At 74.4% G+C, this 56033-nt stretch carries 59 protein-coding genes and 1 pseudogene (1 of these 60 only partly in view); 34 read left to right on the top strand and 26 right to left on the bottom strand.

Annotation, left to right across the window (positions count from 1 at the left end):
* The 4 genes in view from HH311_RS14615 to HH311_RS14600 are tightly spaced (at most 34 nt apart) and all read left to right on the top strand, a layout consistent with a single transcriptional unit that may run on beyond the window.
* A protein-coding gene (locus HH311_RS14615; protein WP_211190284.1) for a sugar ABC transporter substrate-binding protein crosses the window boundary here: on the top strand, nt 1-130 show its end. Its footprint begins 1199 nt before the window's first position; the window shows 130 of its 1329 coding nt (coding positions 1200-1329); its start codon lies off the left edge, out of view; it ends in the stop codon at nt 128-130.
* Nucleotides 131-164: 34 nt separating this feature from the next.
* Entirely contained in the window at nt 165-1106 is a 942-nt protein-coding gene (locus HH311_RS14610; RefSeq protein WP_169184395.1) for a carbohydrate ABC transporter permease, read from the top strand.
* Nucleotides 1106-1987 (top strand): carbohydrate ABC transporter permease, encoded by an 882-nt coding sequence (locus HH311_RS14605; protein WP_169184394.1) that lies wholly within the window; start codon nt 1106-1108, stop codon nt 1985-1987. The genes HH311_RS14610 and HH311_RS14605 overlap by 1 nt, the downstream gene beginning before the upstream one ends.
* 13 nt (nt 1988-2000) lie before the next feature.
* Nucleotides 2001-3101, top strand: coding sequence for an ABC transporter ATP-binding protein (locus HH311_RS14600; RefSeq protein ID WP_169184393.1), 1101 nt, complete (start codon nt 2001-2003; stop codon nt 3099-3101).
* Nucleotides 3102-3121: 20 nt separating this feature from the next.
* Here the strand turns inward: HH311_RS14600 and HH311_RS14595 are convergent, their stop codons facing one another.
* The 6 genes from HH311_RS14595 to HH311_RS14570 all read right to left on the bottom strand — a co-directional run bounded on the left by HH311_RS14595 (nt 3122) and on the right by HH311_RS14570 (nt 7706).
* Entirely contained in the window at nt 3122-3337 is a 216-nt protein-coding gene (locus HH311_RS14595) for a hypothetical protein (protein WP_169184392.1), read from the bottom strand.
* A 206-nt stretch (nt 3338-3543) separates the two neighbouring features.
* Complete coding sequence (locus tag HH311_RS14590; protein WP_169184391.1) at nt 3544-4263, bottom strand: hypothetical protein; 720 nt, start codon at nt 4261-4263, stop codon at nt 3544-3546.
* A 2-nt stretch (nt 4264-4265) separates the two neighbouring features.
* A complete protein-coding gene (locus HH311_RS14585; RefSeq protein ID WP_169184390.1) occupies nt 4266-4763 on the bottom strand; it encodes a helix-turn-helix domain-containing protein in 498 nt (165 codons plus the stop codon).
* Between the two features lie 113 nt (nt 4764-4876).
* Nucleotides 4877-6397: a mannitol dehydrogenase family protein gene (locus tag HH311_RS14580; protein WP_169184389.1), complete on the bottom strand. Its 1521-nt coding sequence runs from the start codon at nt 6395-6397 to the stop codon at nt 4877-4879.
* 51 nt (nt 6398-6448) lie between these two features.
* Nucleotides 6449-7189, bottom strand: a complete 741-nt coding sequence (locus HH311_RS14575; protein WP_396027443.1) for an SDR family oxidoreductase — start codon at nt 7187-7189, stop codon at nt 6449-6451.
* A gap of 112 nt (nt 7190-7301) precedes the next feature.
* Nucleotides 7302-7706: a DUF2267 domain-containing protein gene (locus HH311_RS14570; protein ID WP_169184387.1), complete on the bottom strand. Its 405-nt coding sequence runs from the start codon at nt 7704-7706 to the stop codon at nt 7302-7304.
* A gap of 175 nt (nt 7707-7881) precedes the next feature.
* Between HH311_RS14570 and HH311_RS14565 the strand changes: the two genes are divergently transcribed.
* On the top strand, nt 7882-8958 hold the full coding sequence (locus HH311_RS14565; protein ID WP_169184386.1) for a CHAD domain-containing protein: 1077 nt from the start codon (nt 7882-7884) through the stop codon (nt 8956-8958).
* A gap of 70 nt (nt 8959-9028) precedes the next feature.
* Here HH311_RS14565 and HH311_RS14560 read toward each other — a convergent pair whose 3' ends face one another.
* Nucleotides 9029-10789 (bottom strand): pyruvate dehydrogenase, encoded by a 1761-nt coding sequence (locus HH311_RS14560; RefSeq protein WP_169184385.1) that lies wholly within the window; start codon nt 10787-10789, stop codon nt 9029-9031.
* 110 nt (nt 10790-10899) lie between these two features.
* On the opposite strand from HH311_RS14560, the gene HH311_RS14555 reads away from it, so the two are divergent.
* Entirely contained in the window at nt 10900-11052 is a 153-nt protein-coding gene (locus HH311_RS14555) for a hypothetical protein (RefSeq protein WP_169184290.1), read from the top strand.
* Nucleotides 11053-11084: 32 nt separating this feature from the next.
* Here the strand turns inward: HH311_RS14555 and HH311_RS14550 are convergent, their stop codons facing one another.
* Both HH311_RS14550 and HH311_RS14545 read right to left on the bottom strand, forming a co-directional pair.
* The gene (locus HH311_RS14550) at nt 11085-11714 is read right to left on the bottom strand and encodes a rhomboid-like protein (protein ID WP_169184384.1); all 630 of its coding nucleotides are present in this window, start codon (nt 11712-11714) and stop codon (nt 11085-11087) included.
* Between the two features lie 25 nt (nt 11715-11739).
* Nucleotides 11740-13074, bottom strand: a complete 1335-nt coding sequence (locus tag HH311_RS14545) for a ferric reductase-like transmembrane domain-containing protein (RefSeq protein WP_169184383.1) — start codon at nt 13072-13074, stop codon at nt 11740-11742.
* Nucleotides 13075-13129: 55 nt separating this feature from the next.
* Here HH311_RS14545 and HH311_RS14540 point away from each other — a divergent pair, with 55 nt between their 5' ends.
* The gene (locus HH311_RS14540; RefSeq protein WP_169184382.1) at nt 13130-13456 is read left to right on the top strand and encodes a hypothetical protein; all 327 of its coding nucleotides are present in this window, start codon (nt 13130-13132) and stop codon (nt 13454-13456) included.
* Between the two features lie 74 nt (nt 13457-13530).
* Entirely contained in the window at nt 13531-14397 is an 867-nt protein-coding gene (locus HH311_RS14535; RefSeq protein ID WP_169184381.1) for an NAD(P)-dependent oxidoreductase, read from the top strand.
* Here the strand turns inward: HH311_RS14535 and HH311_RS14530 are convergent.
* From HH311_RS14530 to HH311_RS14520, 3 genes are all read right to left on the bottom strand, one after another.
* On the bottom strand, nt 14379-15287 hold the full coding sequence (locus HH311_RS14530) for a sigma-70 family RNA polymerase sigma factor (RefSeq protein WP_169184380.1): 909 nt from the start codon (nt 15285-15287) through the stop codon (nt 14379-14381). The genes HH311_RS14535 and HH311_RS14530 overlap by 19 nt on opposite strands.
* Nucleotides 15284-16396 carry an NAD(P)/FAD-dependent oxidoreductase gene (locus HH311_RS14525; RefSeq protein ID WP_169184379.1) on the bottom strand — a complete coding sequence of 371 codons (1113 nt, stop codon included), beginning with the start codon at nt 16394-16396 and terminating at the stop codon, nt 15284-15286. Before HH311_RS14525 ends, HH311_RS14530 begins: the two co-directional genes overlap by 4 nt.
* 255 nt (nt 16397-16651) lie before the next feature.
* Nucleotides 16652-17464 (bottom strand): hypothetical protein, encoded by an 813-nt coding sequence (locus tag HH311_RS14520; RefSeq protein WP_169184378.1) that lies wholly within the window; start codon nt 17462-17464, stop codon nt 16652-16654.
* A gap of 118 nt (nt 17465-17582) precedes the next feature.
* Here HH311_RS14520 and ppsA point away from each other — a divergent pair, with 118 nt between their 5' ends.
* The 4 genes and pseudogenes from ppsA (at nt 17583) to HH311_RS14500 (ending at nt 22906) form a co-directional block, all read left to right on the top strand.
* Nucleotides 17583-19949, top strand: a complete 2367-nt coding sequence (ppsA, locus tag HH311_RS14515) for a pyruvate, water dikinase (RefSeq protein ID WP_312030155.1) — start codon at nt 17583-17585, stop codon at nt 19947-19949.
* A gap of 181 nt (nt 19950-20130) precedes the next feature.
* Nucleotides 20131-21129 (top strand): annotated as a pseudogene (locus HH311_RS14510) (ABC transporter ATP-binding protein); the annotation flags it as partial.
* A 688-nt stretch (nt 21130-21817) separates the two neighbouring features.
* Nucleotides 21818-22063 (top strand): hypothetical protein, encoded by a 246-nt coding sequence (locus tag HH311_RS14505; RefSeq protein ID WP_169184376.1) that lies wholly within the window; start codon nt 21818-21820, stop codon nt 22061-22063.
* Between the two features lie 129 nt (nt 22064-22192).
* Nucleotides 22193-22906: a GntR family transcriptional regulator gene (locus tag HH311_RS14500; RefSeq protein WP_312030154.1), complete on the top strand. Its 714-nt coding sequence runs from the start codon at nt 22193-22195 to the stop codon at nt 22904-22906.
* Here the strand turns inward: HH311_RS14500 and HH311_RS14495 are convergent.
* Nucleotides 22887-23957: a hypothetical protein gene (locus HH311_RS14495; protein ID WP_169184375.1), complete on the bottom strand. Its 1071-nt coding sequence runs from the start codon at nt 23955-23957 to the stop codon at nt 22887-22889. The genes HH311_RS14500 and HH311_RS14495 overlap by 20 nt on opposite strands.
* A gap of 101 nt (nt 23958-24058) precedes the next feature.
* Here HH311_RS14495 and HH311_RS14490 point away from each other — a divergent pair, with 101 nt between their 5' ends.
* Genes HH311_RS14490 through HH311_RS14480 form a run of 3 tightly spaced genes read left to right on the top strand, consistent with a single transcriptional unit; the run spans nt 24059 to nt 25733 of the window.
* Complete coding sequence (locus HH311_RS14490) at nt 24059-24490, top strand: hypothetical protein (RefSeq protein ID WP_169184374.1); 432 nt, start codon at nt 24059-24061, stop codon at nt 24488-24490.
* 5 nt (nt 24491-24495) lie between these two features.
* The gene (locus HH311_RS14485) at nt 24496-25032 is read left to right on the top strand and encodes a sigma-70 family RNA polymerase sigma factor (RefSeq protein WP_312030153.1); all 537 of its coding nucleotides are present in this window, start codon (nt 24496-24498) and stop codon (nt 25030-25032) included.
* Nucleotides 25029-25733, top strand: coding sequence for an anti-sigma factor (locus tag HH311_RS14480; RefSeq protein WP_169184373.1), 705 nt, complete (start codon nt 25029-25031; stop codon nt 25731-25733). Before HH311_RS14485 ends, HH311_RS14480 begins: the two co-directional genes overlap by 4 nt.
* Nucleotides 25734-25803: 70 nt before the next feature.
* On the opposite strand, the gene HH311_RS14475 is transcribed toward HH311_RS14480, so the two are convergent.
* Entirely contained in the window at nt 25804-27045 is a 1242-nt protein-coding gene (locus HH311_RS14475; RefSeq protein WP_248292587.1) for an LLM class flavin-dependent oxidoreductase, read from the bottom strand.
* A 305-nt stretch (nt 27046-27350) separates the two neighbouring features.
* Between HH311_RS14475 and HH311_RS14470 the strand changes: the two genes are divergently transcribed.
* The 4 genes from HH311_RS14470 (at nt 27351) to HH311_RS14455 (ending at nt 32446) form a co-directional block, all read left to right on the top strand.
* A complete protein-coding gene (locus HH311_RS14470; protein WP_169184372.1) occupies nt 27351-27767 on the top strand; it encodes a PEP-utilizing enzyme in 417 nt (138 codons plus the stop codon).
* A 46-nt stretch (nt 27768-27813) separates the two neighbouring features.
* Complete coding sequence (locus HH311_RS14465) at nt 27814-29247, top strand: hypothetical protein (protein ID WP_169184371.1); 1434 nt, start codon at nt 27814-27816, stop codon at nt 29245-29247.
* A 92-nt stretch (nt 29248-29339) separates the two neighbouring features.
* Entirely contained in the window at nt 29340-29957 is a 618-nt protein-coding gene (locus HH311_RS14460; RefSeq protein ID WP_169184370.1) for a hypothetical protein, read from the top strand.
* On the top strand, nt 29954-32446 hold the full coding sequence (locus tag HH311_RS14455; protein WP_169184369.1) for a pyruvate, phosphate dikinase: 2493 nt from the start codon (nt 29954-29956) through the stop codon (nt 32444-32446). Before HH311_RS14460 ends, HH311_RS14455 begins: the two co-directional genes overlap by 4 nt.
* Nucleotides 32447-32461: 15 nt before the next feature.
* On the opposite strand, the gene HH311_RS14450 is transcribed toward HH311_RS14455, so the two are convergent.
* Genes HH311_RS14450 through HH311_RS14440 form a run of 3 tightly spaced genes read right to left on the bottom strand, consistent with a single transcriptional unit; the run spans nt 32462 to nt 35173 of the window.
* Nucleotides 32462-33196, bottom strand: a complete 735-nt coding sequence (locus tag HH311_RS14450) for a tyrosine-protein phosphatase (RefSeq protein WP_169184368.1) — start codon at nt 33194-33196, stop codon at nt 32462-32464.
* The gene (locus HH311_RS14445) at nt 33186-34196 is read right to left on the bottom strand and encodes an HAD family hydrolase (protein ID WP_169184367.1); all 1011 of its coding nucleotides are present in this window, start codon (nt 34194-34196) and stop codon (nt 33186-33188) included. The genes HH311_RS14450 and HH311_RS14445 overlap by 11 nt, the downstream gene beginning before the upstream one ends.
* Nucleotides 34193-35173, bottom strand: coding sequence for a hypothetical protein (locus HH311_RS14440; RefSeq protein ID WP_169184366.1), 981 nt, complete (start codon nt 35171-35173; stop codon nt 34193-34195). The genes HH311_RS14445 and HH311_RS14440 overlap by 4 nt, the downstream gene beginning before the upstream one ends.
* Nucleotides 35174-35327: 154 nt before the next feature.
* On the opposite strand from HH311_RS14440, the gene HH311_RS14435 reads away from it, so the two are divergent.
* The 8 genes from HH311_RS14435 (at nt 35328) to HH311_RS14400 (ending at nt 43421) form a co-directional block, all read left to right on the top strand.
* Complete coding sequence (locus HH311_RS14435) at nt 35328-35615, top strand: EutN/CcmL family microcompartment protein (protein WP_169184365.1); 288 nt, start codon at nt 35328-35330, stop codon at nt 35613-35615.
* Nucleotides 35616-35699: 84 nt separating this feature from the next.
* Nucleotides 35700-35987, top strand: a complete 288-nt coding sequence (locus HH311_RS14430; RefSeq protein WP_169184506.1) for a BMC domain-containing protein — start codon at nt 35700-35702, stop codon at nt 35985-35987.
* 3 nt (nt 35988-35990) lie between these two features.
* Complete coding sequence (locus tag HH311_RS14425; RefSeq protein ID WP_169184364.1) at nt 35991-37403, top strand: aldehyde dehydrogenase family protein; 1413 nt, start codon at nt 35991-35993, stop codon at nt 37401-37403.
* On the top strand, nt 37403-38251 hold the full coding sequence (eutJ, locus tag HH311_RS14420) for an ethanolamine utilization protein EutJ (RefSeq protein WP_312030152.1): 849 nt from the start codon (nt 37403-37405) through the stop codon (nt 38249-38251). Before HH311_RS14425 ends, eutJ begins: the two co-directional genes overlap by 1 nt.
* On the top strand, nt 38248-38871 hold the full coding sequence (locus HH311_RS14415) for a BMC domain-containing protein (RefSeq protein WP_312030151.1): 624 nt from the start codon (nt 38248-38250) through the stop codon (nt 38869-38871). Before eutJ ends, HH311_RS14415 begins: the two co-directional genes overlap by 4 nt.
* Before the next feature lie 28 nt (nt 38872-38899).
* Complete coding sequence (locus HH311_RS14410; RefSeq protein WP_169184362.1) at nt 38900-40243, top strand: malate dehydrogenase; 1344 nt, start codon at nt 38900-38902, stop codon at nt 40241-40243.
* A 14-nt stretch (nt 40244-40257) separates the two neighbouring features.
* On the top strand, nt 40258-41289 hold the full coding sequence (locus HH311_RS14405; protein WP_169184361.1) for an alcohol dehydrogenase catalytic domain-containing protein: 1032 nt from the start codon (nt 40258-40260) through the stop codon (nt 41287-41289).
* A gap of 101 nt (nt 41290-41390) precedes the next feature.
* Nucleotides 41391-43421: a helix-turn-helix domain-containing protein gene (locus tag HH311_RS14400; RefSeq protein ID WP_312030150.1), complete on the top strand. Its 2031-nt coding sequence runs from the start codon at nt 41391-41393 to the stop codon at nt 43419-43421.
* A gap of 6 nt (nt 43422-43427) precedes the next feature.
* Here the strand turns inward: HH311_RS14400 and HH311_RS14395 are convergent, their stop codons facing one another.
* Entirely contained in the window at nt 43428-43730 is a 303-nt protein-coding gene (locus HH311_RS14395) for a BMC domain-containing protein (protein ID WP_169184359.1), read from the bottom strand.
* A 208-nt stretch (nt 43731-43938) separates the two neighbouring features.
* On the opposite strand from HH311_RS14395, the gene folP reads away from it, so the two are divergent.
* Complete coding sequence (gene folP / locus HH311_RS14390) at nt 43939-44796, top strand: dihydropteroate synthase (RefSeq protein WP_169184503.1); 858 nt, start codon at nt 43939-43941, stop codon at nt 44794-44796.
* On the top strand, nt 44796-45560 hold the full coding sequence (locus HH311_RS14385) for a pyrimidine reductase family protein (RefSeq protein WP_211190257.1): 765 nt from the start codon (nt 44796-44798) through the stop codon (nt 45558-45560). The genes folP and HH311_RS14385 overlap by 1 nt, the downstream gene beginning before the upstream one ends.
* Here the strand turns inward: HH311_RS14385 and HH311_RS14380 are convergent.
* Nucleotides 45533-46435: a pyridoxamine 5'-phosphate oxidase family protein gene (locus HH311_RS14380; RefSeq protein ID WP_169184358.1), complete on the bottom strand. Its 903-nt coding sequence runs from the start codon at nt 46433-46435 to the stop codon at nt 45533-45535. The two genes, HH311_RS14385 and HH311_RS14380, sit on opposite strands and share 28 nt — an antisense overlap.
* Nucleotides 46436-46552: 117 nt before the next feature.
* On the opposite strand from HH311_RS14380, the gene HH311_RS14375 reads away from it, so the two are divergent.
* Entirely contained in the window at nt 46553-47149 is a 597-nt protein-coding gene (locus HH311_RS14375; protein ID WP_312030149.1) for a CGNR zinc finger domain-containing protein, read from the top strand.
* Here HH311_RS14375 and HH311_RS14370 read toward each other — a convergent pair.
* The 5 genes from HH311_RS14370 to HH311_RS14350 all read right to left on the bottom strand — a co-directional run bounded on the left by HH311_RS14370 (nt 47137) and on the right by HH311_RS14350 (nt 49605).
* Complete coding sequence (locus tag HH311_RS14370) at nt 47137-47571, bottom strand: TIGR03618 family F420-dependent PPOX class oxidoreductase (protein ID WP_169184357.1); 435 nt, start codon at nt 47569-47571, stop codon at nt 47137-47139. The genes HH311_RS14375 and HH311_RS14370 overlap by 13 nt on opposite strands.
* 151 nt (nt 47572-47722) lie before the next feature.
* On the bottom strand, nt 47723-47887 hold the full coding sequence (locus HH311_RS14365) for a hypothetical protein (RefSeq protein WP_169184356.1): 165 nt from the start codon (nt 47885-47887) through the stop codon (nt 47723-47725).
* A gap of 76 nt (nt 47888-47963) precedes the next feature.
* A complete protein-coding gene (locus tag HH311_RS14360; protein ID WP_169184355.1) occupies nt 47964-48131 on the bottom strand; it encodes a hypothetical protein in 168 nt (55 codons plus the stop codon).
* A 151-nt stretch (nt 48132-48282) separates the two neighbouring features.
* The gene (locus tag HH311_RS14355) at nt 48283-48636 is read right to left on the bottom strand and encodes a Rieske 2Fe-2S domain-containing protein (protein ID WP_169184354.1); all 354 of its coding nucleotides are present in this window, start codon (nt 48634-48636) and stop codon (nt 48283-48285) included.
* A gap of 12 nt (nt 48637-48648) precedes the next feature.
* Nucleotides 48649-49605 (bottom strand): non-heme iron oxygenase ferredoxin subunit, encoded by a 957-nt coding sequence (locus HH311_RS14350; protein ID WP_169184353.1) that lies wholly within the window; start codon nt 49603-49605, stop codon nt 48649-48651.
* 211 nt (nt 49606-49816) lie between these two features.
* Here HH311_RS14350 and HH311_RS33320 point away from each other — a divergent pair, with 211 nt between their 5' ends.
* From HH311_RS33320 to HH311_RS14330, 4 genes are read left to right on the top strand one after another with little or no spacing between them, the layout of a single operon-like run.
* Nucleotides 49817-51097: a SpoIIE family protein phosphatase gene (locus HH311_RS33320; RefSeq protein ID WP_169184352.1), complete on the top strand. Its 1281-nt coding sequence runs from the start codon at nt 49817-49819 to the stop codon at nt 51095-51097.
* A complete protein-coding gene (locus tag HH311_RS14340; RefSeq protein WP_169184351.1) occupies nt 51094-52677 on the top strand; it encodes an ATP-binding protein in 1584 nt (527 codons plus the stop codon). The genes HH311_RS33320 and HH311_RS14340 overlap by 4 nt, the downstream gene beginning before the upstream one ends.
* Nucleotides 52670-53107 (top strand): response regulator, encoded by a 438-nt coding sequence (locus HH311_RS14335; RefSeq protein ID WP_169184350.1) that lies wholly within the window; start codon nt 52670-52672, stop codon nt 53105-53107. The genes HH311_RS14340 and HH311_RS14335 overlap by 8 nt, the downstream gene beginning before the upstream one ends.
* A gap of 23 nt (nt 53108-53130) precedes the next feature.
* Nucleotides 53131-53721, top strand: coding sequence for a hypothetical protein (locus HH311_RS14330; RefSeq protein WP_169184349.1), 591 nt, complete (start codon nt 53131-53133; stop codon nt 53719-53721).
* A 36-nt stretch (nt 53722-53757) separates the two neighbouring features.
* Here the strand turns inward: HH311_RS14330 and HH311_RS33315 are convergent, their stop codons facing one another.
* Both HH311_RS33315 and HH311_RS14320 read right to left on the bottom strand, forming a co-directional pair.
* Nucleotides 53758-54501 (bottom strand): IclR family transcriptional regulator C-terminal domain-containing protein, encoded by a 744-nt coding sequence (locus HH311_RS33315; protein WP_169184348.1) that lies wholly within the window; start codon nt 54499-54501, stop codon nt 53758-53760.
* A complete protein-coding gene (locus HH311_RS14320; RefSeq protein WP_312030148.1) occupies nt 54498-55937 on the bottom strand; it encodes an APC family permease in 1440 nt (479 codons plus the stop codon). Before HH311_RS14320 ends, HH311_RS33315 begins: the two co-directional genes overlap by 4 nt.
* Nucleotides 55938-56033: the final 96 nt, after the last annotated feature.

Raw genomic sequence — 56033 nt, 5'->3', positions numbered from 1 at the left:
GGAGTTCCAGGACCTCGGGACCCGGGTCAGCCAGCAGCTGTCCGCCGCGATCGCCGGACGGGAGACCGTGCAGCAGGCGCTCGAGCAGTCCCAGCAGTACGCGTCGACGGTGGGGGAGAGCTACCAGTGACCACGGGAGACGAAGCGAAGCGGAGCTCGACCAGATGACCACGACCCTGGAACGACCCGCGGCGCCCCCACCCGCGTCGCCGAACACCACGTCGTCCCGCTCCGCCCGGACCGAGGGCTGGGTGCGCCGGGCGCCACTGCTGCCGGCCCTGGTCTTCACGATCGTCGTCACGCAGATCCCGTTCCTGCTGACGCTCTGGTACTCGCTGCAGTCCTGGAACCTCGTGCGGCCCGGCTCGCAGCACTTCGTGTGGTTCCAGAACTACGTGGCCGTGTTCGCCGACTCGCAGTTCCGCACGGTGGCGCTCAACACGATCGTCATGACGCTCGGCTCCGTGCTCATCGCAGTGGTCCTGGGACTGCTGCTCGCGCTGCTGCTCGACCGGCACTTCATCGGTCGCGGCGTGGTGCGGACGCTGCTCGTCACACCCTTCCTGATCACCCCGGTCGCCGCGGCGCTGCTGTGGAAGACCACGCTGCTCGACCCGACCTACGGCCTCATCAACTTCGTGCTCGGCGGCCAGACGTTCGACTGGGTCTCGCAGTTCCCGCTGGCGTCGGTCATGGCAGCGCTGGTGTGGCAGTGGACGCCGTTCATGATGCTGCTGCTGCTCGCGGGCCTGCAGTCCATGCCGGGCGACCAGGTCGAGGCGGCGCGGGTCGACGGGGCCGGCGCCTGGTCGATCTTCGTGGAGCTGACGCTGCCGCACCTGCGGCGCTTCCTGGAGCTGGGGATCGTGCTCGGCGCGATCTACCTGGTCAACACGTTCGACGCGGTCTACATGATCACCCAGGGCGGGCCCGGCACCGCGTCGGCGAACCTGCCCTTCTACATCTACCAGCGGGCGTTCCTCGGCTTCGACATCGGGCAGTCGGCCGCGATGGGCGTCGTCGTGGTGATCCTGACGATCATCGTGGCCACCTTCGCGCTGCGGTTGGTGTTCCGGTCCTTCGGTGCGGCGGGGGGTGAGAGCTGATGGCCGCGACGATCGAGGACACCGCGACGACGACGTCCACCGCGGCCCGCGCGGAGGGACCGCGGCGGCGCTCCGGGATCGGCCCGCTGCTGCTGACGACGCTCACGTGGATCGTGGCGGTCGGCTTCTTCTTCCCGGTGCTGTGGATGGTGCTGACGGCCTTCAAGACGGAGGCCGCGGCCTACACCGACCCGCCCACGCTGGTCTTCACCCCGACCCTGGAGCAGTTCCGGGCGGTGTTCGACGCGGGCATCGGTCCCTACCTCGCGAACTCGCTGTTCGCGACGGTCGTCTCGACGTTGCTGGTGCTCGTCCTCGCCACGCCGGCGGCGTTCGCGGTCTCGCTGCGCCCGGTGGAGAAGACCCAGGACGTCCTGTTCTTCTTCATCTCCACGAAGATGCTGCCGGTCGTCGCGGCGATCGTCCCGATCTACGTCGTGGTCAACGAGATCGGCGCACTGGACAACATCTGGACGCTGATCGTCCTCTACACCGCGATGAACCTGCCGATCGCGGTGTGGATGATGCGCTCGTTCTTCCTCGAGGTGCCGAAGGAGCTGCTCGAGGCGGCCTCGATCGACGGGGCCTCGCTCGGGCGCACGCTGCGCGAGGTGGTGCTGCCCATCATCTCGCCCGGCATCTTCGCCACGGCGCTGATCTGCGTGATCTTCGCGTGGAACGAGTTCTTCTTCGCGGTGAACCTGACCGCGGCGAACGCCGGGACCGTCCCGGTGTTCCTCGTCGGGTTCATCAGCTCCGAGGGCCTGTACTGGGCCCGGCTGTCGGCCGCGGCGACGCTCGCGGCCCTGCCGGTGGTCCTGGCGGGCTGGTTCGCCCAGAACAAGCTGGTGCAGGGCCTGTCGTTCGGCGCTGTGAAGTAAAGGAGACACCGACATGGCCGAAGTGGTGTTCGACCAGGCCTCGCGGATCTACACGCCCGGCGCGAAGCCCGCCGTCGACAAGCTCGATCTGACGGTCACCGACGGCGAGCTGGTCGTGCTGGTGGGCCCGTCGGGGTCGGGCAAGTCGACAGCGTTGCGGATGCTCGCGGGCCTCGAGCCGATCGACGCGGGCAGCGTGCGCATCGACGGCCGCGACGTCGTCAACGTGCCTTCGAAGGACCGCGACATCGCGATGGTGTTCCAGAACTATGCGCTGTACCCCGCCAAGACGGTGCGGGACAACATGGCGTTCCCGCTGAAGATGCGCGGCATGGACAAGGCCGAACAGGCGAAGCGGGTCGCGGACGCGGCCGAGCTGCTCGGCCTCACCGAGTACCTGGATCGCAAGCCCAAGGCCCTCTCCGGCGGTCAGCGCCAGCGGGTGGCGATGGGGCGCGCGATCGTCCGGGAACCGCGGGTCTTCCTCATGGACGAGCCGCTGTCGAACCTCGACGCGAAGATGCGCGTGCAGACCCGCTCGCAGATCGCGCAGCTGCAGAACCGGCTCGCGGTGTCGACGGTGTACGTGACCCACGACCAGGTCGAGGCCATGACGATGGGCGACCGGGTGGCCGTGCTGCGCGACGGGCAGCTCCAGCAGTACGCGACGCCCTCGGAGCTCTACGACCGCCCGGTCAACGCGTTCGTCGCCGGCTTCATCGGCTCACCCGCGATGAACCTGCTCGACCTGCCCCGCTCGGGCGACGGCGTGCTCCTCGGCGGCGTCGAGATCCCGCTCTCGCGGGAGATCCGCGACGCGGTCGGGTCCGCGCAGACCGTCACGGTGGGGGTGCGCCCCGAGGACGTCGCGGTCGACTCCGAGGGCAGCGGCGCGGGCATCAAGGCCGTGGTGGACGTCGTCGAGGAGCTGGGGAGCGAGTCGTACCTCTACGCGCACCTCATCGACTCCGACGGGCGGGACGACGAGGCGACGACGCTGGTGGTGCGGGGTCCGGGCCGGACCACGGTGCGCTACGGCGAGACGATCGCGGTACGCGTCGACGCCGGCGCGGTGCACGCCTTCGACCCGTCGAGCGGGCTGCGCGTGGCGTGACCGCGGCCGGCGGTCCGCACTCAGTGGTGGCGGGACGTCCACTCGGGGGCGACCCCGCGGCGGTGGTGCTCGAGGCGCCGCAGGCGGCGACGGGCCTCGTAGGTGAGCCCGTCGATGCGGTCGAGCAGTTGGTTCAGCTCCGCGGTCTCGCGGTCGATCAGCTCGTCACGGGCCTGCTCGGGGTCGAGGTCCCGCGAGGACGGACGGGTGGTGCTGCCGGCGTCGGTGACGGCCACAGCTCTCCTTCTCGGTGTCGTACGGCGGCGTGATGACCGGCGCTCCGGGGAGGAGGAGGCCGCGGTCACTGTACCGATCAACAAGGCGTCGTCGGCCATCATTCCGCACCCCGGTGCGGGCGTGTCCCCTCGGGGGTGCGCCGACGCGCGTCGGCCCCGTCACCACCGTGGGGAGCCCGGTGGCGACGGGGCCGGCGTGGGGAGCGTCAGCTCTTCGCGCGCTTGTCGGCCGGGGTGGTGGCCGCGGAGGTCGGCGCGTTCTTCGGGCCCTGCTTCTTCGGGGCGGTCCGCGCCGCGGTCCTGCGGGCGGCGCTGCGGGTCTCCGACGCGATCTCGTCACCGGCCTCGGAGATCTCGGCGGCGACGGCCGCACCGGTCTCGGCCACCGTCTCGGCGGCCTGCCCGGTGATGGTCTGGGTGTAGCGGGCGGCGCGCTCGCCGACCGAGCGGGTCTGCCTGGTGACCCCGGCCAGGACGCCCTCGCCCCGCACCCGGACCTCCTCGACGGTGTCCTCGAGCCGGCTCTCGACCTCGGAGGACACCGAGTCGACCGTGTCGAGCGCCTGCTTGACCTGCGGCTGCGCCTTGATCTTCGTGTAGGCGCCGGTGCCGCGCGCCACGAGGTCCTCGTAGACGCTGCGCACCGCGGCGACGTAGGAGTCGGCCAGCCGACGGAAGTCCTCGGCGGTGAGCTTGTGGCGCAGCTCCTGCAGCTCCGAGGGCAGGTCCTCGACGCGGGCCTGGACCTCGGTGGCGCCGGCCTGCACGCGGGAGAACGCCTCCTGGGCGCCGGCGACGGCGTAGTCGCCGAGGCCCAGCAGCGCCAGCGACGGCGCGCGCAGCGGGTCGACGGCGTCCGACACGGCCTTGGTGGCCTGGTCGCGGGCCTCGCGGACGTCGAACTTGGTCGGGAACGTGACAGCCATGTTCACTCCTCTTGGTGGCTGACGCCGGTCAGGTCGGGCGCGACGGCCAGCGCGGCCGTCCCGTCCGTGGCACCGGACGCGGTGCCGGGGGCCGACGGCGGCGTCGGCTCGGTCGAGGTCCCGGCGTCGGGACCCGCACGGTTCTCGCGGCGGAAGGACTCGTAGATGTCGTGGAGGACCTGCTTCTGGCGCTCGGTGAGCTGCGGGTCCGTCGCGAGGGCGTCGAGCACCGCGGACCCCTGGCGCTCCTCGAGCAGCCCGGCCCGGATGTACAGCGCCTCCGCGGAGATCCGCAGGCCCGTCGCGATCTGCGCCAGGATCTCGGCGGAGGGCTTCCGCAGACCCCGCTCGATCTGGCTCAGGTAGGGGTTGGAGATCCCGGCGACCTTGGCGAGCTGGCGCAGCGAGACCTGCGCCGACTCGCGCTGGCGGCGGATGTAGCCCCCGATGTCCTCGACGGCCTGCCCGAGCGCCTTGTCGACGCTCTCGACCCCGGACATCCGTGCACCTCCTCCGGTGTGCTCGCCACCCACGCTAACACCTGTGCTAGCTCGTGCAAGCACCCTGTTCGCGCTGCTGGGGTGGCCTCCCGCACAGCCGGCGGGACCCGCCGTCAGGACCCGTCGAGGACCGCCCGCAGCGCGGCGCGGGCGCCGTCGGCGTGCAGCCGGTCGAGGTGGCGCCGGTAGGCGTCGGTGAAGCGGGCGTCGTCGACGAGGTCGCCGAAGAGCGACCGGTCCTCGAGGAAGGCCAGGGGCTCGTCGGGGTAGCGGCGGGCGGCGGCGATCCGGTCGTCGGCGCGGCCGGTGTCGACGACCTCGATGGGCTCGCCCTCCTCGTCGACGCCCTCGGCGTAGCGCGCCCAGGCCGCGACGATCAGGGCCGACCGCTCGATCTCGCCGCCCTGCTCGAGGTTCGCCCGGATGACCGGGACCAGCCACGGCGGGATGCGGTCGGACGACTCGGCCGCGAGCCGGGCGAGCGTGTCGCGGATCTCGGGGTTGGCGAACCGTTCGATGAGCGTGGCCTTGTAGTCGTCGAGGTCGACGCCCGGGACCGGGAGCAGGGTCGGCGTCGCCTCGTCGTCCATATAGCCGCGGACGAACCGCACGAACTCGTCGTCGGCCGCCACCTCGTGGGCGTAGCGGAACCCGGCGAGGTAGCCGAGGTAGGCCAGGGCCTGGTGGGAGGCGTTGAGCAGGCGGAGCTTCATCAGCTCGTAGGGCTCGACGTCGGCGACGACCTGGACCCCGGCCTCGTCGAACGCCGGCCGCCCGGACACGAAGCGGTCCTCGAGCACCCACTGACAGAACGGTTCACAGACCACCGGCCAGCCGTCGTCGACCCCGAACCGCTCCGCGAGCTCGGCGCGGTCGTCGTCGGTGGTGCGCGGGGTGATGCGGTCGACCATCGAGTTGGGGAAGGGCACCTCGCGCTCGATCCAGTCGGCGAGGTCGGTGCCGAGGGACTCGTCGCGCAGGCGGGCGAAGGCGGTGATCATGCGGTGGGCGACGTCGCCGTTGCCGGCGATGTTGTCGCAGCTCATGACGGTGAAGGGCGGGTTGCCGTCCGCGCGACGGCGGCGCAGGGCCTCGACGAGGTAGCCGAAGGCGCTCGTGGGCTCGGCGTCGAGGGGTGCGGCGAGGTCGTGGGCGACGGAGGCCTCCGACGGGTCGAACTCGCCGGTGGCGGTGTTGACGTGGTAGCCGCCCTCGGTGACGGTCAGGCTGACGATGCGCACGGCCGGGTCGGTCAGGCGGGCGAGCACCGCCTCCGGGTCGTCCGGCGCGACCAGGTACTCGACCATCGAGCCGATGACGCGGGGCTCGCGGGACCCGTCGGCGTGCTTCTCGACGAGGGTGTAGAGCTCGTCCTGGCGGTGCAGGACCTCGCCCATCGCGCGGTCGGCGTCGAGGACCCCGACCCCGCACAGCGCCCAGTCGCCGTCGTGGCCCGCGGTGAACAGGCGGTCGAGGTACATCGCCTGGTGGGCGCGGTGGAAGCCGCCGACGCCGATGTGCACGATGCCCACCCGCAGCGCGTCGCGGTCGTAGGACGGCACGGGGATCGGCAGGTCGCCCACCGTGGCGCGACCGAGGGCCGTGGCGTTCTGGGCGGCGGCGTCGGCGCTCATCGGCCCAGGGTAGGAGCGCAAGCGCTTGCCGGATAGGTGTGGCGGGCCCGCCTAGCGGGCGCCCGCGACGTCGAGGACGCTGCCGGTGACGTAGGACGCCTCGTCGGAGACCAGCCACACGACGGCCGCCGCGACCTCGTCCGCCGTCCCCGCCCGGCCGGTGGGCAGGCCCGGGCCGAGGCGCGCGACCCGGTCCGGCTGGCCCCCGGAGGCGTGCAGCTCGGTGTCGATGATCCCGGGCCGCACCACGGTCACCCGGACGCCCTCCGCGGCGACCTCCTTGGCCAGGCCGAGCCCCAGGGTGTCGACGGCGGCCTTGGAGGCGGCGTAGTCGACGTACTCGCCCGGCGAGCCCAGCCGCGCCGCCGCGGAGGAGATCAGCACGATCGCCCCGCCCGGGCCGCCGTGGGCGGTCGAGAGCCGCCGGACGGCCTCGCGGCAGGTGACGATCGTGCCGGTGACGTTGGTGGTGAGCATCCGCTGGACGCGGTCGACGGTCAGCTCGTCCACCCGGGTCTTCTCCCCGACGATCCCGGCGTTCGCGACGACGGCCCCCAGCGGTCCGAGCGTCGCCGCGGCCTCGACGGCGGCCACCACGTCGGCCTCGACCGCGACGTCGGCGCGGACGGCCGCGGCGCGCCCGCCGTCGCGCTCGATGGCGGCGACGACGGCCGCCGCGGCGGCCTGGTCGCTGCGGTAGGTCAGGCAGACGGCCCAGCCGGCCGCGGCCGCCCGCCGGGCGGTGGCGGCGCCGATGCCGCGGGAGCCTCCGGTGACGAGCAGGCTGCGCATGCCGATCATTGTCCGGTCACGCGTGGCGCTCGTCGCGCGAGGGCCGCCCGCCCGGGATGGTTGCGTAGGCTCACCGACGGGGTTCGACGACGACCGCCGCGGGCTCCGCCCCTCAGTGCTTCTCGACGGGCTCGGTGCCGAGGAAGTCGGCGTAGTCCTTCGGCAGCTGGCTGGTGAAGTTCCGCCACTCGCCGTTGGACAGGGCCGTCTCGAGGCCCTTGGCGATGGCGCGTGCGTGCTGGCGGGCCTGGGCGTCGGTGACCTCGCGGCCCTCCGCGCGCTCGGCCTCGGCGATGCGCTGGTAGAAGGTCGTCACGTCGAAGCGCTCACCGGGAGCATCGTCGGGGATCTGCTGGGCGAGGCTGCCCGGCAGCTGCGACGCGAGGTCCTTGCCCTCCCCGCCGGAGAGCCGCCGACCCAGCACTGCGAGCGTCGCCCGCACGGCCGTGCCCGCGCTCGCGTTGTCGGGCAGGTCGAGGGACTCCCGGACCGCGGTGATGAACTCCTGCTCCTGCATCCTGCTCCTTCCGATGCCGCCCAGGGCTGTCCCGGGCGCGGAGGCGGGTCCCCGAGCTCCCGCGACCCCGAAACGGCCAGCTCACCCGGCCTGCAGGTGGAGACGCCGTGAACGTTGTCGGATCGGTGCGGCCCCTCCCGATCACGCGGACCGCGGGTGGGGTACACCCGCACACGTGCCGAAGACAGTCACCGCCTCCACCCTCGTCCTCGCCGCGATCCGCGAACGGGTCGCCGCCCTCCACGCCGCGGTCGAGCCCGGGACCGACCCCGTGCCCGTCCTCGACGACCGCGACCTCGGCGACCGCGACCTCGGCACCGACGACGAGGGCGCTCCGGCGGGCGACGTCGGCGCGGACGGCGGCACGTCGGTGACGGTGCCCGCCGCGGAGGACGAGGTCCCCGACGACGAGCCCGACGCCCCCTCCGGGGATCCCGACGGTCCCGACGTCGAGCGGCTGGCGGAGGCCCTCTCGGACCTGGAGGCCGTGGTTACCGGCTTCGCGTCGCTGATCGAGGGCGGGGAGCTGGCGGCACTGCGGGCGGAGCTGGCGTGGGCGCGCTCGACCGTCGAGGAGGCGCGCGCGCTGGACGGCACCGTCGACGTCCTCGAGGAGCTCGTCGAGGACCTGGACCCGACGCTGCGGCAGGGGCCGGTCGAGGCGCGGGTCGGCATCGTCGTCGCGTCCCGTACCGCCGAGCGCCGCGACGCCGTCACCTCGATGCTGGCCCAGCCCGAGTGGACGAGCCTGCTCGCGCACGCCGACCAGCTCGTCCTCACCGCCCCGATCGGCGGCCGCAAGGCGAAGCACACCGACAAGGTGCTCGCCCGGGCGCTCGCCGACGCGGATGCCGCGGCCCGGGAGGCGGCCGACGCCGCCATCGCCGAGGCCCAGGGCTCGGACCGGGCGGCCGAGCCGCGCCTGGCGCCGGTCGCGGCCGCCGCGCACACGGTGGCGACGACGGCCCGGGTGGTCCGGGGTGCGCTGGGCAAGCAGGCCCGCAAGCTCGCCGACGCCGCGGACGCGCTCGCCGGGGCGCTGGAGGAGCGGCGTCGCAGCGAGGCCGTCGCCCACTGGCTGGTCGACCTCGCCGACCTCGCCCACCGCGCCGGGGAGCCGAGCTTCTCGTACGGAGTGCTGCACGCCGAGGCGCGCGCCCGCCGGGTCGCCGCCGACCAGGCTCTCGCGGCCGCCGTCACCGCCTACACGAAGCCCAAGCTGCACAAGTGGCTGGGGGCCGAGAGCTCGTAGGTGGCCCGCGGCCTCGTGCGCAGAAGGTGTCGGTATGGCGACACTTTCTGCTCACGAGCGCGGAGCGCACCTACCGCAGCGGGTGCCGGGGGATGGAGCGCAGGTTCGACCGGGCCAGCGTGACCATCTTCCCGACCCCACCGGAGAGCACGGTCCGCATCCCGGCCAGCGCGAACCCGCGGAGCTGTTCCGCGGTGACGTGCGGCGGGATGGAGAGCGCGTCGGGGTCGGTGCGGACGTCGACCAGCGACGGGCCGCGGTGGGCCAGCGCGTCGCGCAGCGCCCCCCGCAGCTCGGCCGGGTCGGCGACGGTCACCGCGTGCAGCCCGGCGGCGCGGGCGATCGCCCCGAGGTCCGCCGGCCCGTGGTCGGTCTGGAACGACGGGTAGCCCGCCACCATCATCTCGAGGCGGATCATCCCGAGGGCGCCGTTGTTGAACGCGACCACGGTGAGGTCGAGGTCGTGCTCGGCCGCGGTGAGCAGCTCGCCCATCAGCATCGTCAGGCCGCCGTCGCCGGACATCGACACCACCTGCCGGCCGGGGAACGCGGTGGCCGCGCCGATCGCGTGGGGGAGCGCGTTGGCCATCGTCCCGTGGCGGAACGACCCGATGATGCGCCGGCGCCCCGTGGGACTGATGTAGCGCGCGGCCCAGACGTTGCACATGCCGGTGTCGACGGTGACGACGGCGTCGTCGGCGAGCTCGTCGTCGAGCACGTCGGCGACGTACTCCGGGTGCACCGGCCGGTGGTGCTCGACCCGTGAGGTGTAGGCCTCGACGACGTGCTCGAGGGCGTCGGCGTGGTGGCGCAGCATCCGGTCGAGGAAGCCGCGGTCGGTCTTCTCGGTGACCAGCGGCAGCAGCATCCGCAGCGTCTCACCGACGTCGCCCTCGACGCCGAGGTCCAGCACGGTCCGCCGGCCGAGGTGCCGCCCGTCGCGGTCCACCTGCACCGTGTGGGCCTGCGGCAGGAACCCGTCGTACGGGAAGTCCGTGCCGAGCAGCACCAGCAGCTCGGCCTCGTGGGACGCCTCGTAGCAGGCGCCGTACCCGAGCAGGCCGCTCATCCCGACGTCGTAGGGGTTGTCGTACTGGATCCACTCCTTGCCGCCGAGGGAGTGCCCGACCGGTGACTTCACCTTCTCGGCGAGCTGCAGCACCTCGGGGCGGGCGTCGCGCGCCCCGGCGCCGACGAACAGCGTGACCGTCCGCGCGCGGTCCACGTGCTCGGCGAGCGCCTCGACGCGGTCGCGGGCGGGCACGACGGCGGACGAGGGCGCGACGAGGTCGCCGGTGCCGGTCGGGTGCGCCGCGGGCTCGGCCGAGACGTCGCCGGGGAGCACGAGCACCGAGACCCCGCCGTCGGCCAGGGCGGTCTGCATCGCGATCCGCTGCAGCCGGGGCATCTGCGCGGCGGCCGAGACGAGCTCGACCCAGGAGGAGCACTCAGCGAACAGCGCGGTCGGGTGGGTCTCCTGGAAGTAGCCCGTGCCGATCTGGACCGAGGGGATGTGCGAGGCGATCGCGAGCACCGGGGCGCCGGAGCGGTGGGCGTCGTAGAGCCCGTTGACGAGGTGGGTGTTGCCGGGCCCGCAGCTGCCGGCGCACACCGCGAGCCGGCCGGTGAGCTGGGCCTCCGCCGAGGCCGCCAGCGCGCCGGCCTCCTCGTTGTGCACGTGGATCCAGTCGATGCCGCCCTGCGCGGAGCCGCCGGAGCGCCGCACCGCGTCGACGATCGGGTTGAGGCTGTCGCCCACCAGGCCGTAGATCCGCTCGACCCCCGCCTGGACGAGGACCTCGATCAGCTGGTCGGCCACGCTCGTTGCCATGGCGATCAGCCTGGCAGGGGCGACGCGGTGCTGCGCGCCACCCATCACCCGGCGGTCGCGGCCGGCGGACACCGGCACCCGGCCCGGTCACCGCCGAGAAGGAGCCGCTCGTGCACGCCCTGTCCCGCCCCCTCGTCGTCGGGGTTCAGGACCGGGTCGCGTCCTTCTGGCACACCGACGGCGACCTGGGCCGCGACATCGAGTGCGTCACCGACATGACCCGGTCCCGGCTGGCGGCCGACAAGGTCGTCCCGACCACGTGAACGGATGTGGTCGCCCCGGCGACCACATCCGTTCACATGCGCGTCAGCGCCGTCCCGGCGAGCAGGAACCCGAGACCCGCGGCCAGCAGGTGCCCGACGGTGGTGAAGTCGGGCAGCAGCCCCGACCAGTCCGCGTCCAGCAGCGGCCAGCCCAGCACGAACACCGCCCACGGCGCCCACGCCCAGCGCGGCAGCGCCACGACGACGGCGGCCAGGGCGGCCTGCGCGCCGTAGCTGATCCCGACGTCGACCGTGGTCGCGACGTCCTCCGGGTACCGGCCGGCGCGGACCGCCGCGAGGATCACCGGCACGGTGAGCAGCGTCGCGCCCACGTGCCCGGTCACGAACACCGCGGCGGCCCGCCGGGCGCCGTGGTGAGCCTCCACCCACCACAGCGCCACCCCGATCCCGACCCAGAACGTGATCACGGTGCCGCCGTCGAGCAGGGGACCGTTGACGATCAGGGCGCTGGCGGCGAGGGAGCCGACGGGGTGCGTCCCCAGGTTCACCAGGTTCGTGCTGGCCCAGGCGACGAACGCGGCCGCGGCGTCCGGCGCCGCCGCCATCCACGCGTGCACCCCCAGCAGGACGACGAGGTAGGCCACGGTCCAGCGCCCGGCGACGACGTAGCGCCGGAGGCCGGCACCCGCCGTCGCGATCACTCCACCAGGGTGGCGTGCCCCCCGCTCAGCCCGCGTTGCGGCTCCGGTCGCGGTCGGGCACCGGCAGCGGACCCGACCAGCCGAACTGCTCGGTGTTGACCCGCTCGGCCGGCACGCCGAGCTGCTCCAGCGCCGCGAGCGACCCGGCGAGCAGCGACGGGGAGCCGCAGACGAAGTAGTCGAGCTCCCCGCGCCACGGCTCGGGCGGCAGCACCGAGCCCAGCAGGGCGGCGTCGACACGGCGGCCCGCGGTCCGGGTCACCCGCAGGTCGAGCCGGCGGGCGAGCGAGGCCAGTTCGGGCTCGAAGAGCGGCTCGTCGGGCCGCTGTGCGACGACGAGGTGGTGCGTGCGGCGGTCCTCGCCCTCGGCGAGGGTGCGCAGCATCGACATCATCGGCGTGATCCCGACACCGCCCGCGATCAGCACCAGCCCGGGCGCCTCGGGCGCCGAGGTGAACGCGCCGTGCGGGCCGTCGAGCCAGACGCGGGATCCGGTGGGCAGCGAGGCGAGGGTCGCCGAGAAGTCGCCGGCGTCGCGGACGGTGAGCTCGAGCCGCCCGGTGACCCGCGCCGAGGACGCGATCGTGAAGGGGTGCTCCTCGGTGCCGAGCACCGAGCGGCGCAGCCGCAGCCAGACGAACTGGCCGGGGTGGAACCGCAGCCCGCGGTGCATGTGGACGGGGGCGAGCACGAGCGTCGCGGTCGACGGGCCCTCGGGGCGGACGCCGTAGACGACGTAGGCGCCGTCGCGGGAGAACAACGGTCGCCACACCCAGCGCAGGAAGAGCACCGCGAGGAAGCCCAGCGCCAGCGCCGAGAGCACGACCCGCAGCACCGGGTCGGAGATCAGGTGCCCCAGCCAGAACACGTGCAGGGCGGCGAGCACGAGCGACGCGGCCGCGAGCAGGACGTGGACCCGGGCCCACACCTCGTAGCGGCGTCCGGAGCGACGGCCCAGGGCGGCGACCAGGCCCACCCCGACCATCGCGACCGTCGCCGCCCACCCCCACTGGATCGACAGCGACGCGGCGAGGGGGTTGAGCAGCTTGGGGGAGCGCACCACCGCGAGCACCAGGTGGGTCAGGGCCGCGGCGATCGCGAGGATGCCCAGCCACCGGTGCACCGTGATCACGCGGTCGATGCCGAAGGCGGCCGTCAGCCCCCGCACCCGCGACGGCGCGACCGTCGCCACCCCCATCGCGACCAGGGCGACCACCCCGACGGCGACGAGCACCGTCGAGAGGAGCTTGCCCTCGCCGGTGCGCCACACAGTGAGAGCCACGGGCGCCGCGAGCACGAGCACCGTGAGGGCCGTCCAGACCGTTCGTCGTCTCGATCCTGGCTGGGTCGCCTGCTGCACGGGCCGGGACGCTAGGTGTCCGGGGACCGACGACCACCCGAATCTGAGAACCCCGGTGATCACCGCACGGTCAGCGGGCGATCACGCGCGGTGGTTCGCGCGGGGTTGGGCCGTTCGGACGCCGCCGTCGCTCCGGCTGCGCCCCCCGGCGTTCACGTCAGGGGAGCGTGGTCTGCTCGCCGGCAGCGACCCGGTCCTCGCGGCGAGTGTCCAGCGCACCATCGGCAAGACCATCTTCTGGATCTTCGCGATCGTCTTCATCCTCGGCGGACTGGTCGGCCTGCTCATCGGCTTCTTCGTCGGACGTACCGTCGGGCGCAAGCAGGGTCCCGCCGGGCACGAGGCCGGCACCGGCACCGATGCCGGTCAGCTGACCGGCTAGATCCCAGGCGGTACGTCGTCGCCGCGTGCCGGGTAGCCGGGGCGTTCGGGACCACGAGAACAACGGAGGACGCGGTGGCGCTGACGGTGGCGGTGCTCGGGACCGGGCTCATGGGCTCGGGGATGGCGCGCAGCCTGCTGCGCGACGGGCACGACGTCCGGGTGTGGAACCGCACCCGGGACAAGGCCGAGCCCCTGGCCGACGACGGCGCGACGGTGGTCGACTCGGCCGCGGCCGCGGTCGAGGACGCCGACGCGGTGCTGACGATGCTGTTCGACACCGACGCCGTGGCCTCGACGATGGCCGACGCGCTGCCGTCGTTCGGGGAGCGGACGGTGTGGGTGCAGACCTCGACGGTCGGGATCGACGGCACCGACCGCCTGGCCGCACAGGCGCGTGACGCCGGCGTCGCCTTCCTGGACACGCCCGTCGTCGGGACCAAGGACCCGGCCGAGCAGGGCGCGCTCGTCGTGCTGCCCTCCGGCGACCGTGACCTGGAGGAGCGGGTCCGGCCGGTGTTCGACGCGATCGGGTCGAGGACGATCTGGGCCGGCGACGAGGTCGGCGCGGGCAGCCAGCTCAAGCTGGTGGTGAACGCGTGGCTCGCGACGGTGGTCGGCGGCGTGGCCCAGTCGGTCGCGCTGGCCGGGGACCTCGGGCTCGACCCGCGGCTCTTCCTCGACACCATCTCGGGGCAGGCCCTCGACAGCGCCTACGCGCAGCTCAAGGGCGGCGCGATGGTGTCGGGCGACTTCGAGCCCTCGTTCGCCCTCGACGGCGTCCTCAAGGACACCCAGCTGATCCTCGACGCCGCGCACTCCGCGGGCACCCACACCGGGCTGCTGGCGATGCTCGCGGACCGGCTCGCCGCCGCGGACCGGGCGGGCCTGGGGTCGCAGGACACGGCCGCCGTCGTGAGCGCCTACCGCGCCGGCGGCTGAGCCGGCACCGCGGCCACCTTCGCCGGGTTCAGCACCGACGACAGCAGCACCAGCTCGCCGGTGTCCGCGTCGAACTCCGGCGTCATCACGACGATCACCTGCTCGCCCGCGCGCACCACCACGCCGACGCCGGCGTTGACCTCCTCGACCGCGATGGTCACCCCGGCGGCCTGCCGCGCCTGGCCCGCCACGAACCGCGCCACCTTCGCGCGGCCCTCGACGGGCCGGCGTGCGGCGGTGACCACCCCGCCGCCGTCGGAGAGCGCGACCGCGTCGGCGGCCAGCAGCCGCTCGAGGGCGTCGAGGTCGTCGCCGCCGGCCGCGGACAGGAAGCGGGCGGTCAGCGCGGCCGCCCGCTCCGGGTCGGCCTCGAACCGGCGACGGCCCGCGCCGACCCGCTCGCGGGCGCGGTGCAGGTGCTGGCGCACCGTCGGTTCCGGGAGCTCCAGCAGCTCCGCGACCTCGGCGTGGGGATGCCCGAACGCCTCGTGGAGGACGAAGACCGCCCGCTCGGCGGGGGAGAGGGTCTCCAGCAGCCGCAGCATCCCCAGCGACAGCGTCTCCCGCTGGGCCACCGTCTCCGACGGCCCGAGGTCGACGCCCCCGGGCCCGGTCGGCACCGGCTCGGGCAGCCAGGGACCGACGTAGTCGGTGCGCCCCTCGCGCAGCGCCGCGAGCCGCGTGCGGCACAGGTTGACGACCACGCGGGTCAGCCACGCCTCCGGGTCGTGCACCTCCTCCTCGTGCACCGACCAGCGCAGCCAGGCGTCCTGCACGACGTCCTGGGCCTCGTGCAGCGCGCCGAGCATGCGGTAGGCGAGCCCGGTGAGCCGGGCCCGGTTCGTCTCGAACCGGGCCGTGGCCGCGTCGGTCCCCGGCGGCCGCGTCACGCGCTCGTCGGGATCCGGGGGTGGGTCTGCACCCGCAGCGCGTTCACGCAGATCGCCTCCTTGATCCGGGCCGCGGCGCGCCCCGTCACCACGAGGTCGCGGGGCCGGTCGTCGGAGTGGACCACCTGGACCAGTCCGTCGCGGCGTCCCAGGCTGACGCACCGGATCGCGTAGCGGAAGCGCCACGGCCGCGGCTCCCGCCCTGCGAGCAGCGCGGCGACGGTGCGCGCGGCGTGCTGGGCGGCCGGCAGCGCGGTCGCGCAGGCCATCCGCACGACGTCGCCGCTCGTCGCGACGGGGGCCGCGGCGTCGCCGACGGCGACGACGTCGGGGTGCGACGTCGAGCGCAGCGCGGCGTCGACCGCGATGCGGCCCGCCGTGTCGACGGCGAGCCCCGCCCGACCCGCGAGGTCGCCGACGACGAAGCCCGTGGTCCAGACGACGGCGTTCGCGGGCTCCACGGTGCCGTCGGCGAGGACGAGGCCGCCGTCGCGCACGGCACCCACTGGGGCGTGCTCGACGATGCGCAGCCCCAGCCGGGCCGCGACGCGCCGGACGTGGGCGGCGCCGCGCGGGGAGAGGTCGTCGTCGAGGGAACCGGCCGTGAGCATCGTCGTCGTGAGGTCCGGGCGGGTCTCGGCGAGCTCGGTAGCCGTCTCGATCCCGGTCAGCCCGGCGCCGACGACGGCGACGCGGCGTACCCCGTCGTCCGCCAGCCGCGCGGCGAGCCGGGCCGCGCCGTCGGGCGTGGACACGTCGTGGGCGTGCTCGGGGACCACGGCGTGGCTGCCGAGGGCGTACACGAGGACGTCGTGGTCGAGCGGGGCGCCGTCGCGCAGGTGGACCTTGTGCGCGGCGAGGTCGAGGTCGACCACGCGGTCGTCGACGAACGCCACCCCGGTGCCGTCGAGCAGGTCGGTGTAGCGGGGCGCGTCGACCGGCTGCCCGCTCGCGAGCTGGTGGAGCCGGATCCGCTGGACGAAACGGTCGCCGTCGTTCACCAGCGTCACCGCCGCGTCGGTGCGCCGGGCGAGCGCCTGCGCCGCGAGCTGTCCGCCGTAGCCCCCGCCGAGCACCACCACGCGCGCCCGCTCCCGTGTCGCCGTCATGGCCCCGTCCTCTCCTCGCAGGATCTCGTCGCGGGAGAAGACCGGCGTGACGGCACGGTCGTGACAGGTCCGGGCGTGACGTGGGGCACACCGCCGACGGCCGTCCGGCTCTCCGGCGCGAGGGGAACCCTCGTCCCACTAGAGCGGCCGCATCTTCCCCTCGCGGACGGCGTCGCGATCGCTCGCCCGGTCGCGAGGGGACGATCCGGTCGCTCTAGCCGCACGAAGGGTCCCCTCGCGCGGGGGAGGACGGTCTCAGGACGGGCCGACGACGGCGTCGCGGTGCAGGTAGCGGTCGGCGACGATCGTGAGTAGACGGCGGGCCGATTGCGGTGACTCCACGACGCGGGGCGGCACGGCGCCCCGGGTCTGCCGGTAGGCGCGGCCGGCGAGGTCCTCGAGGAGCTCGCCGACCGGCCCCTCGCCCCGAAGGTGGAGCCCGGTCGCTCGCTGCAGGCGTGCGGTGCCGCGGTCGCCGTAGGTGCGCTCGGCGTACTCCGGGTAGACGCCCGCCAGGAAGAGCGCGCCGTCGCCGATCCGCCGCCACACCCCGGGCTGCGACTCCGGCGGCACCTCGGCGAGCAGCTCGGCGAGGCGCGGGAGGTCCAGCTCGTCCCAGCGCCGGCGCTGCCAGCCCCGCTCGCCGCGGCGCCACACCACCCCCGAGGCCAGCCGGGCGTAGGAGGCGAGGAGCTCGGCGAGGAAGAGCCGGTGGGCGGGCTCGGCGGCGAAGGCGGCGATGACCGGCCCGTCGAGGATCGGCAGCCGCGAGCGCGGTGCCGTGCGGTCGACCACCGCCGCCTGCCCGACGAGCGAGCCGCTCGCCCGGTGCACCGCGGCGGCGAAGACGAGGAAGGGCGAGACGTAGCGGAAGCGCTCGCCCTCGTCGTGCGCGGCGGTGAGCACGGCGTCGGCGACGGCGGGCCGGTCCAGGAGGTCGAGCACCAGCTCCGGACGCCGCCGGAGGGCGTCGACCTGGTCCGGATGGTCGTCGGTGAGGGCCAGTAGGTCGCGGTCGGTGAGGTGCTCGCCGTAGCGGCGGGCCACGGCGTCGCGCGACGTGTCCATCGCTCCATGCTGCCCCCACCCGCCGTCGGGGAGCGTGTAGCGGAACCGGTCCTGGACCGTCCGGCGGTTTTCCGCTGGAACTCCCGAGGGAATGTCTGCTCCCGTGAGCGGAGACCACGTGCGTTGGCTGGAGACCCTGTCGTCGGAGGACACCGACGCGGTCGGCGGCAAGAACTCCTCGCTCGGCGAGATGATCCAGAACCTGGACCGGGCGGGGGTGCGGGTACCGGGCGGGTTCGCGACGACCTCGGAGGCCTACCGCGCGTTCCTGTCCGCCAACGGACTGGACGACCGCATCCGCGAACTGCTCGACGGCCTCGACGCGAACGGTGACGAGCTGGCCCGCGTCGGCGCCGCGATCCGCGACGAGTTCGCCAAGGCGGAGTTCCCCGACGACACCGCCGACGCGATCCGCGAGGCCTACGCCGAGCTGTCACGGCGCTACGACACCGACGATGTGGACGTCGCCGTCCGGTCGAGCGCCACCGCCGAGGACCTCCCCGACGCGAGCTTCGCCGGCCAACAGGACACCTACCTCAACATCACCGGCGTCGACGACCTGCTCCGCGCCTGCAAGGACTGCTACGCGTCGGTGTTCACCGACCGCGCGATCAGCTACCGCACCGAGCAGGGCTACGACCACCTCGAGCTGGCGCTCTCGGTCGGCGTGCAGAAGATGGTCCGCTCCGACTCGGGGAGCGCGGGCGTCATGTTCACCCTCGACTCCGACACCGGCTTCCCTGACACGATCGTCATCAACGCCGCGTGGGGCCTCGGCGAGAACGTCGTCGGCGGCGAGGTGACCCCGGACCAGTACACGGTCTACAAGCCGTTCCTGGAGAACGAGTCACTGGTCCCGATCATCGAGAAGACGGTCGGGGCCAAGGAGAAGAAGCTCGTCTACGCCTCGGACCCGGACAGCGCCGAGCCCACCGAGAACGTCGACACCACGGCCGAGGAGCGCGCGGCCGTCGTCCTGGGCGACGACGAGATCCTCCAGCTCGCCCGGTGGGGCGTCACCATCGAGAAGCACTACGACCGGCCGATGGACGTCGAGTGGGCACGCGACGGGCGCAGCGGCGAGCTGTTCGTCGTGCAGGCCCGCCCGGAGACGGTGCAGTCCAACGCCGGGGCCGGGACGCTGCAGACCTACAGCCTCGACGAGACCGGCGAGGTCGTCGTGCAGGGACTCGCGATCGGCCAGGCCGTCGCCGCCGGCCAGGTGCAGCGCATCGGCTCGGCCGACGACATCGACCAGTTCGAGGAGGGCCGCGTCCTCGTCACGGAGATGACCGACCCGGACTGGGTGCCGATCATGCGCAAGGCGGCGGCGATCGTGACCGACCGCGGCGGACGGACCTCGCACGCGGCGATCGTCTCCCGGGAGCTCGGCGTGCCGGCGATCGTCGGGACGCAGGACGCGACGTCCGTCCTCGACGACGGGCGCGAGGTCACCATCTCCTGCGTCGAGGGCGACGAGGGCTACGTCTACGACGGGATCCTCTCCTACTCGGTGGAGGACCTGGACCTGGACAACGTCCCGGAGACCCGGACCCGGGTGATGATGAACATCGGCAACCCGGCCGCGGCGATGCAGTGGTGGCGGCTGCCCGCGCACGGCATCGGGCTGGCCCGCGTCGAGTACCTGGTCAACAACGTGATCCAGGCGCACCCGCTGGCCCTGCTCCACCCGGACCAGGTCTCGGACGACGACCGGGCGCGGATCGAGGAGCTCACCGCCGGCCACGCCTCGAACGAGGAGTACTTCGTCGACCAGATGGCCCGGGGCATCGGGGTGATCGCGGCGTCGCAGTACCCCGAGCCCGTCGTCGTACGGCTCTCGGACTTCAAGACCAACGAGTACGCGGGCCTCATCGGCGGCACGGTGTTCGAGCCGGACGAGGAGAACCCGATGCTCGGCTGGCGCGGGGCGTCGCGGTACTACAGCGACGACTACGCCGAGGCGTTCGCGCTGGAGTGCCGGGCGCTCTCGCGGGTGCGGGTGGACATGGGCTTCACCAACGTGATCGTCATGGTCCCGTTCTGCCGCACCCCGGAGGAGGCCGACCGCGTCCTCGAGGTGATGGCGTCCCACGGGCTCGAGCGGGGGCGCGACGAGCTGCAGGTGTACGTCATGGCCGAGATCCCGTCGAACATCCTGCAGGCCGACGAGTTCTGCGACCGCTTCGACGGCTTCTCGATCGGCTCCAACGACCTGACCCAGCTGACACTCGGGATCGGGCGCGACGACGACCGGCTCACGCACCTGTTCGACGAGCGCAACCCCGCCGTCAAGAAGATGATCTCGATGCTGATCGAGACGGCGCACGCCCGGGACCGCTACGTCGGGATCTGCGGGCAGGGCCCGAGCGACCACCCGGAGCTCGCGGAGTTCCTCGTCGAGCAGGGCATCGACTCGATCTCGCTCAACCCGGACAGCGTGCTCACCGTGATCGAACGGGTGGCCGAGGCGGAGAAGCGGTAGCCGGGTCGAGGGCCCGTCCAAAGCCCGAACCCGTTGCTCCGCTCGACCTCGCCGAGGACCCGCCGATCCTCCGTCTCCGCCGCCGTTCGCGCTGGGCTCACCGGCTGACCGGCCGTCCGGGTTGCGCCAGGTCACCACGGCGACGGACTCTGGGGAGGGGCGACGAGGCAGGAGGCGGTCCATGGGTGGCGTCGAGGTCGGGATCAAGAATCTCTCGAAGTCGTTCGGGAGTTCGAACATCTGGTCCGACGTGACGTTGACGCTGCCGGCGGGTGAGGTCAGCGTGCTGCTGGGCCCGTCGGGGACGGGCAAGTCGGTGCTGTTGAAGTCGATCATCGGGCTGCTCAAGCCGGAGAAGGGGTCGATCTTCATCCACGACACCGACCTGGTGCGGTGTTCGGAGTCGAAGCTCTACGAGATCCGCAAGTTGTTCGGGGTGCTGTTCCAGGACGGCGCGTTGTTCGGGTCGATGAACCTGTTCGACAACATCGCGTTCCCGCTGCGTGAGCACACCCGCAAGGGCGAGTCCGAGATCAAGGACATCGTCATGGAGAAGCTCGACCTGGTCGGGCTCGGCGGCGCGGAGGACAAGCTCCCGGGGGAGATCTCGGGGGGGATGAAGAAGCGGGCCGGGTTGGCGCGGGCGCTGGTGCTGGACCCGGAGATCATCCTGGTCGACGAGCCGGACTCCGGGCTGGACCCGGTGCGCACGGCGTACCTGAACCAGTTGATCGTGGATCTGAACACGCAGCTGGACGCGACGATCCTGATCGTGACCCACCACCTGGGCACGGCGCGGTCGTTGCCGGACAACATCGGGATGCTGTTCCGCCGGAATCTGGTGATGTTCGGGCCCCGCGAGGTGCTGTTGACCTCCGAGGAGCCGGTGGTGCAGCAGTTCCTGCAGGGCCGCCGCGTCGGGCCCATCGGGATGAGTGAGGAGAAGGACACCGCCCAGATGGAGGCCGAGCTCGAGGAGCTCAAGAAGCAGGGCGGCAGCGCGGAGTCCGAGGAGTCGTTCATCGATCCGCAGTTGCTGCCGACCGAGGGGCTCGGGGAGCGCAAGGCGGTGCAGCGGCGCAAGGACCGGGTGATGCAGATCCTGCACACGCTCCCGGAGAAGGCGCAGACCGCGATCCTGGAGTCGCTGACCGAGGAGGACATGGCGCGCTATGGCATCTCCAAGGACCAGGACCGCACCGAGCTGATCGAGGTCACCCGCGACAACCCGCCCGAGGACGCGGACCCGTTCGGCTACCAGGCGATGCAGGAGAGCCAGTCGGAGTCGATGGTCGAGGGCTCTCCCGCCGGCGAGGGCGAGGGCGAGGGCTCCCAGGCCGGCTCCGGGGATCCGAACGCCGACGCCGAGGCCCGCAAGGCCCCGCCGGACCCGCCGGAGTCCGACGAGCCGCTGGTCGGGGTGCCCGTCGACGACTACGCCGGCGGCACCGTGGTCCTGCCCCAGGCCGGGGAGCACACCAAGTCCGAGGACGAGAAGACCGGCGCCTCGGGCAGCACCGACGGGGACCAGACCCAGGACCAGCAGTCGGACGGGGACCGGGACCGGCAGGACGGGGACCGGGACCAGCAGGACGGGGACCGGGACCAGCAGGACGGGGACCGGGACCGGCAGGACGGGCAGGCGCAGCAGTCCCGGGACGACGCCGACCAGCACACCGAGGAGATCCCGACGTCGTCGCAGCGGGAGACCGACGGCGAGGAGCAGGGGAACGGGCAGGGCTCGTCGCACCGCGAGGGCGGCCTGCGGCGGCTGTTCCACCGCGGGTGAGGGCGGGGGCGGCGCGCACATCCTGCACGCCGGGTCCGGATCTTGGAGGTCCGGCCCCGGCGGCGGTGTGATCCACGCCATGGACGAGTGGATCGCCGAGGTCGGGCCGGAGAACGCCGAACTCCTCGCGACGCGCAGCCGCACCGCCGTACTGGCCTCGGAGTACCGCCCCAAGGACCTCGGCGACGGCCGGATCCACTACTCGAAACGGGCCCTCGGCGCCGCCCGCGAGCTCTCCGAGGAGGAGGACGGCGCGATCACCGAGGACGGCGAGGGCCTGCGGGTCTGGGTCGGCGAGGACGCGTTCGACCTCGACGAGGTCTGACGGCCGGTCTCGAGGGGCACGTCAGGCAGGCCGGCAGGGCCGCGCACCTGCGCCCTGTGCCCCTCGAGGGGCACAGGGTGCCGCGTCACCACACGTCGTTCAACGATCCGACACGTAGACTCCCCGCCCGTGACCGCTGACCCCGACCGGGCCGCCCAGGCCGCCCTGGCGGCCCTGTCCTCGACGCGCGTGGCCCAGACGTCGTCGACGGCCGAGCGGGTCGCGGACGCGCTGCGCGAGCAGGTCGTCGAGGGGCGCCTGCTGCCCGGGGTGCGGCTGGGGGAGCCGGCGTTCTGCGAGGCGATGCGGGTCTCGCGGAACACCCTCCGCGAGGCGTTCAGCCAGCTCGTCGCCGAGCGCATCCTGGTGCGGGAGGCCCACCGCGGGGTGTTCGTGGCGACGCCGGGCGTCACCGACGTGCACGACGTCTACCGCAGCCGGCGCATCGTCGAGCCCGCCGCCGTCCGCCACGGTGAGCGCGCCCGCGACGAGGCCGCGATCGCCCGGGTGCGCGACGCCGTCGACGAGGGCCGGAGCGCCGCGGCCGCCGAGGACTGGGCGGGGGTCGCCGACGCCAACCAGCACTTCCACCGCGCCCTGGTCTCCCTCGCCGGCAGCACCCGCCTCGACCAGCAGATGGACCTCCTGCTCGCCGAGATGCGGCTGGCGTTCCACCGGGTGGGCACGCACCGCGACTTCCACGAGCCCTACCTGGAGCGCAACGACGCCGTCGCGGCGCTCGTCGAGCAGGGCGAACTGGAGAAGGCCGCCCTCGAGGTGGCCGACTACCTGGCCGACGCCGAGGCCCGGATCGTCGCCTCGCTCACCGGAGCAGGGCCCTGACGACGCCCGCGTGCTCGCGCAGCGTCTCCGCCGGGTCCTGCCCGGGCTGGCGCCCGAACCCGCAGTACATCGCCACCCCGAAGTCGGCGAGGTAGCGCGACGCCGTCCGGTGCCGCCGCCGCAGCCCGTCCTCGCCGTCGAGCGGGAGCACGATCCCGAGGAACACCCGCGTGTGCGGGGCGTGCAGGCCCGCGAGCGGCGCGAAGAACGCCTCGTCCTCGCTGCGCAGGTAGCGCGGGCCGGCCAGGTGCAGCCAGTCGAGCACCCGCCCGGAGTGGGCGGCCGCGTGGTTGGCCATGTGCACGAGCAGCCCCATGTCGCGGGCCTCGAACATCGGCCACTCCGGGAAGGTGCCGTAGCAGAGGTGGAGCCCGAGCAGGACGTCCTCCGGCACGTGCGGGGCCAGCCGCGACCAGGGTCCGGCGAACCGGTCCCAGGCGCCCTCCACCCCGCCCTCGGTCCAGCCGAGGACCTGCTCGTTGTCGAGCACCTCGTAGGCGAGGTCGAACTGCACCGCCAGGTCCTGCGCCGGGATCGCCGCGAGCACCTCGTCGAGCGAGCGGAGCGTGAGGTCCTCGAGCGCCGGCCCGACGATGTCCCAGTCGCGGGCGTAGTGGTCCTTGAAGGCGCCGGTGAAGACGCTCGACGGGCCCGGGAAGTTCACCTGGAACCGCTGCCCGGGCGGGATGACGCCCTCGTCGCGCAGGCGGCGGAACAGCGCGTACGACTCGAGCATCACCGGCACCCGGGGCCAGCGGTCGAACCGCAGCGTCTCCACACCCGGGCGCACCGTGAGCCGCGCCGTCTCGTACGCGTGCCGTGCGCGGCCGGTCGGCGAGGCGCTCGGGACGAGCACCTCGACGTCGGGATGCGGCTCGAGCAGCTGCGTCCGGTCGAACGCGACCCACGCCCCGAGCGGTCCCGACTCGCCGTCGGGCAGCGACGGGACGAGGTCCCCGACGAGGCCGGCGCCGGCGCGGAACGCCTCCTCCGCCGACGACGTGGGGAGGCTCCCCACCAGCAGCAGCTCGCTGTCCACCCGGGCGGTCACGCCCGTGATCCTGCCGCGCGCCGACGACGACGGCGAGGGGTGAACCGTCGGGACCCGCGATCCGTGTACCCGGGCAGGTACCCCGAGGGAAGGACGTGGCGATGACCCACAGCACGCAGACCGGGGGCACGACCAACCGCGCGTCCCGGTCGGCCGGCGCCGGCCCGGCCACGCTGCGCGCGGTCCAGGTCCTGGCCGTGCTCTCGGTGCTCAACCTGGTCTGCCAGTACGTGACCGCGGGGCAGCTCCTGCCGCGGGGCGGGCACACCGCCCTCGGCCTCCATGCGACCGGCGCGATCGTGATGCACGTCCTCACCGGCCTGCTCACCGTGGCCGCGGCCCTGTACGCCCGCACACACCGCGGACCGTGGTGGCCGGCCGTCGTCGCGGCGGTCGTCTTCGTCCTGAGCTTCGTCCAGGCGTACGCCGGCGACCACGGCATCCTCTCCGTCCACGTGCCGGGGGCGCTCCTGGTCACCGTCGGGATCGTCTGGGTCACGGCCTGGTCGTTCAGCCGCGGCGTGCGACCCTGACCCGGGTGGAGGAAGGCCGGCCCGGCGACGCGGAGCTGATCCGTCTGCTTCACGAGCGGCACGGCGCCGCGCTGTGGGCGGTCGCGCTGCGCACGACCGCCGACCGCGGGCGGGCGCAGGACGCCGTCCAGGAGACGCTGCTGCGGGCCTGGCGGCACCCGGCCGCCCTCGACCCGAGCCGCGGCGACCCGCGGCCGTGGCTGCTGCGCACCCTGCGGAACGTGCTCATCGACGAGTGGCGGTCGCGCTCCGCGCGCCCGGAGCTGCTGTCCGACGATCCCGACGGCGTCGGTGCCGCGTCCGACCGGCGCACGGTCACCGACCACGCGGAGGCCGCCGTCCAGTCCTGGACGGTCGCCGCCGCGCTGGACCGGCTCTCGCCCGAGCACCGGCGCGTGCTGGTGGAGTGCTACTACCGGGGCCGCACGGTCAGCGAGGCCGCGTCGGTGCTGGGCGTCCCGGCCGGCACCGTGAAGTCGCGCGTGCACTACGCGCTGCGCGCGCTGCGCCTCGCGCTCGAGGAGATGGGGGTGGGGTCGTGAGCTGCTCGCATCGCTTCGACGTGGGGGTCTACGTCCTCGGGGCCCTCGACCCGCCCGAGCGCGAGACCTTCGAGGCGCACCTCGACGGGTGCCCGGCGTGCGGGGCGGAGCTGACGTCGGTCGCCGGGCTGCCCGGCCTGCTCGCCCGCGCGGCCACTCCCGCGCCGGGCTCGCCGGACGCCGCTCCCGACACCGGGCCGGAGCCGCCCGACCTGCTCCCGGGAACCGTGCGCCGGGTCCGCCGCCGACGCCGCGTCGCGCTGCTCACCGCCGCGGCCGCCGTCGTGCTCGCGCTGGTGACGGGCGCCGGGGTGGCGACCTGGACGGCGTCGCCGGCGGGCGCTCCGTCCGCCGACCCCGACACGGTCGCGGCGGGACCGGCGCGGGAGATCGCGCTGCCCGCCGTCGCCGGCTCGGAGTCCTCCGGGCTCGCCGGGCTGGCCGCCCGGCCCTGGGGCACCCAGGTGTCGCTGACCTGCCTCTACGAGGGCGAGCCGCACGCCCCGGCGCCGGCCGACGCGCCGCGGACGACCTACGTGCTGGTCGTGCACGCCGTGGACGGCCGGCTCGAGCAGATCGCCAGCTGGAGCCCGCCGCCCGGCCAGGACGTCCGGGTGGCCGCCGCCACCGACCTGCCGCCCGACCGGGTCTCGGGGCTGGAGGTCCGGACGACGGCGGGTGCGGTCGTCATGCGCTCATAGGTGCGCTGCGCGCCCGTGAGCACAAAGTGTCGCTATACCGGCACTTTCTGCTCACGAGGCCGGAGGTTACCTACCGCGCGGACCCGGCCACGGCGAAGGGCACCGAGGCGGCCGGGGCGTCCGCCGCGCGGGCGGCCTCGGAGCCGACGGCGGGGTGCCAGAGGCCCCGCCGGCCGAGCTCCGCCAGCGGTCCCTCGCCCACCCAGTAGGCCTCCTCGAGGTGCGGGTGGCCGGACAGGACGAACTCGGTGATGCCCAGCGCGTGGTACTCGGCGATGCGGTCGGCGACCTCGGCGTGGCTCCCGACGAGCGCGGTACCCGCGCCGCCGCGCACGAGGCCCACCCCGGCCCAGAGGTTGGGGGAGACCTCGAGGTCGGCCGCGGTCGCCGAGCCCCCGGAGTGCAGGGCGCGCATCCGCTGCTGGCCGACCGACTCGCTCCGCGACAGCCCGGCCTGCACCTCGTCGATCATGTTCTGCGGGATGCCGCGCAACAGCTCCTCGGCCTGCGCCCACGCCGCGTCGGCGGTGTCGCGGGTGATCACGTGCAGCCGAATCCCGAAGCGCACCTCGCGGCCCTGGGCGGCGGCCAGACCGCGGATCCACTGGATCTTCTCCGCGACCTGGGCCGGCGGCTCGCCCCATGTGAGGTAGACGTCGACGTGCTTCGCGGCCACGTCCCCCGCGGCGGGGGAGGAGCCGCCGAAGTAGATCGGCGGCACCGGGTCGGGCACGCGCTGGAGCTGGGCGCCCTCGACGTGGACCTGCTCGCCGTCGAGGGTGACCTGCTCGCCCGCCCACAGCCGGCGCACGACGTCGAGGAACTCGCCGGTGCGGGTGTAGCGCTCGTCCTTGTCGAGGAAGTCGCCGTAGGCGCGCTGCTCGGAGGGCTCGCCGCCGGTGACGACGTTGACCAGCAGCCGCCCGCCGGAGTGGCGCTGGAACGTGGCGCCCATCTGCGCGGCGAGGGTCGGGGACACCCCGCCGGGCCGGAACGCGACGAGGAACTTCAGCCGCTCGCTCTCGGCCGCGAGCATCGCCGTCGTCAGCCACGCGTCCTCGCACCAGGCACCGGTCGGGGTGAGCGCGCCCTCGAAGCCGACCGTCTCGGCCGCCCGCGTGATCTGCGCGAGGTAGCCGAGCGACGCCTCCCGCGGCGTCCCCGCGGCCCGGGCCTCCATGCCGTGCCCGCCGCCGACGAGCCCCCGGGAGTCGCCGTAGGTGGGCAGGAACCAGTGCGCGGTCAGCGGCGGGACGGGGCCGCCGCCGGGGCCCGCGGTGTCGGGGGTGGCGGTGATCGTGGGGGTGGCCATCGTGGGTGGGCCCTTCTGACGACGTCGGGTGCTACGGGGACGCGGTCAGGGTCGACAGCCGTGCGAGGTGACGCGCCCCAGGTCGACGTGACGGCGCCGCGTGAGCAGACGGCCGACGTCGACGGGGGTCACGGCCCGATCCTCCGTCCGTGCGGCCCGCTCGACAACCGGGCGGGACCCGCGTCACGGGCCTATCTGGGGGAGACAAGCACGCCGGAGTTCTTTGTCCGTGCCCGCCATCGGCGGGAAACGTGATCCAGGGCACTGTGACCTGGGCAACGCTGCGGCACACGAGGAGGAACTCCATGGCCGACGTCCTCGCCGAGGGCTACAACGTCTTCGACACGAAGAAGTCCCCGTCGGGGACGGTGAAGTACCTGGAATCCCCGGCCGACGTCATCGGCCTGATCCAGTCGGGCAAGCTCGCCGAGCACATCCTGCTCGTCCGCGGCGGGACGACCACCTTCCTCGCGCCCGCCCTCTCGATGGGCGCCATCGGCGTGATCACGATGTCGGGGGCGCCGGAGTCGCACCTCGGCATCCTCTCGCGCGAGTTCCAGACGCCGTGCGTGATGACCGCGCACCTGACGAACAGCGACTCGCGCTACGTCGTGGGCTCCACCGACGAGGCGCACTTCGTCGAGATCGCCCGCGAGCTCGACGGCAAGAAAGTCCGCCTGGACTGCACCGACGACGAGGTCGGGCGGGTCGTCGCCGACTGACGCAGGGCACGGCCGAGCACACGAGCCAGGAGAGGACCGGCAGTCAATGACCACGACCGAGGGCAAGAGGGCCACGTTCCGGCAGCGCTACGAACAGGCCGACGACGGCCTGCGCTTCCAGGACCTGACCTACACCGGGAACTTCGTCGGGATGGACCCCGTCACCGACGGCATCCTCGGCGACAAGATGATGCGCTCCCGCGCCAGGAGCGGGGTGCTGGAGAAGGTCACAAAGGAGGACGTCCTCCGCGACCACTTCACGATCGACGAGCTGAACGACCTCAACAACTACCTCGCCTGGAACATCTGGGACGTGCTCGTCATGCGGGCCACCGAGGGCGTCTCCGGCATGATCCCCCGCCAGGAGTACGAGATCCTGGCCTTCATGCACGAGTTCTACCGGTGGCCCGAGCTCATGGCCATGACGACCGAGGCCGTCGGCGGCGCTCAGGGGATCATGGACATCGGCGCGTCGGCCCGCCGCGAGATCGGCACCAAGGTCAACGCGGTGCACGACTGGTGCATCGGCGCGGTCGGGTTCGGCATGGGCCGCTGCGGCCTGCTCGCCCTCGAGGTGATCAAGCCCGACGAGTACGTCGAGGAGTCCAACGAGATCCTCAAGTTCATGCAGCGGGTGCTGTGGGGCAAGCGCCAGGACGGCTACATCCTCAACTCCCAGGACCGGTACCGCTGCCGGATCCACGACCAGGACTTCCTGGACTCGATCGTGAACCAGGTCGAGCCGCTCGACCCGGACGGACCCGAGCACGGCGCGTTCACCCAGTTCAACGCGGCCGCCGAACTGCTCGCGTTCCTCGACCACTACGACTGCCGGCTCGGCCTGGGTGACACCGGCCCGTACGAGCTGCCCGACGGCAAGCTGCTGATCCTGCGCGACCTCTTCGTCAACGAGGAGGTCTTCCACTGGAGCGACGTCTGCGAGGACGCGAAGCTCCCGCACGTCTACACGCTCGCGCTCGTCCTCGACCCGGACATCATGAACCTGGAGGAGATCCGGGTGAACGACATCTCGACCACGTTCACGCGGCCCAAGAACTACCTGCAGGCCGTCGTCGGCGGCGCGGTGTTCGCGCGGGAGAAGTGGGACACGCCGATGGGCGAGGTCTACAACATCCCGATCTCCGACCTGGGCGACCACCTGGGTCGGGTGCAGCAGGCGACGCTGAAGCTGTACACGAAGACGTCGAAGATGTGCCGCCGCGACCTCATCTGGAACGGTCAGTACGTCTACTACATCGACATGATCCTCCCGCACATGCGCAAGGCCGGGACGTACGAGAAGGCGTGCCGCGACTACGACCTGTGGGAGATCGACCAGCGCGTCGCGAACTACTACTACGACATCACCAAACGGGGATTCGCCCAGGAGACGGTGCCGTCGAAGATCTTCTCCGGTGCCGGTTACCTGCCCTTCCCGGACGGCATCAGCCCGACCCGGTCGAAGTACCGCTGGCTCTGAGCCGCCACCGCCGGTGACGGCGGCCGGTCCCCGGCCGGGTGCGGCCCCGCGTGGGCGCCGCACCCGGCCGTCGACTTCCCAGGAGGAGCTCCATGACGACGACCCTGGCCAAGCCCGACTACGACGTCCTCAACGTCCTCGCCCTGAAGAAGATGGCCGGCGCTCCGGCGATCGCGGCGGTCGTGGAGCTGTCCCCGGACGACGTCGAGGAGCGCCTCGCGTCCCTGGCGGCGGGCGGCCTCGCGGTGGTGGCCGGCGGCGCCGCCCTGCCGACCGACGAGGCCGAGCCCCGGCTGGCCGCGACCGCCGCCGAGATCTACGCGGGGGTCCGGGGCGACGACGACGTCCTCGCGCTCGTCGAGCAGTTCGAGAAGACCAACGCCGCGCTGCTCACGACGATGTCCTCCTGGCAGCAGGTCGACGTGGGCGGGCGCAAGGTCGCGAACGACCACACCGACGCCGCCTACGACGGGAAGGTCATCAGCCGGCTGGAGCGCCTGGTCGGGCGGCTCGACGGGCTGATCGCGGCGCTCGCCCGCCACGACGCGCGCTTCGCCACCTACGCGACGCGCTTCGCGACCGCCCTGGCCGGCATCGACGACGGCGACCACGACCTCGTGTCGTCCCCGACCCGCGACTCGATCCACACCGTCTGGTTCGAGTTCCACGAGGACCTGCTGCGCACGCTCGGCCGGGAGCGGGCCGAGTGAGCGCACCCGGCTGGACCAGGGCGTTCACCGACGACGGCGAGGTCGACGTCGAGCTCCTCGGCGGCAAGGGCGCCGGGCTCGTGCGCATGACCCGCGACGGGCTCCGCGTCCCGCCGGGCTGCGTGGTCGTCACGACCGCCTGCCACCTCTACCTCGACCGCGGGGCGCTGCCCGACGGGCTGGTCGACGAGCTCCGCGACCGGCTGTCGGCGATGGAGGCCGCGACCGGCAGGACCTTCGGGACCGGCCCGGAGCCACTGCTCGTCTCCGTGCGCTCGGGGGCACCGGTCTCGATGCCCGGGATGATGGACACCGTCCTCAACCTGGGGCTCTCCCGCGAGGCGGCGATCGCGATCGCGGAGCGCGCGGGAGACACCGCGTTCATGGCCGACCTCGTGGCCCGCTTCCACGCGATGTACTCCGAGATCGTGCTCGGCGCGCTGGACGAGCGCGACGCGGTCGACGCCGTCGTCGCGCGGATCCGTCCCGACGACGACCCCGCCGACGCCTACGAGCGCGTCTGGGCCGCCGCCGAGGCGGCGCTCGACGAGGAGCTCGCCGAGAGCGTCCCGGCGGTGCCCGACGAGCAGCTCCGCCACGCGGTCGAGGCGGTGTTCCGCTCGTGGAACACCCGCCGCGCCCGCACCTACCGCGAGCACCACGGCATCCCGCACGACATGGGCACGGCCGTCGTCGTACAGGCGATGGTGTTCGGCAACCTGGACGACTCGTCGGGCTCCGGGGTCGTGTTCACCCGCAACCCGGTGACCGGCGAGCCCGGCCTCTACGGCGAGTACCTCGCGCACAGCCAGGGGGAGGACGTCGTCGCCGGGACGCGGACCCCGGACCCGGTGGCGCGGGCGCTGCCGGCCCCGCTGCTGCGCGAGCTCGAGGGGGCGTGCGCCGGGCTCGAGGCCCGGCACGGCGACGTGCTCGACGTCGAGTTCACCGTCGAGCGCGGCGTCGTCTGGTTCCTGCAGGTCCGCAGCGCGAAGCGCACCCCCGAGGCCGCGGTGCGGATCGCCGCCGACCTGCTCCGCGACGGCACCGCCTCGCCGTCGCGCGCGCTGTCCCTGGTGACGGCCGAGCAGCTCCGGGCGGCGGCGCGGCCGGGCTTCGACGGCGACGCGCTCGACGAGGCGCGCGCGGCGGGGCGGGTGGTCGTGACCGGCATCGGGGCGTGCCCGGGACAGGTGAGCGGGGAGCTCGTCCTCGACCCCGACCGCGCCAAGGACCGGGCCGACGCGGGCGCCGACGTCGTCCTCGCCCGCGCGGTGACCAGCCCGGCCGACCTGCACGGCATGATCGCCGCCCGCGGCATCGTCACCGCCACCGGCGGCTCGACGAGCCACGCCGCCGTCGTCGCGCGCGCCCTCGGGACGGCGTGCGTCGTCGGCGCGGGTGAGCTGGAGATCGACGCGGCGGCGCGGACGGTCCGGGTGGGGGAGCGGGTGCTCGCCGAGGGCGACCCGGTCTCGCTCGACGGCGCCTCGGGCGAGCTGGTGGCCGGGGCGCTCCCGACGACGACGCCGGCCGCGGCCACCGAGGCGATGGACGCGCTGCTGACGGCGGCGACGCAGGCCTCCGGCGCGGCGGTGCTCGCCCGCGTCACGGTGCCCGCGGACGTGGTGGCGGCACGGGAGGCGGGCGCCACCGGGATCGTCACCGCCGTCGACGACGTGCTGGCCGCGTCCGGCGACCTCAACCACCTCGTCGAGACCCTGCTGGAGAAGGGGTGGGACGGCGGCGGGTCGGGGACCGCGCTCGACGAGGTCCGGCAGGCCGTCGCGCGGCAGGTCTCCGGGCTGCTCGCGGAGGCGGGCGGCGCCGACGTCGACGTGCGCGCCATCGACCTGCTCGCCGACGAGTCCCGGGAGCTGCTCCAGCAGACGGCGGTGACCACGCGGCACCCGGAGCTCGCCCTGCCGCTCGGGGTGCCGGCGCTCGTCGCCGCCCAGCGGGCGGGTCTCGCCCTCGCCGCCGCCGAGTCCGGCTACGGCGGGCGGATGCGGCTCGCGGTGCGCCACGTCTCCGACCCCGCCGAGGTGCGTGCCCTGGCGGAGGCCGACGGCGCGGGGCCCGGGATGGGCACCTACCTCACCAGCCCGCGGGCCGTGCTGAACGCCGACGCCCTGGCCGCGCACAGCGCCGTCGTGTGGCTGGAGGTCCGGGCGCTGCAGGCGGCGATGTTCGGCATTCCGGCGCGGCAGTTCCTCACCGCGGCGCCGCTGGACTCCTACGTGGCGCGCGGGCTGCTCTCGACCGACCCGCGACACGCGATCGACCCGTCGGTCGAGCCGCTGCTGGCCGGGCTGGCCGAGGTGGCGCGGGCGCACCCGGACGTCCCGGTGGGGGTGCGGCTCTCGGGGACGGTCTCCGACGCGGTCGCAGCGCAGCTGTACGCACTCGGGTTCCGCCGGTTCGCGGTGGACCTGCCGGAGGTGCGCCCGCTCCTGCTCGGCCTGGGACGCGCGGCGCTGGCGCAGTGACGCTGACCTACCGGGTCAGCCGGCCGGCTCGGTGAGCAGAGCCGGGAAGCGGTCGAGGAGGTCGTCGTCGAGCCCACGGGCGCGCGCCCAGCCCCGAGCACCGCCGTAGCGCTCGTCGAGGGCGTCGAGCAGGCCGCGGACCGTCTCCTCGTGCGCCTGGTAGAGCTCCGGGGCGACCGAGGCCATGTGCGCGGCGTAGCGCGGCCACGTGTGGAACCGCTCGACCACCGCGGCCATGTTGGGCCCGCTGGCCAGGTAGTCGGCGACGATCGCCTCGCGGTCGACCCCGGCGAGCGCGAGCAGCAGGCTCACGACGAGGCCGGTGCGGTCCTTGCCCGCGGCGCAGTGGACGACGGTCGGGCGGCCGGCGAACGCGGCCGCCGCCCGCACGACCGACCCGAGCACCGAGGTCGGCGCCTCGAGGTGCCCCAGCGAGAACAGCAGCGCCTGACGGTCCGGTGGCTCGTCGTTCGGCTCGGCCCCGCGCAGCGGCGCGTTGAGGTAGGTGACGTCGTGGGCGACGAGGGGGCCGCGGCCCTCCTCGATCGCCTCGGGCCCGACGCGCAGGTCGATCACCACCTCGAGGCCGAGCTCCTCGACCAGCAGCGCGACGTCGGCGTCGGAGAGCGCCTGGAGGGTGTCGCTGCGGAAGAGCACCCCGGACCGGGTGCGGCGGCCGGGACCGGCCGGCAGGCCCCCGAGGTCGCGGAAGTTCAGCGTGCCGGCGGGGGAGACCGGCTCAGCCCGCACGGAGGATCCGGCGCATCGCGTCGCGGAGCTCGTCGTGGTGCGCGGGGCGGTGCCCGTTCGCGGGCCGGTGGCCGTTCGAGGGCCGCGGCGGGTCGACCACGACGGCGTCGTCGGGGCGCAGTGCGGCGGCGGCCTCGCGGCGTCGGCGTCGCCGCCGGTCGCCGGGGGCCTCCGACTCGGCCGACGGTGTGGCTTTTCGGACACTGAACGTCTGCGATGCGACACCGCTGACACTGCACCCGCACCCACAGCCGCCCGCCGCCGGCGCCGCCCCCGGGATCGCGCACGCCCCGGTCGGCTCACGGGCCGCCTCGTCGCCGAGCAGGTGGGAGAGCACCTCCTGGGGCCAGAGCGCCACGAACTCGGCGCCGGCCGCCGTGAGCTCCGCCGCCTCGTGCATCCCCCAGGCCACCCCGACGACGCGCACCCCCACCTCGCGGGCGTCCCGCACGTCGCCCGCGGTGTCGGTGACGAGCACCGTCGTCGCCGGGTCCGGCCGGGGCGCCTCGCCGCCCTCGTCGTAGTCGGCCGAGCAGCGCCGGCCGTACCCGCTGCCGGGCTCGGCGAGGAAGGTCCGCAGCGCGGTGCGCTTGTCCGGGGCGACGTCACCGCCGAAGACGTGCGCGAAGCAGTAGGCCAGGCCGTGGTCGACGAGGACCCGCCGCAGCACCTCCATCGCGTTGGACGACATCACCGCGAGCGTGCACTCCGACGCCAGCCGCCGGACCACCGCCTGCATCCCCGGGACCAGCGGCGGCGAGTAGTGCGAGCGCAGCGCCGCGAGGAAGTCCCCGGTCGCGGCCCGGGCCTGCTCCTCCGTGGCGCACAGCCCGCGGATCGAGGTGAAGACGTTGCCCCGGAACAGGTCGAAGTACTGGCCGGGGGTCTCCACCCCGAGCCCGTGCCGCCGGCTGATCGGCTCGAAGACCTCCCAGGACGCGACGCGGGTCTGTACCAGCGTCCCGTCGAGGTCGAAGACGACGGCCCGCACCGAGGTCATCGGCTGTGGACCTCGCCGAGCTCGCCGAGCCCGATGAAGTCCATGCACTCGCCGTACCCGACGCGGCCCTCGGCCTGCGGGGACGTCCAGCGCAGCAGCACGTCGTGCCCGACGACGCCGGGCTGCGACTGCCACGGGAAGGTCGTCAGCCCCTCCCCGCTCACCGCCACCGTCCGCGAACCCGCCGTCACCTCGATGTCGATCCGCTCCGGGTAGAGCCCGCGCCGCTGCGTCACCCCGTGGCCGGCCGAGAGCCCGTGGACCGAGCCGTCCTCCACCAGGTAGCCGTGCGTGAGCCGCAGCGGGGACTCGCCGTCGGGACCTCCTCTGGTGTCGAAGTCGAACAGGCCGTGCACGACGAGGTCCTCGCCGAAGTGGGCGTGCATCCACGACAGCCGCGAGGTCTGCCGCTCGGCGCGCACCCCCCAGCTGTGGTCCATCGTCGCGACGCAGTCGATCGGCAGCGTGCGCCCGCGGACCGACACCTCGCCCTCGTAGTGCCCGGACTGGTCGAAGTGCCCGGCGTAGGCGTGGCCCCAGGTCTTGGCCATGTCCCGGTCCGCGGCGAGCGGGTCCTGGTCGGGGTCGTTGATGTCGTACGCGGGCATGATCGCCGTGTACCGGAAGCGGATCCCGACGTCGGCCGCCGGGTCCGAGTAGTCGACGTCCCAGACCTGGTTCGGCTTGGTGCACACCACCTTGAGCCCGTTGCCCAGCTCGTAGTCGAGCAGGCTCTCCGGCGCCGGCAGGTTCTGGGCGTCCCAGTACTCGGCGGCCCAGGGCTCGCGCACCCGCCGCGAGTTGATCGACACCGTGGTCCCGACCATCCCGATCGTCTTCCGGTGCAGCGCGTACAGGCCGATGTTGACGGGCCGGTCGGTGTCCTGACCCGCGTACAGCCCGAAGTAGTTCGTCTCGGCCCACAGGGGGTCGTCGCTGGTCGGCGGGTGGAACTGCGCGTCCTCGTCGCGGATCACACCGCAGAGGGTCCGCGCGCCGACCCGGGCGAGCCAGTGCACGTGTGGACAGCGGGACCGGGTGACGTTGTCCGTCCGGGATAGCGCCCGACCGCTCGCCCCGGCCCTACCGTCCGCTGCGACGACGAGACCTGGGTCACAGGGAGGCGCGGCGATGCAGCTGGGGCGGGTGCTGGGCCAGGTCGTGGCGACCGTCCGCTCGCCCGGCTTCGAGAACGTGTCGCTGCTGCTCGTGCAGGACGCCACTGCCGAGTCCGACCCCGAGCCGGAGACCTTCGTCGCGGTCGACCTCGTCGGGGCCGGCAACGGCGACGTCGTGCTCATGACCACCGGGAGCGCGGCGCGCGTGGCCGCCGGGGACCGGACACCGACCGACCGGGCCGTCGTCGCGATCGCCGACTCGGTCATCCGCCACGGGACCGTCACCTACCGCACGGCGTGAGGGCCGGGCGAGGACCACTGGAGGACTGTCATGACCACCACGGCGACGGCGACGACCGGAGCGTCGACCAACGGCGCGGTCCCGATGCGCGGGGCGCTCGGGCTCATCGAGACGAAGGGCCTCGTCGGGGCCATCGAGGCCGCCGACGCGATGGTCAAGGCCGCCAACGTCCAGGTGCTCGGCCACCGCGAGATCGGCGGCGGGCTGGTGACCGTGATGGTCCGCGGCGACGTCGGCGCGGTGAAGGCCGCGACGGACGCCGGGGCGGTCGCCGCGGGCAAGGCCGGCGAGGTCGTGTCCGTCCACGTCATCCCGCGCCCGCACGACGAGACCGAGGGCATCCTCGCCATCCTCGCCCGCCCGAAGGCGTAGGCGATGACCGCGACCCTCACCGACGGGACGGGGGGCGGGCTCGACGCGGACCTCGCCGGACTGGCCGACGTCCGGGCCAAGGCCCGGGCCGCCCGGGAGGCCGTCCGGGCGCTCGAGGGCGTCGACCAGGAGACCCTGGACGGCTGGGTGCGGGCGATGGCGCGCGCGGGGACGACGGCCGCCGAGGAGCTCGCGCGGCTCGCCGTCGACGAGACCGGCTACGGCGTCTACGAGCACAAGATCCACAAGAACCGGTACAACACCGGGTTCGTCGCCCGGTGGATGCTCGAGCGCCGCGCGGTCGGCGTGCTCTGGACCGACGAGGCCTCGCGCGTGACCGCCATCGGCAGCCCGATGGGCGTCATCGCGGCGATCATCCCGGTCACCAACCCGACCTCGACGGCGCTGTTCAAGAGCCTCGCCGCGGTGAAGTCCGGCAACGCCGTCGTCCACGCGCCGCACCCCCGGGCCGCCCGCTGCACCCTGCGGGCCGCACAGGTCATGGCCGAGGCGGCCGTCGACGCCGGCGCGCCCGCGGGGGTCGTGTCGTGCCTGGAGAGCCCGACGCTGGCCGCGACCGCCGAGCTGATGCGCCGCGACGAGGTCGCGCTGGTCCTCGCGACCGGCGGCCCGGGGATGGTGCGCGCGGCCTACTCCAGCGGGAAGCCGACGATCGCGGTCGGCGCGGGCAACGTGCCCGCCTACGTCGGCCCGAGCGTCCCCGACGCGGCCGAGGCCGCCGAGATGATCATCACCTCGAAGTCGTTCGACAACGGCACGGCCTGTGTCGCCGAGCAGTCCGTGGTGGTCGTCGACGCCGTCGCCGACGAGTTCCTGCGCGCGTTCGCCGACCGCGGCGCGCACTGGATGGACGCCGCGCAGCAGGCGGCCCTGACCGGTGTGCTCTTCGACGACCGCGGTGGGCTGCGGCCGGCCGCCGTCGGGCAGAGCGCCCGCCGGCTCGCCGAGCTCGCCGGGTTCCGGGTGCCCGACGACACGCGGGTGCTCGCCTGCGAGCTCGTCACCGTCGGCGCCGACGTCCCGCTGTCGCGGGAGATCCTCGGCCCGGTCCTCTCGGTGTACCGGGCCCGCGACCCGCGCGCCGGGCTCGCGCGCTGCCGGGAGATCCTCGCGCTCGGCGGCGAGGGGCACACCACGGCGGTCCACGCGACCGACCCCGGCGAGATCGCGCTGTTCGCCTCGCTGCCCGCCGGACGCATCGTCGTCAACACCCCGGCGCTCTTCGGCGGCATGGGCTACTCCACGGACGTCGACCCGTCCTTCCAGCTCGGCACCGGGACGTGGAGCGGCTCGATCTGCTCGGACAACGTCACCCCCCTGCACCTGATCAACATCAAACGAGTCGCCCACGAGGTCCGGCCATGGCGCAGCGTCTACGACAGCGTCGAGGTCTAGTGGCCGGCGGCGGGTGGGACGCCGCGCACGCCCTGCTCGCCGCGGCGGCCGCCCGGCGGGACGACCCGGTCACGACGCCCCCGGCGCGGCCCCGCGTCGGCGTCGACCTCGGGACGGCGAGCTGCGTGCTCGTCGTCCTCGACCGCGACGACGACGGCGAGGACCGGCCGGTGTGGGTCGCGTCGGCGGGCTCGGGCGCGCTGCACGACGGCGTCGTCGTCGACTTCGCCCGCGCGGTCGCGACGGTGCGCGGGCTGCGGGAGCGGGCGCAGGAGGCGCTCGGGGTGGAGCTGCCGCGGGCGGCGACCGCCTACCCGCCGTGCATCCCGGTCGCCGATGCCCGGGCCTGCACCTACGTCTGCGAGGCGGCCGGGTTCGACGAGGTGGCGCTGGTCGACGAGGTCAGCGCGGCGCAGCGGACGCTCGGCGTCACCGACGGTGTGCTCGTCGACGTCGGCGGCGGGTCCACCGGCGTCGGGGTCTTCCGCGGCGGTGAGCTGGTGCGCCTCGACGACCGCCCCGGCGGCGGGCACCACCTCGACCTCGTCCTGGCCGGGGCGCTCGGGATCGGGCTCGAGGACGCCGAGCGGGTCAAGCGGGAGCGGCCCGCCGAGGCCCTCCCGATCCTCACCCCTGGCCTGCACCGCATCGCCGAGTCGGTCCGGGCCATGCTCGAGCCGCTGGAGGAGCCGGCCGATGCCACCGACCTGCCCCTCCACCTCGCCGGCGGCGCGCTGATGCTGCCGCTCGCGGGGGACGTCCTGGCCACGTACCTGCATAGGACCGTCGTGACCCACCCGCACGCCCTGCTCATCACCCCGCTCGGGATCGCGAGGTCCGCCCCGTGAGCACACCCAGCCTGCGCACGTACGCCTTCGTCGACCGGATGCAGCCGCAGTGCGCGGCGCACATCGCCGCGACGAGCCCCGGCGACGTCCCGATCGCCGGGATGGCCGAGCTCTACATCGAGATGGCGCCGGGCAACGAGGTCTTCCGCGCCGCCGACATCGCGCTCAAGGCCGCCGGGGTCCGGCCGGCGCTGCAGATCATCGAGCGCGAGTTCGGGCTGCTCGAGATCCACTCCGAGCAGCAGGCCGAGGTGCTCGCGTCCGGGCAGGCCGTGCTCGACGAGTTCGGCCTCGTCGAGACCGACCGGATCCGCCCGGCGATCGCCTCGACGCAGTTCATCACCAACGTGCACCCCTACCAGGCGCAGCTGCTCAACAAGTGGCGCAAGGGCAGCATGCTCATGCCCGGTCAGAGCCTGTTCATCATGGAGGTCGCCCCCGCGGCCTACATCTCGATCGCGGCCAACGAGGCCGAGAAGGCCGCGTCCATCACGGTCATCGAGCTCCGCGCGGTCGGGCGCTTCGGCCGGATGTTCCTCTCCGGCACCGAGAGCGAGGTCCAGTCCGCGCGCGACGCGGCGGTCGGCGCGCTCCAGGAGCTGAAGGGGCAGGACGCGTGAGCCCGCAGAAGGCGCGCGGAGCTCGGCCATGAGCACCGTGTGGGGCACCCGCGACGTGGAGGCCGCGGCCCAGCGGGGCGCGACGCTGCGGCTCGGCCCGGGCGACGTCCTCACGCCGCTCGCCCGCGACCGGGCCCGGGAGCTCGGCGTCACCATCGCGTCCGCGGACGCCGCCGACCGGCCGGCCGCACCACCCCCGCCGTCGTCCGGGACCACCGACCGCACCCCGCCGGGCAGCACGTCCGCGACGACCCCGGCCACCCGCCGCCCCGGCCGCGGTCACCCGAGACCCTCCCCGGCGACGCCGCCGGTGCCGGCCCTCCCCACCGGCACCGGCGGTCCGGTCCGCAGCATGCACCCGCCGTCGGGAGCGCTCTTCCGGCGCGGTGCGCCGCTCCCGTCCGGGCTCGCCAGCCCGGCCCCGCACGGTGGCGGCGCGACGGGCCGCGTCGTCGTCGTCGGCGCCGGCCACGTCGGGATGATCGCCGCGATGCGGCTGGCCGACGCCGACGTGTTCGACGAGCTGGTTCTGGTCGACGTCGACGAGGGCCGCGCCGCCGGGATCGCGCTGGACCTGCAGCACACCGCGGCCCTGGCCGACTTCGCCACCCGGGTCCGGGGAGTGGCGACCGTCGCGGAGGCCGGACCAGCCGACTACGTCGTGATCACCGCCGGGCGGCCACGCCGACCGGGGATGAGCCGCGCCGACCTGGTCAGCACCAACGCCGAGATCGTCGGCGGCCTCGCCCGCAGCGTGGCCGCGACCTCGCCGCACGCCGTCGTCGTCGTGGTCACCAACCCGCTCGACGAGATGACCCAGCACGCCTGGGTGTGCTCCGGGTTCCCGTCCGGCCGGGTCGTCGGGATGGCCGGGGTGCTCGACACCGCCCGGTTCCAGGCGTTGGTGGCCCTCGAGGGGACCGGTCGGGCCGGCGCGGTGGAGGCGATCGCGCTGGGCAGCCACGGCGAGGAGATGGTCATCCCGCTGTCCCGGGCCCGGGCCGGGGGCCGCGCGCTCGCCGGGCAGGTCCCGGCCGAGCGGCTATCGGCGGTCGTGGACCGGGCCCGCGGGTCCGGCGCGGAGGTCGTCGGCCTGCTGCGCAGCGGCAGCGCCTTCCTGGCGCCCGGGACGTCGGCGGCCCGCATGGTGCTCGCCATGGTCCGCGAGACCGGAGAGGTGATGTCCGCCGCCGTGCTCGCCGACGGCACCTACGGCATCTCCGACGTCTACCTCGGCCTGCCGGTCCGGCTCGGACGGCACGGGCTGCGCGAGATCGTCGCACTCGACCTGTCCGCCGCCGAGCTCACCGCGTTGCGCGAGGCGGGGGAGCGGATCCGGAAGCGGGTCGGGTCGATGGCGCGGGCGTCCTGAGGGGAGGAGGGGCCGTGAGGGCCGTCGTGCACGCCGGGAACGGGCGCGTGCGGGTCGACGAGGTCGCCGACCCGCGGCTGTGCGCGCCCACCGACGCGATCGTCCGGGTGCGCCGGGCGGCCGTGTGCGGCACGGATCTGCACGTGCTCGCCCACCACGAGGCACTGCCCCGCGGCTTCGTCCTCGGCCACGAGTTCGCCGGTGAGGTGGTCGAGCGCGGCGACGCGGTCCACGGCCACGAGCTGGGCGACGTGGTCCTCGCCGCGGACTACACGGCCTGCGGACGCTGCTGGTGGTGCCGGCGCGGGGACCACTGGCAGTGCGCCGAGCGGCGGTTCTTCGGCACCGGGTCGCTCTTCGGGGCACCCCTGGCCGGCGCGCAGGCCGAGCTGGTGCGCGTGCCGTTCGCGGACACCACGCTGGTGGGGCTCCCGGACGGGGTCGACCTGGACGCCGCCGTCCTGCTCGGCGACACCGTCGCCACCGGCTACGCCGCGGTGCGCCGCGCGGGCCTCGAGCCGGGGGAGACCGTCGCGGTGCTCGGCGGGGGGCCGGTCGGGCAGGTCACGAGCCTCGTCGCGCAGGCGTGCGGGGCCGGCGTCGTCGTCGTGGTCGAACCGGTGGCCGGCCGGCGGGAGGTCGCCGCCCGCGAGGGCGCGCTGCCGGCCGCGCCGGAGGACGCGCGCGGGGTGGTCGACGGGGTCACCGACGGGCGCGGCGCGGACGTCGTCGTCGACGCGGTCGGGGGCGACCGCGGCCTCGCCCTCGCGCTCGACCTGGTGCGGCGGCGGGGCCGGGTCGCGGCGGTGGGGGTCCCGGAGGACACCGTGGAGCTGCCGGCGGCGAGGGCCTTCACCGAGGAGCTCGGGGTCTCCTTCGCCGTCGGCGACGTCATGCGCGACGCCGAGCCGCTGCTCGCGCTCGTGCGGGCCGGGACGCTCGACCCGGCGGCGGTCGTGAGCGATCGGATCTCGCTCGACGAGGTGCCGGAAGCGTATCGGTCGATGAGCGAGCGGCTTACGCTCAAGCCGCTGATCCGGCTGTAACGGAACGGACCGGAGGTGGGTTCATGGAGCCGGTCGGCGTCGAGACGCAGCAACCGGGCCCGGCGGCCGTGCCGATCCCCGCGCCGCGGACGGGGTGCCCCGTGCAGCATCTGCTGACGACGGTTCCCGACGACCCGGCGAGCGCGCTGGAGGACGTCGAGCGCGCCGCCGCCGAGATCGTGGGCGGCCCGGTCTGGGTCACCCTGGACCACGCCCCGACGGGGGTCCGGACGGTGCACAGCGGCCCGGTCGCGCTGTCGTGGTCGATCGAGTGCCCCCGCGTGACGCCCGAGCAGCGGCTCCGGCTCGAGCAGGCGTGCGTCTGGCTGCGGCTGGTGGTCGAGCGCGACCAGGCTGCGACCCACCTCGACGACGCGGCCGCGGAGACCGCGATCGTCACCGACGTGGTCGAGGCACTGCTCTCGGTGCACGACGTCGACCAGCTCCTGCTCTCCATCGCCGACCGCACCCTGGGCCTGCTCGACGCCGACATCTGCGGGGTGCTGCTGCGCGAGGGCGACGAGGTCCGGATGCGGTCGTGCGTCGGCCACCGCGTGATCGACACCGCGCGGCTGCGGATGCGGCGCGGGCAGGGCGTCGCAGGGCTGGTGTTCGAGACCGGGAGGCCCGCCAAGGTCGACCGCTACGTCGAGGACCGCACCATCAGCCGCGACTTCGTCGGGCTCGCCGAGCGGGAGCAGACCGAGTCCGCGCTCGCGGTGCCCCTCGAGCTGCCCGGCGAGTTCCTCGGGGTGCTCGAGGTGTGGCGGCGCCGGCCGTCGGTGTTCTCCGAGCAGGACGTGCGCCGGATGGTCACCCTGGCGAACTTCGCGACGATCGCCCTGCGCAGCGCCCGGCTCCACGACGAGCAGGTCCGCGCCAACGCCGACCTGGAGTCCGCGCACGCCGCCCTCGAGCACCAGGTCAGCGTGCTCGGGCGCACCGCCGAGCTGCAGCAGGCGCTGCTCACGACGGTGCTCGACGGCGGCGGTCTCCCGGCGGTGGCGCGGCACGTGGCCGGGCACCTGCGCTGCCAGGTCGGCATCTACGACGCGGCCGGGACCCGGCTCGCCGGGCACGGCGGGGACGGGCTCCCGGACACGCTGCCGCCGCGGTCACGGCCCGCGCGCACCGTGCGCCGGGCCGGCCTCCCGGCCGAGGCCCGCATCCAGCCCGTCCACGCCGACGGCGACGAGATCGGGTGCGTGTGCCTCCTGCCCGCCGAGGGCGCCGACGGCTCCGGGGAGGAGATGCTCGACGCGGTCGCGGGCCAGGTCGCCATGGCGTGCTCGCTGACGCTGCTGCGCGAGCGGGCGGCCAGCCGGGCCCGCCGTGAGGCCCTCAACGAGGTGCTCTGGGATCTCCTGCAGGGCCCGCCCGAGCACCGCGCCGCGGCCCGGGCCCGGGCGCAGCAGATGGGGGTCGCCCTCGGGTCCCGGCTGCGGGTGCTCTACGGGCGTCTGGAGAACGTCGAGGACCTCGCCGACGCCCACGGGTGGGACACCTCGCGGACCGACCGGCTCCGCCGGGACGTCGTCCGCGGGCTGCGCGACCGCGAGGACGGGCCGCGCCTCGCGCTGGTCGGGCTGCGCGGCGACCTCGTCGTGGCCGTCGCCGAGTCCCTGGACGCGGCCGCGGCGAAGTCACTGGTGCACGACATCGTCGCCTCGACGCGGGGGGAGGCCCCCGGGCTGCGCTCGTCGTGGGGGGTGAGCCGGCCGCACGACGACGCCGAGGGTCTCCCGAGCGCCTTCAACGAGGCCAGGACGGCGCTGTCGGCCTCCCAGCGCCTCGGCGGCGACAACGTCTTCCTCTACGAGGAGCTCGGCGTCGTGCGGCTGCTGCTCGGGTCGGGCTCCGACCCCGACCTCCAGACCTTCATCGAGGACGTCACCGGGCCCCTGGTCGCCTACGACCGGGACAACGACGGTGCCCTGGTCCGGACCCTGCGGGCCTTCTTCGACGCCGACTGCTCGCAGCGTGCCGCCGCCGAGAAGCTGTTCGTGCACCACAAGACGCTGCGCTACCGCCTCGAGCGGATCAAGCAGCTCACCGGGCTGGACCTCTCCCGCCACGATGACCGGATGCGGGCCGACGTCGCGCTGCGGTTGCTGCAGCTGAACGGGGAGTAGCTCGGGTCAGCGGAAGCGGGAGACGGCCGCGTCGACGATGCCCTCGGTGTCGCCGGCCGGCCGGGGGATGACGTGCGAGGCGTACAGCTCCCCGACGGCGGCCGCGGCGACCGTGCCGGCGTCGACGGCGGCGGTCACGGCCCCGACGTCGCCGCGGACGAGCACCGACACCTGGCCGTTGCGCAGCGTCCGGTACCCCTCGATCTCGACCGCGGCCGCCTTGACCATCGCGTCCGCCGCCTCGAGGGCACCGACGAGTCCGCGCGTCTCGATCATCCCGAGGGCGCTCCCCCGTCCCGGCTGCGTCATGGACCGAGCGTCGCACCCGGCCGGCCGGGGGACCACGACCCCGACGGACAACGTGGGGCCGTGGGGTTGTCCCCGCGGCGGGGATCTCCGTCGGGGCTCTCGTTGTCGCTGTCGGACCCGACGTGTATCAAGGCGGCATGGTCATGCTGATCGACGGCGACCGTGCGACGGGGGTCCGGTGAGCGTCTCGGTCGAGCAGGGCATCGACATGGTCATCCACGGTCGGCGGCTGCGGCGCGACCGGGCGCTGATCATGGCGATCGTCAACCGCACCCCGGACTCGTTCTACGACAACGGCGCCACCTGGCGGCCCGAGGCCGCCGAGGCCGCGGTCGAACGCGCGGTCGAGGCGGGCGCCGACGTCGTGGACCTCGGGGGAGTGCCGGCCAGTCCCGGGCCGGTGGTCTCCGTCGAGGAGGAGATCGACCGGGTGCGGCCCACCCTCGTGTGGGCGCGGGAGCGCTTCCCCGACCTCACGCTCTCCATCGACACCTACCGCGCCGAGGTCGCCGAGGCGCTGCTGGCGGCCGGCGGCGATCTGGTCAACGACAGCTGGGCCGGCTGGGACGAGGAGATCCTCCCCGTGACGGCCCGTCACGGCGCCGGCTACGTCTGCGCCCACACCGGTGGGCTCACGCCGCGCACCGACCCCGTCCGGCCGCGCTACACCGACGTCATGGGTGACGTCGTCGAGGTCACCACCGCCCTGGCCCGCCGCGCGGCCGAGGCCGGGGTGCCGGCCGAGGGCATCCTGCTCGACCCGACGATCGACTTCGGGAAGAACACCCCGCAGAGCCTCGAGGTGCTCCGCGAGATGCCGCGGCTCGTCGCGACGGGCTGGCCGGTGCTGCTCGCGATGTCGAACAAGGGCGTGGTGGGGGAGACCCTCGACGTCCCGCTCGAGGGCCGCCTGACCGGCACGCTCGCGGCCACGGCGCTGGCCGCGGCTCAGGGCGTCGCGATGGTGCGGGCCCACCAGGTCGAGGAGACGCGGCAGACCGTCGAGATGGTCGCGAGCGTCCTGGGCCACCGACCGCCGTCGCGCGCCGAGCGGTGGATGGACTGATGCACCAGGTCTGGCCGCTGCCGGCCCGACCGATCGACGAGGACGCGCTCGAGGAGCTGTACCGCTACCCGGTGGAGGACGTTGACGGCTCGCGCTGGGTCGCGGTCAACTTCGTCAGCTCCCTCGACGGCGGCATCGAGGTCGACGGCCGCAGCGCCGGGCTCTCGACGCCGGCCGACCGCCGCGTCTTCGCCCTGGGCCACGACCTCGCCGACGTCGTCCTCCTCGGCTCCGGCACCGCCCTCGCCGAGGACTACCCCGGGCTGCGGCCCGACGCCCGCTCCGCCGAGCGGCGCCGCCGCCACGGCCTTTCCGAGGCGCCCCCGCTCGCCGTCGTGACCTCCGGGACGCTGCCCGCCGACGCCACCAGCCTCGTCGACGTCCTCGTGCCCTCGATCGTCGTCACCAGCACCGCCGCGTCGGCGGAGGCGCAGGAGGCGTGGCGGGCGGCGGGGGCGCGGGTGCTGCTCGCGGGGGACGCCGCGGTGGACCTCCCGACGGCGCTCGCCCGCCTCGCCGAGGACGGCTTCCGGCGGATCGACTGCGAGGGCGGCCCCGGCCTCGTCGGGACCCTGCTGCACGACGACCTCGTCGACGAGGTGCGCCTGTCGATCGCGCCGCTGGCGGTGGCCGGGAAGGCCGGACGGGTCGCCTCGAGCGTGGAGCCGCTGGAGGCCCCCCGCGGCTTCGAGGTCGCGTCCCTGCTCGTCGACGAGGACGGGACGCTGCTGGTCCGCTACGTGAGGGCCGGGTTGCGCCGGTAGGGCTCGACCTCGCCCGCCCGCAGCGGGAGGGGCACCCCGGCGACGACGGCCTCGAGGTCGAAGACCACGCGCCGCCCCGTCGCGCCGTCGTCGCCGGGGCCGGTGGTCCACTCGACCCGGGCGCTGCCGGACAGGTGCAGGGCGCGGCCGGCCGCGAAGTCGACGAAGAGCAGGGCGGCGGCCGGGTCGACCGCCAGGTTGCCGAAGCTGTTGAACATGTTGTTGCCGGGATAGTCGGGCCACCAGAGCCGGTGCTCGTCCACCACCCGCACGAAGCCGGCCGGGCCGCCGCGGTGGGACGCGTCGTTGCCGCCGTCGGGGTGGGTGGTGCCGAGCAGCAGGGTGTCGGCGCCGGCGATGAGCGCGGCGTCGTCGGGGGTGAGGGCGGCGGTGCGCACCACTGGACCCGACGTGCGGGCCGTCGTCCCGGGCGCCAGGACGCGCTGCTGGATGTACTGCGGGCAGTTGCCGTACGCCTGCTCCACCGCGATCGTCAGGCCGTCCGGCCCGGCCGCGGTGAGCGTCCCGTTGATCCGGGCACGGCGCCGGCGGGCGAACTCGATGGCGAGCAGTCCGGCCGGTTGGTCGGCGGGCAGGCCGTGCAGCGGGTCGCCCGCGGCGGGCTGCGTGCCGATCCGCAGCGTGGTCGCGCTCGTCGGCCGGAGGAAGCCCGGCGTACCGGTCACGGGCGAGATCCACAGTCGGCCGTCGGTGTCGCGGGCGGCGAGGCCGGCGAAGGTGCGCTCGGCGAGGAACTGCCCGAGGCCGGAGCGCAGGTCGGGCTCGTCGAGCATCCCCGCGAGCCGGTCGGCCTCGGCACGCGTGCCCGCCCGCTGCTGCACCGCCCGCTCCCCGGCGTGGAACCCGCGCTCCATGGCCCCTCCTCGTCTAACGGCTGAGCTTTGGTGCTCGCATTAGGTGACAGTCCTCCTCCGGCGTGGCAAAGTCAAACGGGCAGTGGAGCGCCTAGGCATTAGATCCAGGAGGTGCGGGTGACGACGGAGGCGGTCGAGCTCGGCGGCGAGCCGTGGCCCGTCGAGCTGATGAACACCGTGTGGGCGGACCGCCAGGGGGTGCACGACACGCTCGACGACCCCGAGCAGGCCCGGGCGTGGTTCGGCGGTGCCGCTCGCGGGCTCGGCCGGCCGGACGGGACCGTCGACGACGAGGCGCTGCGCCGGCTCCGGGCGCTGCGGGACGCGCTGCGGTGCCTGGCGGCCGAGGCGACCGCCGACGACCGCCCGACCTGGACCTCACCCGTCACCGATGCGGACCAGGCGGTCGCCGTCGTGAACGACGCGGCGTCCGCCGCCCCGACGTGGTCGGCGCTGGAGCGCGACGAGGGCGGGGCGCTCGTGCGGGTGACCCGGTCGCATGGATCGGCGGCCCTCGCCGTCGTCGCCGCGGTGGCGGAGCAGGCGGTCGACCTGCTCGCCGGGTCGGCGGACCTGCGGGCGTGCCGGGCGCCGGGCTGCGTCCTGTACTTCGTGCGGCAGCACGCGCGCCGCGAATGGTGCTCGGCCGGCTGCGGGAACCGGGCCCGGGTGGCGCGGCACTACCGCCGCCACCACGGGGGTCAGTTCGAGTAGATCCGCGTGGGCGTGACGAGGACCGCGGCGCGGCGGTCGCGGGCCATCACGGCGTCGAACTCGTCCCAGTCGTCGTGGGTGCCGCCGGCCGACGTGAAGATGTCGCGGAGCAGGCCCGGGATCCGGTCCTCGGCGACGCCCGGCAGCGGGTCGTCCGGCCCGACGATCTCGACGGTGCCCTCGACCGTCGCCCAGCGCCACCCCGAGCGGGCGGTGACCGCGGTCCAGGGGCGGCGGCGCAGGTTCCCGAGCTTCGCGGGCCCGTAGGTCACGAAGGCGAAGACCTGCTCGCCCGTGACGGGGTGCGGGATCAGGCCGCCGTTGACGACCGAGGACTGGATCGTCCCGTCGGCGCGGGCCGTGGCCACGACGACGAGGCCCTGCTCGCCCGCGCACAGCGCGAACACGTCGGAGAGCTCCATGACCGCGAGTCTGCCTCCTCGAGGGGTCGCGCCGGCCCGGCCCCGGGTGGCGCGGCAGCGGACGGATCCGTGGCCGCGCGACCGAGTCGCGGCGACTCGGTCGCTCCGGAGGCCTTCGCAGTCGACCCATGCCGGGTCGCGGTCCTCCGGCTCAGACCTCGAGGCCCGGGTGGTAGTCGTTGGCGACCTTCTCGGCCGCCAGGAACGCCGCGAGCTCGCCGGCCTCGTCGGCCTCGACACCCACCTCGACACCCACCTCCATACCCACCTCGACCTCGGCCGCCGGGGACAGCGGGGGAGTCGGCGAACCGGTCATCACGTGCCCTCTCGTCGGGAGTCGGACCAGTGAAGCGGACGAACAGCCCCGCGGGCGAGGGTCACCTGACCGAACCTCAGTGCCCGAGCGTCTTCACCCCGACGACGAGCAGCGCCAGCACGACCAGCGCGAGGATGAGCAGCAGGCCCTTCCACCACGGCAGGCCCGCCCGGCGGACCGCCAGCAGGGCGATCAGCCCCATGGACGCGACCAGCACCCAGATGCCGAGCCACGTCGCGAGCACGACCGACAGGAGCCCGAGACCGGCCGCGACGAGCAGGAGCAGCGGGATGACCCCGGCCTCGAGGATCTGGGCGGTCGCGCGCAGGTGGAGCCGGGCCGAGCGGCCGTCGTCACCGGTTCATCGTGTGGTGGGCGTAGGAGGTGCGAGGACCTCAGTGATACGGCTTGTGGGGGATGGCCGCGTCGTTGAGCTGCTGCTCCACGTCCACCCAGATCGCCCCGTCCTCGATCTTGCAGGCGTAGACGGGGATCGGGTCGACGGCCGGGACACCGGTGGGCACGCCGGTGTGGAGGTCGAACCGGGAGTTGTGCGCGGGGCAGATGAGGCTGTCGTCCTCCTGCAGGTAGCCCTCGTTGAGCGGCTGCTGCTGGTGGGTGCACGTGTTGTGCACGGCCACCGCCTCGTCCTCGTACAGCCGGACGACGCAGATCGGCTCGCCCATGTCGACGAGCATCATGTCGCCTTCCTCGAGCTGGTCGAGGTCCGCCACTGCTTCCCAGGCCATCGCCGCTTCCTCTCAGGTTGACTTCCGCCGGCCCCGTGGCTGGCTCCCCCGGACCTCGACCCATCCGTTGCGGACGCGGGCCGGCAGGACGGGCTGTGGGTGGTGGGCGGGCCCGCGGACGATCGAGCCGTCGCGCACGTCGAAGGCCGAGAAGTGCAGCGGGCAGACGATCGCGCAGCCCTGGACCTCGCCCCGGTGCAGCAGCGCGCCGGCGTGGCTGCAGACGTCGTCGAGGGCGTGCACCTCGCCCTCGCGGCGGAACAGCAGCACCTTGCGCCCCTCGACCTCGCAGCCGACCGGCGTGCCCTCGGGCAGGTCGCCGTCCTCGACCGCGCGCACCCAGCGGGTGGGTCCGGTCGTCGTCGCGACCCGGTTGACCATGACGGCGCGGCCCTGGACCAGGTGCCCGCCGACGAAGCCCGCCGCGGCGGTGACGGCGAGGCTCCCCGCGCCCAGCGTCCGCGCCGTCCCGCGACGCCCCGCGAGCCGGGCGGCGAGCGACGCGCCCTGCAGCGCCATGGCGGCGCCGTTGAGCAGGCCGTGGAAGAGCCCGACGCGGCGGTCCTCGCCGTCGCTGACGTTCCAGTCGGCGACGCCGGTGGCCGCCGTGGCGGCGGCGGCCACGAGACCGGCCGCGCTGAGCGTGGCGGCGGGGCCGACCCGGCGGCCGTCGTCGCCCCCGTCCTGCCCGGCGAGGTCGAGCACGAAGGTGCTCGACCACAGCCCGATCGGGAGGTCGGACAGGGCCGGGTGCAGCGAGTGCCCGACCCAGCGGCCGCCGTGCATCAGCTCGAGGACGAGATTGTCACGGTAGCGGTCGTAGACGGGCTCGACGGCCGCCGTCACGCGGTCGTTGAGGTCCTGCAGCCAGGACCACCGCTGCACGGCCTCGAACGCGTCCCGGTGCCAGGTCGTCGCCACGCGAGCGGCGCGTGACGCCGGCGAGGCGTCCTCAACGGTGCCCGTCATGGAGCTGACGATCTCACCTCGGTTGTGATCGCCGCCATAGTCGACGCGGTATTCGCGGGCGCCGCTACGCCTCCCGGCGGAGCCCGTGACCCCCACCGAGGGAGGGGCAGCAGCGCCTGCGGGGCGGCCCCCGAGCACGCGTTAGGGTTTCCGTCCGGTAGCGCGCTTCACCCGGACGGCGCCCGGGCCGTGATCGGGCAGAGGAGGTGCCGTGGATCGGACGCCCGACGAGTCTGCGCCCCTCTCCGTCCTCGTCGTCGAGGACGACGACGCGGACGCCCTGCTCGTCGCGGAGCACTTCGCCGACGCCGAGGCCCTCAGCGGGCTGACGATCGCGCTGAAGCGGGTCAGGACCGTCGCGGAGGTGACCGCGCACGCGGTCGACGCGGTCGATTGCGTCCTGCTCGATCTCGCACTCCCGGACGCCCACGGCCTCGACGCGCTGCAGCGGGTCCTGGCCGCCGGCCACGGCGCCGCGGTCGTCGTCCTGACCGGCCGGCACGACGAGGCCCTGGGGATCCGGGCGGTGGGTGCCGGCGCCCAGGACTACCTGCTCAAGGACGCCGTCGACGGCGCCTCGCTGACCCGCGCGCTGCGCTACGCCGTCGAGCGCGTCCGCGGCGAGCGGGTCCGCCGCCAGCTCTGGGACGCCGAGGCCCGCGCCGAGGAGAACGTCCGCCTCGAGCGGGGCCTCCTCCCGACGCCGCTGCTGACCAACCCCGACATCCACGTCGCCGTGCGCTACGAGCCCGGCGGGGCCCGGCGGCTGCTCGGCGGCGACTTCTACGACACGATCGAGGGCGCCGACGGCACCCTGCACGTGGTGATCGGCGACGTCTGCGGCCACGGTCCCGACGAGGCCGCGCTCGGGGTGAACCTGCGCATCGCCTGGCGCGCCATGGTCCTGTCCGGCGCCGATGACGCCTCGCTGCTGCCGACCCTGAGCCGCCTGCTCGTCCACGAGCGCGACCGCACCGGCGTCTTCGCGACGCTGGCCCTCCTGACGATCGACCCCGACCTGCGCCGCGCCCGGCTGCGCCTGGCCGGTCATCCGCCGCCGCTCCTGCTGCCGCCCGACGGCCCGGCCCGCCCGCTGCCGGTCGACCGGCTCGGCCGCCCGATCGGCGTCGTGCTCGACGACCGCTGGGAGGTCCTCGACGTCGGCCTCCCCCCGTGCTGGGCGCTGCTGCTCTACACCGACGGGCTCGTCGAGGGCCGCCCCTACGACGGCGCACCACCGGACGGGGCCTCGTGGGACGGCGTGGACGGGTCGGTGCTCGACACGGAGGGACTGCTGCGGGTGCTCGACGACTGCGCCGCACAGGACCGGGAGGAGAACGACGTGGCCGTCCCCGGCCCCGACGACACGGCACCGACGCCCTGGTACGTCGACCCCGACCGGCTCCTGGACTGCGTCCTGCAGCGCGTCGGCGAGCTGACCGAGGAGCGCGCCGACGACGTGGCCGCCGTCCTCCTGGTCTCGCGCCGGTGAGCGGCGCCGAGCCGGAGGTCGTCGACCGGCGGTCCCTGCGACGGCTGCTCGTGATGGCGGGGGCCGTGGGAGCGGTCGTCCTCGTCCTGGCCGCGGTGCTCGCCGGACTCGCGATGACGAACCTCGACCGCGATCGCACCGTGCTGCTCGACCGGCTCGACCCGGCGGCCCTCGCCGCCTCCCGGCTCGAGGCCGCGCTGCTCGACCAGGAGACGGGGATCCGGGGGTACGCCCTGGCCGGGCTGCCCGCCTTCCTCGACCCCTACCGGCAGGGACGCGCCGACGAGGCCCAGCAGGTGGCCGGGGTCCGCGGGGCCCTCGTCTCCCCGCAGACCCGGGCGGACCTGGACGCGGTCGAGGCCGCCTCCGCCGACTGGCACCGCAGCTACGCCGACCCGGTCGCCGCGGCCACGGCGGCGCGGGCCCCGCTGCCTTCGCCCGAGGTCGGCAAGGCCGGCTTCGACCGCGTCCGCGCCGCCGCCGACACGCTCGTGGACCACCTGTCCACCGAGCGGGACGCGGCGCGGGCCGCCGTCGACTCGGCGGCCACCACCGTCCGGCTCGTCGGCATCGGAGTGCTCGTCCTGCTCGCGGTCGGGCTCGTGGCCCTGCTGACCTGGCTGGCCCGCGTGGTGGTCCGGCCCACCGAGCGCCTGGCCGCCGAGGTCCGCGAGGTCGCCGCGGGCGACGTCGACCGCCACGTCGGCACGCGGGGACCGCGGGAGATCAACGCGCTGGGCCGTGACGTCGAGGCGATGCGGCAGGCGCTCGTCGCCGAGATGGCCCACATCGAGGCCGCGCGCCACGAGCTCGAGGAGGCGGGGCGCGAGCTGGAGCGCTCGAACTCCGACCTCGAGCAGTTCGCCTACGTCGCCTCGCACGACCTGCAGGAGCCGCTGCGCAAGGTCGCGAGCTTCTGCCAGCTCCTGCAGCGCCGCTACGCCGGCCAGCTCGACGAGCGTGCCGACCAGTACATCGAGTTCGCGGTGGACGGCGCCAAGCGCATGCAGGTGCTGATCAACGACCTCCTCGCGTTCTCCCGGGTGGGCCGCGGCGACGGCAACGCCGAGGTCCTCGACGCGGGCGCCGTCCTCGACCGGGCCGTGGAGAACCTGGCCGGCGCCCTCGAGGAGTCCGGCGGGGAGATCACCCACGGCCCCCTGCCGCGCGTGCGGGCCGAGCCGGCGCTGCTCGCCACGGTCTTCCAGAACCTGCTCGGGAACGCGCTCAAGTTCCGGGGCGACGACCCGCCGCGCGTGCACGTCACCGCCGAGCGCGACGGCGGGCGCTGGCTGCTGCGGTTCGCCGACAACGGCCTCGGGATCGAGTCCGAGTACGCCGACCGGATCTTCACCATCTTCCAGCGGCTCCACCCGAAGTCGGCCTACCCCGGGACCGGGATCGGGCTGGCCATGTGCCGCAAGATCGTCGAGCACCACGGCGGGTCGATCTGGCTCGAGGACTCGGCGCCGCCCGGCAGCACGTTCGTCGTCGCGCTGCCGGTCCTCGACGAGCCCGACCCCACGCCCGACACCGCGGTGCCGAGCGCGTCCGACCACCAGGAGGAAGCCCGTGTCTGACCCCGCCGCCGAGATCGACGTCCTGCTCGTCGAGGACGACGAGGGCGACGTCCTCATGACCAAGGAGGCGTTCGAGCACCACAAGCTGCGCAACCAGCTGCACGTCGTCCCCGACGGCGTCGAGGCGATCTCGTTCCTGCGGCGCGAGGGGGAGCACGCCGGCGCCCCCCGCCCCGGGCTCATCCTGCTCGACCTCAACCTGCCCCGGAAGGACGGCCGGCAGGTCCTCGAGGAGATCAAGTCCGACGAGTCGCTGCGCTCGATCCCGGTCGTCGTGCTGACGACGTCGCAGGCCGAGGAGGACATCCTGCGCAGCTACAACCTCCACGCGAACGCCTACGTCGCGAAGCCGGTCGACTTCGAGCGCTTCATCGACGTCATCCGGCAGATCGACGACTTCTTCGTCACGGTGGTCAAGTTGCCCCGCTGAGCCCGGGTCTAGGGTCTCCCGGCGTGGTCCCCGAGGATTGGCACGAGTTCTTCGTCGCCACCGCGACCGTCGCCGGCGCGCTGATCGGGCTGCTGTTCGTCGCGATCTCGGTGCGCCCCGGGGCCGCGTCGCGCACGGCGCACATCACCGTGCGGCTGCGTTCGGTCACCGCGCTCTCGGCGTTCCTCAACACGCTCTTCCTCTCGCTGCTGGCCCTGCGGCCGCGGGCCGAGCTCGGGAGCGTGTCGATCGCGCTCGGGGCGGCCGGGCTGGCCTCGATGGTCGTCATGCTCGTGCTGCTCGCGGGTCAGGGCCGCGACCGGCCGGGGCGTCTCGCCCAGGGCGTGGTGCTCGTGCTCGGGCAGGGCGTCCTCTACGGCGCGCAGCTCTGGGACGGGCTCCGCCTGCTCGCCCGGCCGGCCGACGTGGCCGTGGTCGACAACCTCGCGATCATCGTCATCGTCCTGTTCGCGCTCGGCCTCGCGCGGGCCTGGGAGTTCGTCGGCGCCGACAACCCCTCGCTGCTCGGCGCCATCGCCCGCGTCGCGGGCGGCGGGAGGACCGACCACGGGGAGCGGTCCGGGGACGGCGGGGCCGACCGGCCCGCCTCCTGAGGGCGCCCGACCGGCCCGCCTCCTGAGGGCGCCGGCTCAGGCCAGCAGCGGCGCGAGCTCGGCGGCGTGCTTCTCGAGGATCTCGACGAGGTCCGCGCCCGCCGCGGCGACCCGCGCGGCCGCCCCGGTGAGGACGAGCGCCGCGACCAGCCGGCCGTCGTCGGGTGCGCGCACCGGGACGGCCAGGCAGCCGTAGTCGGCGCGGAACTCCCCGCACTGCCGCGCGATGCCCCGCTCGGCCACCTCCGCGAGCCGCAGCCGCAGCTCGCCCCGGTCGACCACGGTGGCCGGGGTCAGCCGGGCCAGGGTCCCCTGCGGCAGGTGCTCCTCGTGCTCGGCGAGCAGCAGCCGGCCGACGGCCGTGGCGTGCGGGTGGCGGGTGAGCTCCTCCGGGTCGGCGGGCGGGTGGTCGGGGTCCGGGTCGAGGAAGACGATGCGGTGCCCGACGTAACCGGCCAGGTGAGCGCCCCAGCGCACCCGCCCGCGCAGGCCCTCCATGACGGTGCGGGCCGCGGTCGGGATCGCGAGCGGGGCCGGGGCGAGGTTCGCCGCCCGGCGCCCGAGCGCGAAGCCGCGCAGGTCGGGGAGCCGGACGAGGTACTCCTCGGCCACGAGCAGGTTGAGCAGGCGGTAGGTCGTGGCCGGCGGGATGCGCAGGTCGGTCGAGATCTCCTTGGCGGTGACGCCGACGCCGGCCGCCGCGACCGCCTCGAGCACGGCGAGCGCGCTGCGGACCGCCTGCGGCTGGCGGCCGCCGATCGCGCCGTCGGCGGGGCTCACCGCGCCGCGCCGGTGTGCACGTCGGCCGTCGTCGTCTCGTCGTACACGCCCATCCCGGCCAGCGCCGACGGGCGGGCGCGACGCAGGGCGAGCCACCCCGCGAGCCCGGCGAGCAGCAGGGCGCCGACGACGACGGCGAGCACCGCCCCGCCGTCGACGACCAGCGCCACCACCACGACGGCGGCGAGCGCGGGCACGGCGACCGCGGCCACCACCACGATCCCGCGGGTCAGCTCGCCGATCCGCGCGAGGAAGCGCGGCGCGGCCAGGCACACCAGCAGGTAGGCGGCGAGGAAGCCCACCGCGGCGACGGCCAGCAGGCCGCCGAGCAGGGTCTGCGGCGGCACCCCGACCAGGGTCCCGACGACGGGTGCCGCGGCGAGCACGGGCACGGCCGCCGCCACCGCGACCGCGGGGGTCTGGTGACGACGGTGGGTCCGCCCGAGCAGCGCCGGCGCCACCCCCTCCCGCGCGAGCGAGAAGAGCACCCGCACCAGGGTGTTCAGGGCCGCCAGCGTGCACGCCGAGAACGACGCGATGATCCCCGCGTCGAGCAGCAGCGGCGCCCAGATCCCGGTGACCGCCCCGGTGCCGCCCAGCGTCCCGGCGACGGTCAGCGCGGGCAGCACGCCCGGTGCGGCCAGGTTCACCAGCGCCGCGGCGAGGTAGAGCAGCGCGGCACCGCCGGCGGTCGTGGCGACCGCCCGCGGCACCGTCGCGAAGGGCCGGCGGGCCTCGACGCCGAGCGCGGTCGCGCTGTCGAAGCCGATGAAGGCCGCGACCGCGGGCAGCACCCCGGCCGCCACGCCCCCGACCCCGCCGGAGGGCGGCAGCGGCGGCCCGGGCCCGGGTCCGTGGGCGGTGGCCAGCGCGAGCACCACGAGCACCGTGAGGATCAGCGTGATCGAGAAGCCCTCGATCACCAGCATCACCCGGCCGGTCAGCCGGACCCCGCGGACCGCGCACCACGCGATCGCGACGGCCAGCACGACGATCACGGCGATGCCGATCGGGGTCGTCTCGCCCGCGGCCGACGGCCACAGCCGCTCCACCAGTGCCCGCGCGTACCAGGAGGCGCCGACGAGCGCCGCCGCGACCAGGAGCGCGTAGCCGACCACCACCGACACCGCGCAGGCGAACGCGCCGCCGGGGCCGAGCCCCTTGGCGGTGAAGCTGTAGAGCCCGCCCGCGGCGGCCATCCGCCGGGCGAACACCGCGATGCACGCGCAGACCAGCCCGACCAGCACGGCGGCGACGGCGAAGGACCACGGCGCGTCGCGCCCGGCGTCGGCGGCGACGAGCAGGGGAGTGGCGGCGACCGCGCCGGCCGGGGCCGTCGTCGCCACCGACTGCGCGAGCACCCCGAACGGGCCGAGGGTGCGGCGCCGCAGACCCGCCACCGGCGAGCGCGCGCGCAGCACCGGCACGCCCCTCACCGGTGACCTCCGTCGCTGCGCACCGCCGTACCGTAGAGCGTGCGGGCACCCCGACGGAATGTCTTCTCCGCGGGCGACCGAGCCGAACGGGAATCG

Source organism: Actinomycetospora sp. TBRC 11914 (assembly GCF_012933465.1).
In the GTDB taxonomy this organism is placed as follows: domain Bacteria; phylum Actinomycetota; class Actinomycetes; order Mycobacteriales; family Pseudonocardiaceae; genus Actinomycetospora.
Note: the sequence above shows the minus strand (reverse complement) of the source record. Positions and strands in the feature narration are given on the sequence as shown.

Bases quoted from the DNA above. Each gene is read 5' to 3' on its own strand.
- HH311_RS14520 (WP_169184378.1), bottom strand. From the start codon at position 17,464: ATGGACACGTCGCGCGACGCCGTGGCCCGCCGCTACGGCGAGCACCTC.
- HH311_RS14490 (WP_169184374.1), top strand. From the start codon at position 24,059: ATGACCCACAGCACGCAGACCGGGGGCACGACCAACCGCGCGTCCCGG.
- HH311_RS14575 (WP_396027443.1), bottom strand. From the start codon at position 7,189: ATGCGCAGCCTGCTCGTCACCGGAGGCTCCCGCGGCATCGGCGCCGCC.
- folP (WP_169184503.1), top strand. From the start codon at position 43,939: ATGGTCATCCACGGTCGGCGGCTGCGGCGCGACCGGGCGCTGATCATG.
- HH311_RS14355 (WP_169184354.1), bottom strand. From the start codon at position 48,636: ATGGCCTGGGAAGCAGTGGCGGACCTCGACCAGCTCGAGGAAGGCGAC.
- HH311_RS14460 (WP_169184370.1), top strand. From the start codon at position 29,340: ATGACGACGACCCTGGCCAAGCCCGACTACGACGTCCTCAACGTCCTC.
- HH311_RS14350 (WP_169184353.1), bottom strand. From the start codon at position 49,605: ATGACGGGCACCGTTGAGGACGCCTCGCCGGCGTCACGCGCCGCTCGC.
- HH311_RS14470 (WP_169184372.1), top strand. From the start codon at position 27,351: ATGGCCGACGTCCTCGCCGAGGGCTACAACGTCTTCGACACGAAGAAG.
- HH311_RS14475 (WP_248292587.1), bottom strand. From the start codon at position 27,045: ATGGCCACCCCCACGATCACCGCCACCCCCGACACCGCGGGCCCCGGC.
- HH311_RS14425 (WP_169184364.1), top strand. From the start codon at position 35,991: ATGACCGCGACCCTCACCGACGGGACGGGGGGCGGGCTCGACGCGGAC.
- HH311_RS14590 (WP_169184391.1), bottom strand. From the start codon at position 4,263: ATGGCTGTCACGTTCCCGACCAAGTTCGACGTCCGCGAGGCCCGCGAC.
- HH311_RS14525 (WP_169184379.1), bottom strand. From the start codon at position 16,396: ATGACGGCGACACGGGAGCGGGCGCGCGTGGTGGTGCTCGGCGGGGGC.
- HH311_RS14435 (WP_169184365.1), top strand. From the start codon at position 35,328: ATGCAGCTGGGGCGGGTGCTGGGCCAGGTCGTGGCGACCGTCCGCTCG.
- HH311_RS14605 (WP_169184394.1), top strand. From the start codon at position 1,106: ATGGCCGCGACGATCGAGGACACCGCGACGACGACGTCCACCGCGGCC.
- HH311_RS14580 (WP_169184389.1), bottom strand. From the start codon at position 6,397: ATGAGCGCCGACGCCGCCGCCCAGAACGCCACGGCCCTCGGTCGCGCC.
- HH311_RS14445 (WP_169184367.1), bottom strand. From the start codon at position 34,196: ATGACCTCGGTGCGGGCCGTCGTCTTCGACCTCGACGGGACGCTGGTA.
- HH311_RS14585 (WP_169184390.1), bottom strand. From the start codon at position 4,763: ATGTCCGGGGTCGAGAGCGTCGACAAGGCGCTCGGGCAGGCCGTCGAG.
- HH311_RS14385 (WP_211190257.1), top strand. From the start codon at position 44,796: ATGCACCAGGTCTGGCCGCTGCCGGCCCGACCGATCGACGAGGACGCG.
- HH311_RS14505 (WP_169184376.1), top strand. From the start codon at position 21,818: ATGGACGAGTGGATCGCCGAGGTCGGGCCGGAGAACGCCGAACTCCTC.
- HH311_RS14560 (WP_169184385.1), bottom strand. From the start codon at position 10,789: ATGGCAACGAGCGTGGCCGACCAGCTGATCGAGGTCCTCGTCCAGGCG.
- HH311_RS14380 (WP_169184358.1), bottom strand. From the start codon at position 46,435: ATGGAGCGCGGGTTCCACGCCGGGGAGCGGGCGGTGCAGCAGCGGGCG.
- HH311_RS14465 (WP_169184371.1), top strand. From the start codon at position 27,814: ATGACCACGACCGAGGGCAAGAGGGCCACGTTCCGGCAGCGCTACGAA.
- HH311_RS14570 (WP_169184387.1), bottom strand. From the start codon at position 7,706: ATGCAGGAGCAGGAGTTCATCACCGCGGTCCGGGAGTCCCTCGACCTG.
- HH311_RS14610 (WP_169184395.1), top strand. From the start codon at position 165: ATGACCACGACCCTGGAACGACCCGCGGCGCCCCCACCCGCGTCGCCG.
- HH311_RS14365 (WP_169184356.1), bottom strand. From the start codon at position 47,887: ATGACCGGTTCGCCGACTCCCCCGCTGTCCCCGGCGGCCGAGGTCGAG.
- HH311_RS14395 (WP_169184359.1), bottom strand. From the start codon at position 43,730: ATGACGCAGCCGGGACGGGGGAGCGCCCTCGGGATGATCGAGACGCGC.
- HH311_RS14600 (WP_169184393.1), top strand. From the start codon at position 2,001: ATGGCCGAAGTGGTGTTCGACCAGGCCTCGCGGATCTACACGCCCGGC.
- HH311_RS14430 (WP_169184506.1), top strand. From the start codon at position 35,700: ATGCGCGGGGCGCTCGGGCTCATCGAGACGAAGGGCCTCGTCGGGGCC.
- HH311_RS14370 (WP_169184357.1), bottom strand. From the start codon at position 47,571: ATGGAGCTCTCCGACGTGTTCGCGCTGTGCGCGGGCGAGCAGGGCCTC.
- HH311_RS14410 (WP_169184362.1), top strand. From the start codon at position 38,900: ATGAGCACCGTGTGGGGCACCCGCGACGTGGAGGCCGCGGCCCAGCGG.